This window comes from Thermofilum sp., assembly GCF_038871435.1.
GTDB classification, from domain to species: Archaea; Thermoproteota; Thermoprotei; order Thermofilales; family Thermofilaceae; genus Thermofilum; species Thermofilum adornatum.
The window spans coordinates 1-56475 of sequence record NZ_JAVZIC010000006.1 but is presented as its reverse complement, the minus strand read 5'-3'; the positions used below and the strand labels follow the sequence as shown (position 1 = coordinate 56475).

66 protein-coding genes (1 of these 66 only partly in view) are annotated in these 56475 nt (G+C 44.6%); 36 read left to right on the top strand and 30 right to left on the bottom strand.

Annotation, left to right across the window (positions count from 1 at the left end):
• Nucleotides 1-596 carry the 3' portion of a metal ABC transporter solute-binding protein, Zn/Mn family gene (locus QXT17_RS07775; protein WP_020962000.1) on the top strand. The gene continues 322 nt to the left of window position 1, outside the view, so only the last 596 of its 918 coding nucleotides appear in the window; the start codon falls outside the window, past its left edge; its stop codon occupies nt 594-596.
• Between the two features lie 141 nt (nt 597-737).
• Nucleotides 738-1652 (top strand): polyamine aminopropyltransferase, encoded by a 915-nt coding sequence (gene speE / locus QXT17_RS07770; RefSeq protein WP_020961999.1) that lies wholly within the window; start codon nt 738-740, stop codon nt 1650-1652.
• On the opposite strand, the gene QXT17_RS07765 is transcribed toward speE, so the two are convergent.
• The gene (locus QXT17_RS07765) at nt 1653-3164 is read right to left on the bottom strand and encodes an acetyl/propionyl/methylcrotonyl-CoA carboxylase subunit alpha (protein ID WP_020961998.1); all 1512 of its coding nucleotides are present in this window, start codon (nt 3162-3164) and stop codon (nt 1653-1655) included.
• A 38-nt stretch (nt 3165-3202) separates the two neighbouring features.
• Nucleotides 3203-3997, bottom strand: a complete 795-nt coding sequence (locus QXT17_RS07760) for a TatD family hydrolase (protein ID WP_020961997.1) — start codon at nt 3995-3997, stop codon at nt 3203-3205.
• 61 nt (nt 3998-4058) lie between these two features.
• Between QXT17_RS07760 and QXT17_RS07755 the strand changes: the two genes are divergently transcribed.
• From QXT17_RS07755 to QXT17_RS07740, 4 genes are all read left to right on the top strand, one after another.
• Nucleotides 4059-4937 (top strand): polyprenyl synthetase family protein, encoded by an 879-nt coding sequence (locus tag QXT17_RS07755; protein ID WP_342783028.1) that lies wholly within the window; start codon nt 4059-4061, stop codon nt 4935-4937.
• Nucleotides 4934-5590, top strand: coding sequence for a class I SAM-dependent methyltransferase (locus QXT17_RS07750; RefSeq protein WP_148681956.1), 657 nt, complete (start codon nt 4934-4936; stop codon nt 5588-5590). The genes QXT17_RS07755 and QXT17_RS07750 overlap by 4 nt, the downstream gene beginning before the upstream one ends.
• A gap of 61 nt (nt 5591-5651) precedes the next feature.
• Nucleotides 5652-6017, top strand: coding sequence for a PadR family transcriptional regulator (locus QXT17_RS07745; protein ID WP_020961994.1), 366 nt, complete (start codon nt 5652-5654; stop codon nt 6015-6017).
• 28 nt (nt 6018-6045) lie between these two features.
• On the top strand, nt 6046-7212 hold the full coding sequence (locus tag QXT17_RS07740; RefSeq protein WP_342784001.1) for an NAD(P)/FAD-dependent oxidoreductase: 1167 nt from the start codon (nt 6046-6048) through the stop codon (nt 7210-7212).
• Here the strand turns inward: QXT17_RS07740 and QXT17_RS07735 are convergent.
• Nucleotides 7166-7930: a nucleotidyltransferase family protein gene (locus QXT17_RS07735; protein WP_020961992.1), complete on the bottom strand. Its 765-nt coding sequence runs from the start codon at nt 7928-7930 to the stop codon at nt 7166-7168. The two genes, QXT17_RS07740 and QXT17_RS07735, sit on opposite strands and share 47 nt — an antisense overlap.
• A 141-nt stretch (nt 7931-8071) precedes the next feature.
• Between QXT17_RS07735 and eno the strand changes: the two genes are divergently transcribed.
• The 7 genes from eno (at nt 8072) to xerA (ending at nt 14542) form a co-directional block, all read left to right on the top strand.
• Entirely contained in the window at nt 8072-9364 is a 1293-nt protein-coding gene (eno, locus tag QXT17_RS07730) for a phosphopyruvate hydratase (RefSeq protein WP_342783031.1), read from the top strand.
• Nucleotides 9365-9425: 61 nt separating this feature from the next.
• Entirely contained in the window at nt 9426-10226 is an 801-nt protein-coding gene (locus tag QXT17_RS07725) for an HD domain-containing protein (protein WP_020961990.1), read from the top strand.
• 110 nt (nt 10227-10336) lie between these two features.
• Nucleotides 10337-11557, top strand: coding sequence for a DegT/DnrJ/EryC1/StrS aminotransferase family protein (locus tag QXT17_RS07720; RefSeq protein WP_020961989.1), 1221 nt, complete (start codon nt 10337-10339; stop codon nt 11555-11557).
• A 5-nt stretch (nt 11558-11562) separates the two neighbouring features.
• Nucleotides 11563-12255 (top strand): acetate--CoA ligase family protein, encoded by a 693-nt coding sequence (locus QXT17_RS07715; protein WP_148681955.1) that lies wholly within the window; start codon nt 11563-11565, stop codon nt 12253-12255.
• 271 nt (nt 12256-12526) lie between these two features.
• Nucleotides 12527-13186, top strand: a complete 660-nt coding sequence (locus QXT17_RS07710) for a hypothetical protein (protein WP_020961987.1) — start codon at nt 12527-12529, stop codon at nt 13184-13186.
• A complete protein-coding gene (locus QXT17_RS07705; RefSeq protein WP_020961986.1) occupies nt 13183-13653 on the top strand; it encodes a bifunctional nuclease family protein in 471 nt (156 codons plus the stop codon). Before QXT17_RS07710 ends, QXT17_RS07705 begins: the two co-directional genes overlap by 4 nt.
• Nucleotide 13654: 1 nt before the next feature.
• Nucleotides 13655-14542, top strand: coding sequence for a site-specific tyrosine recombinase/integron integrase (gene xerA, locus QXT17_RS07700; protein WP_020961985.1), 888 nt, complete (start codon nt 13655-13657; stop codon nt 14540-14542).
• Nucleotides 14543-14578: 36 nt separating this feature from the next.
• On the opposite strand, the gene QXT17_RS07695 is transcribed toward xerA, so the two are convergent.
• Complete coding sequence (locus QXT17_RS07695) at nt 14579-15154, bottom strand: cysteine hydrolase family protein (RefSeq protein ID WP_020961984.1); 576 nt, start codon at nt 15152-15154, stop codon at nt 14579-14581.
• Nucleotides 15155-15192: 38 nt separating this feature from the next.
• Nucleotides 15193-15501 (bottom strand): winged helix DNA-binding protein, encoded by a 309-nt coding sequence (locus QXT17_RS07690; protein WP_187147036.1) that lies wholly within the window; start codon nt 15499-15501, stop codon nt 15193-15195.
• Between the two features lie 69 nt (nt 15502-15570).
• Here QXT17_RS07690 and metG point away from each other — a divergent pair, with 69 nt between their 5' ends.
• The gene (metG, locus tag QXT17_RS07685; RefSeq protein ID WP_020961982.1) at nt 15571-15897 is read left to right on the top strand and encodes a methionine--tRNA ligase subunit beta; all 327 of its coding nucleotides are present in this window, start codon (nt 15571-15573) and stop codon (nt 15895-15897) included.
• 33 nt (nt 15898-15930) lie between these two features.
• Here metG and QXT17_RS07680 read toward each other — a convergent pair whose 3' ends face one another.
• The gene (locus QXT17_RS07680; protein ID WP_052887056.1) at nt 15931-16179 is read right to left on the bottom strand and encodes a ribbon-helix-helix domain-containing protein; all 249 of its coding nucleotides are present in this window, start codon (nt 16177-16179) and stop codon (nt 15931-15933) included.
• A gap of 127 nt (nt 16180-16306) precedes the next feature.
• Here QXT17_RS07680 and QXT17_RS07675 point away from each other — a divergent pair, with 127 nt between their 5' ends.
• Entirely contained in the window at nt 16307-17044 is a 738-nt protein-coding gene (locus QXT17_RS07675; protein WP_020961980.1) for a 5-formyltetrahydrofolate cyclo-ligase, read from the top strand.
• An 8-nt stretch (nt 17045-17052) separates the two neighbouring features.
• On the opposite strand, the gene QXT17_RS07670 is transcribed toward QXT17_RS07675, so the two are convergent.
• Nucleotides 17053-17619 (bottom strand): archaemetzincin family Zn-dependent metalloprotease, encoded by a 567-nt coding sequence (locus QXT17_RS07670; RefSeq protein ID WP_052885494.1) that lies wholly within the window; start codon nt 17617-17619, stop codon nt 17053-17055.
• 88 nt (nt 17620-17707) lie between these two features.
• Between QXT17_RS07670 and QXT17_RS07665 the strand changes: the two genes are divergently transcribed.
• Both QXT17_RS07665 and QXT17_RS07660 read left to right on the top strand, forming a co-directional pair.
• Nucleotides 17708-18112 carry a hypothetical protein gene (locus tag QXT17_RS07665; RefSeq protein WP_020961978.1) on the top strand — a complete coding sequence of 135 codons (405 nt, stop codon included), beginning with the start codon at nt 17708-17710 and terminating at the stop codon, nt 18110-18112.
• A 112-nt stretch (nt 18113-18224) separates the two neighbouring features.
• Nucleotides 18225-18848, top strand: coding sequence for a DUF120 domain-containing protein (locus QXT17_RS07660; protein ID WP_342783029.1), 624 nt, complete (start codon nt 18225-18227; stop codon nt 18846-18848).
• Here QXT17_RS07660 and QXT17_RS10070 read toward each other — a convergent pair.
• The 4 genes from QXT17_RS10070 to QXT17_RS07645 are packed head-to-tail and all read right to left on the bottom strand — an operon-like array spanning nt 18835 to nt 21769.
• The gene (locus tag QXT17_RS10070; protein WP_148681954.1) at nt 18835-19245 is read right to left on the bottom strand and encodes a YkgJ family cysteine cluster protein; all 411 of its coding nucleotides are present in this window, start codon (nt 19243-19245) and stop codon (nt 18835-18837) included. The genes QXT17_RS07660 and QXT17_RS10070 overlap by 14 nt on opposite strands.
• The gene (locus QXT17_RS07655) at nt 19235-19645 is read right to left on the bottom strand and encodes a hypothetical protein (protein ID WP_020961975.1); all 411 of its coding nucleotides are present in this window, start codon (nt 19643-19645) and stop codon (nt 19235-19237) included. The genes QXT17_RS10070 and QXT17_RS07655 overlap by 11 nt, the downstream gene beginning before the upstream one ends.
• A 37-nt stretch (nt 19646-19682) precedes the next feature.
• On the bottom strand, nt 19683-19919 hold the full coding sequence (locus tag QXT17_RS07650) for a MoaD/ThiS family protein (RefSeq protein ID WP_020961974.1): 237 nt from the start codon (nt 19917-19919) through the stop codon (nt 19683-19685).
• A 5-nt stretch (nt 19920-19924) separates the two neighbouring features.
• On the bottom strand, nt 19925-21769 hold the full coding sequence (locus QXT17_RS07645; RefSeq protein ID WP_020961973.1) for an aldehyde ferredoxin oxidoreductase family protein: 1845 nt from the start codon (nt 21767-21769) through the stop codon (nt 19925-19927).
• A gap of 103 nt (nt 21770-21872) precedes the next feature.
• Between QXT17_RS07645 and QXT17_RS07640 the strand changes: the two genes are divergently transcribed.
• The 3 genes from QXT17_RS07640 to QXT17_RS07630 are packed head-to-tail and all read left to right on the top strand — an operon-like array spanning nt 21873 to nt 25317.
• Nucleotides 21873-23408 (top strand): AMP phosphorylase, encoded by a 1536-nt coding sequence (locus tag QXT17_RS07640; RefSeq protein ID WP_020961972.1) that lies wholly within the window; start codon nt 21873-21875, stop codon nt 23406-23408.
• A gap of 45 nt (nt 23409-23453) precedes the next feature.
• Nucleotides 23454-23867 (top strand): DUF2153 domain-containing protein, encoded by a 414-nt coding sequence (locus QXT17_RS07635; protein WP_240366744.1) that lies wholly within the window; start codon nt 23454-23456, stop codon nt 23865-23867.
• A gap of 16 nt (nt 23868-23883) precedes the next feature.
• Nucleotides 23884-25317, top strand: coding sequence for a UbiD family decarboxylase (locus QXT17_RS07630; RefSeq protein ID WP_148681953.1), 1434 nt, complete (start codon nt 23884-23886; stop codon nt 25315-25317).
• Here the strand turns inward: QXT17_RS07630 and QXT17_RS07625 are convergent.
• Nucleotides 25301-25612: a transcriptional regulator gene (locus tag QXT17_RS07625; protein WP_020961969.1), complete on the bottom strand. Its 312-nt coding sequence runs from the start codon at nt 25610-25612 to the stop codon at nt 25301-25303. The genes QXT17_RS07630 and QXT17_RS07625 overlap by 17 nt on opposite strands.
• Before the next feature lie 256 nt (nt 25613-25868).
• Between QXT17_RS07625 and QXT17_RS07620 the strand changes: the two genes are divergently transcribed.
• Together QXT17_RS07620 and QXT17_RS07615 are read left to right on the top strand one after the other, a co-directional pair.
• The gene (locus QXT17_RS07620) at nt 25869-26030 is read left to right on the top strand and encodes a DUF5679 domain-containing protein (protein WP_020961967.1); all 162 of its coding nucleotides are present in this window, start codon (nt 25869-25871) and stop codon (nt 26028-26030) included.
• A 122-nt stretch (nt 26031-26152) separates the two neighbouring features.
• Nucleotides 26153-26659 (top strand): hypothetical protein, encoded by a 507-nt coding sequence (locus tag QXT17_RS07615; protein ID WP_020961966.1) that lies wholly within the window; start codon nt 26153-26155, stop codon nt 26657-26659.
• Nucleotides 26660-26730: 71 nt separating this feature from the next.
• Here QXT17_RS07615 and QXT17_RS07610 read toward each other — a convergent pair whose 3' ends face one another.
• The 3 genes from QXT17_RS07610 to glmS are packed head-to-tail and all read right to left on the bottom strand — an operon-like array spanning nt 26731 to nt 30871.
• Nucleotides 26731-27855 (bottom strand): glycosyltransferase family 2 protein, encoded by a 1125-nt coding sequence (locus QXT17_RS07610; RefSeq protein ID WP_148681951.1) that lies wholly within the window; start codon nt 27853-27855, stop codon nt 26731-26733.
• 9 nt (nt 27856-27864) lie between these two features.
• Nucleotides 27865-29052 (bottom strand): NTP transferase domain-containing protein, encoded by a 1188-nt coding sequence (locus QXT17_RS07605; protein ID WP_187147035.1) that lies wholly within the window; start codon nt 29050-29052, stop codon nt 27865-27867.
• 1 nt (nt 29053) lies between these two features.
• Nucleotides 29054-30871 carry a glutamine--fructose-6-phosphate transaminase (isomerizing) gene (gene glmS / locus QXT17_RS07600; RefSeq protein WP_342814491.1) on the bottom strand — a complete coding sequence of 606 codons (1818 nt, stop codon included), beginning with the start codon at nt 30869-30871 and terminating at the stop codon, nt 29054-29056.
• A gap of 163 nt (nt 30872-31034) precedes the next feature.
• Between glmS and QXT17_RS07595 the strand changes: the two genes are divergently transcribed.
• Both QXT17_RS07595 and QXT17_RS07590 read left to right on the top strand, forming a co-directional pair.
• Nucleotides 31035-31169, top strand: coding sequence for a hypothetical protein (locus QXT17_RS07595; protein WP_020961962.1), 135 nt, complete (start codon nt 31035-31037; stop codon nt 31167-31169).
• A gap of 36 nt (nt 31170-31205) precedes the next feature.
• Nucleotides 31206-31565, top strand: coding sequence for a hypothetical protein (locus QXT17_RS07590; protein WP_148681949.1), 360 nt, complete (start codon nt 31206-31208; stop codon nt 31563-31565).
• Here the strand turns inward: QXT17_RS07590 and QXT17_RS07585 are convergent.
• A complete protein-coding gene (locus tag QXT17_RS07585; protein WP_020961960.1) occupies nt 31508-31990 on the bottom strand; it encodes a hypothetical protein in 483 nt (160 codons plus the stop codon). The two genes, QXT17_RS07590 and QXT17_RS07585, sit on opposite strands and share 58 nt — an antisense overlap.
• Before the next feature lie 145 nt (nt 31991-32135).
• Here QXT17_RS07585 and QXT17_RS07580 point away from each other — a divergent pair, with 145 nt between their 5' ends.
• From QXT17_RS07580 to QXT17_RS07560, 5 genes are all read left to right on the top strand, one after another.
• The gene (locus QXT17_RS07580) at nt 32136-33329 is read left to right on the top strand and encodes a pyridoxal phosphate-dependent aminotransferase (protein ID WP_020961959.1); all 1194 of its coding nucleotides are present in this window, start codon (nt 32136-32138) and stop codon (nt 33327-33329) included.
• Between the two features lie 70 nt (nt 33330-33399).
• The gene (locus QXT17_RS07575; RefSeq protein ID WP_020961958.1) at nt 33400-33924 is read left to right on the top strand and encodes a Rab family GTPase; all 525 of its coding nucleotides are present in this window, start codon (nt 33400-33402) and stop codon (nt 33922-33924) included.
• Between the two features lie 62 nt (nt 33925-33986).
• On the top strand, nt 33987-34727 hold the full coding sequence (locus QXT17_RS07570) for a hypothetical protein (protein WP_020961957.1): 741 nt from the start codon (nt 33987-33989) through the stop codon (nt 34725-34727).
• Nucleotides 34727-35560: a hypothetical protein gene (locus tag QXT17_RS07565; protein ID WP_020961956.1), complete on the top strand. Its 834-nt coding sequence runs from the start codon at nt 34727-34729 to the stop codon at nt 35558-35560. Before QXT17_RS07570 ends, QXT17_RS07565 begins: the two co-directional genes overlap by 1 nt.
• A 9-nt stretch (nt 35561-35569) precedes the next feature.
• Complete coding sequence (locus QXT17_RS07560; protein WP_020961955.1) at nt 35570-36637, top strand: hypothetical protein; 1068 nt, start codon at nt 35570-35572, stop codon at nt 36635-36637.
• Between the two features lies 1 nt (nt 36638).
• On the opposite strand, the gene QXT17_RS07555 is transcribed toward QXT17_RS07560, so the two are convergent.
• Nucleotides 36639-37490, bottom strand: a complete 852-nt coding sequence (locus QXT17_RS07555) for an NAD(P)-dependent oxidoreductase (RefSeq protein WP_020961954.1) — start codon at nt 37488-37490, stop codon at nt 36639-36641.
• A 65-nt stretch (nt 37491-37555) separates the two neighbouring features.
• Here QXT17_RS07555 and QXT17_RS07550 point away from each other — a divergent pair, with 65 nt between their 5' ends.
• From QXT17_RS07550 to QXT17_RS07540, 3 genes are all read left to right on the top strand, one after another.
• A complete protein-coding gene (locus tag QXT17_RS07550; RefSeq protein WP_020961953.1) occupies nt 37556-37819 on the top strand; it encodes a hypothetical protein in 264 nt (87 codons plus the stop codon).
• Nucleotides 37820-37931: 112 nt separating this feature from the next.
• Nucleotides 37932-39002 carry a TIGR04084 family radical SAM/SPASM domain-containing protein gene (locus QXT17_RS07545; protein WP_052885493.1) on the top strand — a complete coding sequence of 357 codons (1071 nt, stop codon included), beginning with the start codon at nt 37932-37934 and terminating at the stop codon, nt 39000-39002.
• A gap of 78 nt (nt 39003-39080) precedes the next feature.
• Nucleotides 39081-40736 (top strand): TIGR04190 family B12-binding domain/radical SAM domain protein, encoded by a 1656-nt coding sequence (locus QXT17_RS07540; protein ID WP_020961951.1) that lies wholly within the window; start codon nt 39081-39083, stop codon nt 40734-40736.
• Here the strand turns inward: QXT17_RS07540 and QXT17_RS07535 are convergent.
• Both QXT17_RS07535 and QXT17_RS07530 read right to left on the bottom strand, forming a co-directional pair.
• Nucleotides 40726-41796 carry a TrmB family transcriptional regulator sugar-binding domain-containing protein gene (locus tag QXT17_RS07535; protein WP_020961950.1) on the bottom strand — a complete coding sequence of 357 codons (1071 nt, stop codon included), beginning with the start codon at nt 41794-41796 and terminating at the stop codon, nt 40726-40728. The genes QXT17_RS07540 and QXT17_RS07535 overlap by 11 nt on opposite strands.
• An 82-nt stretch (nt 41797-41878) precedes the next feature.
• Nucleotides 41879-42832 carry a thiamine-phosphate synthase family protein gene (locus QXT17_RS07530; protein ID WP_240366761.1) on the bottom strand — a complete coding sequence of 318 codons (954 nt, stop codon included), beginning with the start codon at nt 42830-42832 and terminating at the stop codon, nt 41879-41881.
• Nucleotides 42833-43022: 190 nt separating this feature from the next.
• Here QXT17_RS07530 and QXT17_RS07525 point away from each other — a divergent pair, with 190 nt between their 5' ends.
• From QXT17_RS07525 to QXT17_RS07515, 3 genes are read left to right on the top strand one after another with little or no spacing between them, the layout of a single operon-like run.
• Nucleotides 43023-43607, top strand: coding sequence for an ECF transporter S component (locus QXT17_RS07525; protein WP_148681948.1), 585 nt, complete (start codon nt 43023-43025; stop codon nt 43605-43607).
• On the top strand, nt 43604-45193 hold the full coding sequence (locus QXT17_RS07520) for an ABC transporter ATP-binding protein (RefSeq protein ID WP_148681947.1): 1590 nt from the start codon (nt 43604-43606) through the stop codon (nt 45191-45193). Before QXT17_RS07525 ends, QXT17_RS07520 begins: the two co-directional genes overlap by 4 nt.
• Nucleotides 45190-45897, top strand: a complete 708-nt coding sequence (locus QXT17_RS07515; RefSeq protein WP_020961946.1) for an energy-coupling factor transporter transmembrane protein EcfT — start codon at nt 45190-45192, stop codon at nt 45895-45897. The genes QXT17_RS07520 and QXT17_RS07515 overlap by 4 nt, the downstream gene beginning before the upstream one ends.
• On the opposite strand, the gene QXT17_RS07510 is transcribed toward QXT17_RS07515, so the two are convergent.
• The 9 genes from QXT17_RS07510 to QXT17_RS07470 all read right to left on the bottom strand — a co-directional run bounded on the left by QXT17_RS07510 (nt 45894) and on the right by QXT17_RS07470 (nt 52706).
• Nucleotides 45894-46658 (bottom strand): PH domain-containing protein, encoded by a 765-nt coding sequence (locus QXT17_RS07510; protein ID WP_342783030.1) that lies wholly within the window; start codon nt 46656-46658, stop codon nt 45894-45896. The genes QXT17_RS07515 and QXT17_RS07510 overlap by 4 nt on opposite strands.
• Before the next feature lie 36 nt (nt 46659-46694).
• Nucleotides 46695-47216, bottom strand: coding sequence for an ECF transporter S component (locus QXT17_RS07505; protein WP_052887037.1), 522 nt, complete (start codon nt 47214-47216; stop codon nt 46695-46697).
• A gap of 26 nt (nt 47217-47242) precedes the next feature.
• Nucleotides 47243-47671: a hypothetical protein gene (locus QXT17_RS07500; RefSeq protein WP_020961943.1), complete on the bottom strand. Its 429-nt coding sequence runs from the start codon at nt 47669-47671 to the stop codon at nt 47243-47245.
• Between the two features lie 10 nt (nt 47672-47681).
• Complete coding sequence (locus QXT17_RS07495) at nt 47682-48389, bottom strand: purine-nucleoside phosphorylase (protein ID WP_020961942.1); 708 nt, start codon at nt 48387-48389, stop codon at nt 47682-47684.
• A gap of 31 nt (nt 48390-48420) precedes the next feature.
• Entirely contained in the window at nt 48421-49203 is a 783-nt protein-coding gene (locus tag QXT17_RS07490; protein ID WP_020961941.1) for an FkbM family methyltransferase, read from the bottom strand.
• Nucleotides 49203-49922 carry a purine-nucleoside phosphorylase gene (locus QXT17_RS07485; RefSeq protein ID WP_020961940.1) on the bottom strand — a complete coding sequence of 240 codons (720 nt, stop codon included), beginning with the start codon at nt 49920-49922 and terminating at the stop codon, nt 49203-49205. Before QXT17_RS07485 ends, QXT17_RS07490 begins: the two co-directional genes overlap by 1 nt.
• A 21-nt stretch (nt 49923-49943) precedes the next feature.
• Entirely contained in the window at nt 49944-51290 is a 1347-nt protein-coding gene (locus QXT17_RS07480; RefSeq protein ID WP_020961939.1) for an amidohydrolase family protein, read from the bottom strand.
• A 101-nt stretch (nt 51291-51391) separates the two neighbouring features.
• A complete protein-coding gene (locus QXT17_RS07475; RefSeq protein ID WP_020961938.1) occupies nt 51392-51922 on the bottom strand; it encodes a hypothetical protein in 531 nt (176 codons plus the stop codon).
• A gap of 352 nt (nt 51923-52274) precedes the next feature.
• On the bottom strand, nt 52275-52706 hold the full coding sequence (locus tag QXT17_RS07470) for a hypothetical protein (protein WP_020961937.1): 432 nt from the start codon (nt 52704-52706) through the stop codon (nt 52275-52277).
• A gap of 832 nt (nt 52707-53538) precedes the next feature.
• Here QXT17_RS07470 and QXT17_RS07465 point away from each other — a divergent pair.
• Nucleotides 53539-54282, top strand: coding sequence for a hypothetical protein (locus QXT17_RS07465; protein ID WP_020961936.1), 744 nt, complete (start codon nt 53539-53541; stop codon nt 54280-54282).
• Here the strand turns inward: QXT17_RS07465 and QXT17_RS07460 are convergent.
• Nucleotides 54279-55187, bottom strand: coding sequence for a type II restriction endonuclease (locus tag QXT17_RS07460; protein ID WP_020961935.1), 909 nt, complete (start codon nt 55185-55187; stop codon nt 54279-54281). The two genes, QXT17_RS07465 and QXT17_RS07460, sit on opposite strands and share 4 nt — an antisense overlap.
• The gene (locus QXT17_RS07455; protein WP_020961934.1) at nt 55184-56176 is read right to left on the bottom strand and encodes a DNA methyltransferase; all 993 of its coding nucleotides are present in this window, start codon (nt 56174-56176) and stop codon (nt 55184-55186) included. Before QXT17_RS07455 ends, QXT17_RS07460 begins: the two co-directional genes overlap by 4 nt.
• Between the last annotated feature and the right edge of the window lie 299 nt (nt 56177-56475).

Sequence of the window (56475 nt, the reverse complement as noted above, 5' to 3'; positions counted from 1 at the left end):
AAATAGCTGAACTTGTAAGGAATGGGGAGATAAAGGCCAAACTAGTGGAGATACCAAGCATAGATGGTATAAAAATTCTCAGGAATCCCGCCACGGGAAACCCAAACTATCATTGGCCAATCTATGACCCCGCAAACTACCTCATCTACATAAAGACTCTAAGCAACGTTTTCGCTAATCTTAGGCCAGAATGTAGGGACACTTACAAAACCAAGGAATCTATCTTGGAAAGCAACATTACGGCAATCATACAGAAGGCTCCTAGACTAAAAGTCAATGCCATCGGCGCGTCGCCAGTTGTCCAATACGCGGTAAACTGGATGGGGATCAACGTATCTTTTCTCCTAATAAAGGAGCATGATCTCCCTGCAACCCCCCAGGACATTGCACAAGCAAAGGACCTATTAGACAAAGGGAAGGCCTCTTTCATCGTGGCCACTGACGATGTCTTAGCTTCCAGCCTAGGTGAGAAGCTCAAGGAGCTTTCGTCTCAAACCAATATACCACTACTACTTGTACCTAGTCCAACAAGTCCTGAAAGTACTCTCCAGAAAATCAAGACGGTAGTCGACAGTATTTCACAGATAAGAGCATAGCCCTGGAAAACTAAATTTATCAGTTGAATGTTTTTATTAGTGGGGATGAAGACCGCTGGAACTGCTTAGCAGGTGCTGAAGGCATTGGGACATCTGACCCGCGAACGCATTGTTTAAAAACTCCACGTAGAATTGTTAGTTGTGGCAGAATCCCAGGGATACAGGGTCTTATGGTACACTGAGTGGCTTAGCTCACAAGAAGCACACATACACGCTATCAAAAGAATAATTTTTGACGGATACACAAAATATCAGCGTGTAACTTTGGCAGAGACAGGCTCCTTTGGTTTGACACTATTCCTAGATGGCTATGCACAGAGCTCAGAGTACGACGAATTTGTCTACCACGAGGCACTCGTACACCCAGCAATGCTTACTCATCCAAAACCCGAAAAAGTCTTGATAATTGGTGGCGGAGAAGGTGCAACACTACGGGAGGTCCTCAAGCACCCCACAGTTAAAAGAGCTGTAATGGTAGACATTGACGGGGAGCTCCTGGAAATAGTTAAAAAGTATATGGTAAAATGGCACCAGAACTGTTTCAATGACCCGAGGGCTGAAGTTGTAGTAGCAGACGGGAAAAAATACCTAGAAGAAACCTCCGAAACTTTCGATGTTATTATTTTAGACTTGACTGACCCCACTAAAGGAACGCCAGGCGTGCAACTATACACTAAGGAGTTCTATGAGGAGATATATGACAAGCTATCCAAGGACGGGGTCATGGTGACTCAGGCTACGTCTACAAGATACAACATAGATGCTTTTTCAGTAATCAATAACACTGTAGCCTCTGTCTTCCCAGTTGAGAGGCCATACAAGGCACACGTAGCAACATTTTACAGTGAGTGGGGGTTCGCCTTGGGTTCAAAATCAAGAGATCCCCTCGGCATACCTAGAAACGAGCTTAGCGAGAGACTCGGTAGGCTCGGGCTCAAATTCCTAGACGAAGAAATATTTTATCACTTGTTCCATTTTCCAAGGTACTTGAAAGAAAAGATGCAACAATACAAGCAGATATCTACTGTTGCTCAGCCATTCCAGATAGAGCTCTGACTAGGATTCATATCTTACTCTCGAGGCTACACGCCATAAATTCACTTTTTCTTTTTCGACCTTCGTTTTTGGCTCTTTCCTTTCTTCAACAGTTTCTGTCCTTGATTTTCCAGGAATCGGAGGTAGTGGATCCTCGTTCTGTAGGTTTTCGTAGAACTTTTGGTCCTCTAGGAGCCTTGTAGTATAAGATGCATCAAGGAATCTCTGGTCTTCTAGAACTCTAAGAACTAGGAACTTGTTATGTTTTATTCCAGAGATTTTAAGCTCGGAGAGCCCCCTTCTTAGTCTAGCTATAGCCTGTCCACGGGTCAGTCCAAACGATACAACCTTCATTAGGAGAGGATCATAGTAGGGTGGCACTTCGTAGCCCTCATAAATGCCATTATCCACGCGGATCCATGGACCGCTGGGCAAAGACAGGTGCTCTATTTTCCCAGGTGAAGGGACAAAGCCTGCAGAGGGGTCTTCTGCATATATACGTGCCTCTATTGCATGTCCCCTAACGACTATTTCCTCCTGCTTCAAGCTTAATGATTCTCCGCTTGCAACCCGTAACTGTAGCTCAACAATATCTAGACCTGTAATTAGCTCTGTCACGGGATGTTCAACCTGGATTCTAGAGTTTACTTCTAACAGGAAAAAGCCTCTGCTCTGAGTATCGAAGAGAAACTCAAAGGTGCCAGCGTTGGTGTATTTAGCTACTTTTGCCGCTTCCAGTGCTGTTTTTAGGATTTTTTCTTTTTCCTGTGGATCAAGCGAGGGCGATGGCGCCTCCTCTATGACTTTCTGGTACCTTCTCTGCACGCTACACTCTCTCTCATGCAAATGAAGAATGTGTCCATTCTTGTCGCCGATGATTTGAACCTCAATATGCTTAGACAAGGGAAAATACTTCTCGATATAGACTTCGTATTTTCCAAAGGAGGACTTTGCAAGCTCTACTGCTCGCTTCAGATACTCGTCTAATTTTTCTGGAGAGGTGGCAACAAACATCCCTATGCCGCCCCCACCCCCAGCTGGCTTGACAATTACCGGGAAGCCTATTTCTTCAGCTATGCTTACAGCGTCTCTATCATTGACGGGCTCAAGGGTTCCTGGAACAACTGGGATCCCCTTTCCTGAAAAGAGCCTCCGTGCGCCAAGCTTGTCGCCGACTAGTCTCATTGTCTCTGGGTCTGGGCCAATCCATACAAATCCTTCCTCGATTATCCTCTCCGCGAAAACAGGGTTTTGAGACAGGAATCCGTATCCTGGATGTATTGCGTCTACCCGCGCCCTCTTAGCGACTGAAATTATTTTCTCGACGTCTAGGTAGCTTTTAAGGGGCTCAGGCGGACCCAAGTAATAGCTTTCATCTGCAAGTTTCACGTGAAGCGCGTCCCTGTCTGCATCGCTGTATAAAGCAACCGTTTTTATACCGAGGTCTCGGCATGTACGGAAAACCCTAACAGCTATCTCTCCTCGGTTAGCTACGAGAACCTTTTTTATTTCTAAGGGCTCACCAAGAGACATAGAATCTTTTCTTATCTTTGGGGATAAAAACCTTAACGCTATAGGGGAAGTTTGTAAAATTTAACAGCGTTCGACGTTGTAATTTCGTCAACTTCGCTGAAACTCAAACCGCGGAGCCTCGATATTTCTTCGACAATCAACTTTATCTGGAGCGGGGTATTTACCTCGTTTGTCTCCGATAAGAAGGGGGAGTCGGTTTCTGTGAGCAAGTATTCGAGTGGAAAGTTTTTCGCTATTTTACGCATATTCTTATTGTTTGTAAGCTTGTAGTTGACACTAAAGAAGAACCCATTGTCAAGGGCCTTTTTTGCGGCCGTCATGTTTCCAGTATATGAATGCATAAGAACGCCACTCTTAAGAGAGTGGCTCAACAATACTTCGACAGCGTCTTCTTCAGCCTTCCTACTATGTATAACAACGGGCTTGCCTATCTCCTCTGCCAACTCCAGCATTCTGTGAAATACCTCAAGTGTTCTCTTGTAGGTATCCTCGTCCTTGATCCAGAACCTGTCAAGACCTATCTCGCCGACTCCGACTATTCTCTCCTTGTTTCTACGAATGAATTCAATATATTCTTCTATTTCCTCCTCTGTCATATCAGGGACTTGTGTAGGATGCAAACCAAGCGTCACAAATATGAAGCCGGGAAACCTCTCAGACAATCTTAGGGCAGCTAACGCCCCCTCGAAAACCTCTTTTCTCTCCCTCTTTTCCCCCTCAAATGGGAAGCCAACAGTTATAATTGCTTTTAACGTTTCTCTGCTTTTTTCAATTACTTCGTCTAACTTCTCGACGAGTCCAGGATAAGTTAAATGACAATGCGAATCAATCACAGACAGTTTGAAAAAAATAAAACTTATAATTTTGTCGAATCCATGTTTCTAGAGACCACGAATGCGGAAAGTTTCACTAACCGACGAGTACTTAGCACTTAGAGAAACCCTTGCAAAATACTCAGCTGAAATGATTAAAAGATATTTCCCAGAAGTATACGAAGAAGCAAGCTACGCCATCCAAGGAGGGAAACTAATTAGAGGAAGCCTCTCCTTACTAATTGCAAGAATATTATCGTCAGACATAGAAAAGGTTCTCCCAATCGCTTTTTCCATCGAGCTAATGCACGCGGCCAGCCTAATACATGACGACATAGCTGATGAGTCTGAGTCGCGGAGAGGCAGACAGAGCTTCTGGAAAAAGTATGGCTTGAAGGACGCTGTAACTTTCCCTCACATTATAATCCCAGTAGCAATAACCCTCGTGGCAGAGGCAGGAGTCGAAGCCGTCATCGAAAGCATGCTTCAATGGAGAAAAGCTGCACTGGGACAGCTCTGGGACACCAGAATACTCGAAGGAAAACAAGTCCAGGTAGCATACGAACAGCTAATCGAGTACAAGACTGCATCTGTCTTTGAAGCTTCATGTAGCCTTCCACTAATAGCACTAGGCAAAAGGGATCTAATTTCGGCAGGGAAAACTTACGGCAAGTCATTGGGGATGCTCTACCAAGTTCTTGATGACTATGCTGACATTGCCAACAATAATGTAGATAGTGGGAGCTCGCGTCTTCTTTTAATGCAGGTAAAAGAAAGAGAAGGAATCAAGAGATATGTCAAAGAACTTGTATCAAAATATTTTACAGAAATCCGTGACGCCTCTATTAAGTTACACCCTTCACTCATGGATTTCGCAGTTATGAGCATGGAAAAATTTGCGTCTGAGGCAGGCGAGAGTGTTCAGCATATCCTGCAAGAAGTAGAGGAAAAGATATTATGACACGTGGACTTAACCCTACTTTTTGGAGCGACGTAGTAACAACTCTTGAGAGATTATTTTCATCGAATGCCTATATACCTGCAAACCACGCCATGAGCTTTGGGCTCGACGAAAAGCTCAGAAACATAATCTATAGAAGTGTTAGCGGCAAGATTGTAGACATTGGGTGTGGAGACGGCACCTACTCTTTTCCATTTCTCACAAGAGCAGAAGAAGTAGTATGTGTGGATCCACTAGCCCACAAGTTTTCCTCGAAAAGTAGCGATCCACGTCTACACAGGATAAGCGGGGTTGCAGAGTATTTGCCCTTAAGAGAAAAATCTGTCGACTATGCCACCGCAATGTTTAGCTTTAGAGACTTTCTTGACAAAGCAAGGGGGCTAAGCGAGATGAAAAGGGTAGCCAGGAGGGGGGTATTACTGCTTGAAATATTTAATCCACCAGCTCTGTTCCGTCCTTTCCTATATGCATATGTTCAAGCCATAGCGCCTCTACTCGGCTACCTAGCTTCACGCGGATCAGGGAGAGGGTGGCGGCTCCTTATGCCAACCATACGGCTCATGCCTAGGCTGTCTTTCTTCCAAAAGTTAGGCGGAAAAACTCTCGCCACTGTAGGACTGGGGTCTCTAGGCGTAGTCTATCTGCCAGCCTAAAAGTACAAAATTAGCAAAAATTTTTATATATAATTTTTAAAAACAAAACCTAGGCTTCATTATGAGTGTAGAGCCTACCCAGGACAAAAAAATGCAAACAACCCGTGAAAAAATAAGGGTAAACACCATTGTAAAGCTGTACACATTGATACTTCTCGCCGAGGGCGACAAACACGGCTACGAGCTTATGCGGAGACTTGAACAAATGATAGGCGTTCCCGTCGGTCCATCACAGATCTATCCGTTCCTTAAAAGCCTTGAGAAAGCAGGCTTCCTAGTCTCAAAAGAAGCAGGATCACGAGACAAAAGAGTATACTCCTTAACCCCGCAGGGGCTAGAATTCCTGAAAGAGGTACTAGAAAACTCGTTAAACGTTATACAGACAGCCATAAAGATAATTGGAAGAGAAAAAGTCTGCCTGCCATAAAGCCTACTCCCCGAAGAGGGCACGGCAAATGTCTCATGAATCTTATAAGGCAGTTGTCATAGGCTTAGGCCCATCCGGAGCTGCCGCCCTTAAAAGGCTCAATGAGCTTGGGATAAGTGCAATCGGCATCGAAAGAAAGAAAACTCCAGAAGAACCAGCAGTATGCGGAGAATTCCTCCCCGAGCCCTCAGAAATAACTTTTATTTCCAAATACCCATCGGTTAAAAAAGCGTTTGAATATATAGGCTACACCGAGAAAACAAACATAATAAAAAGAATATTCCTAGAGTTTGAACGCTACAGAAAATACCACCTCAAAATTGGCGGCTTTACCATTAGCAGGAAAGAAATGGTAAACAAACTCATAGAGAACGCAAACGTTGTAACAGGAGACGACGTCGTAGCAATAAAACAACTTGAAAAAGGCTACCTAGTCAAGACTCGCAAGGGCAGAGAGATCCAGGCAGACTACATAGTTGCCGCTGATGGCTTCCCCTCGCTAACTAGGAGGCTTCTAGGCGACAATACAGCACTCGACCCCATAGACTATGCACTGGGAATAAACCTAAAAATGGAGGTTCCAAATTTTCCCCAAAGTGATATCTACATGTATTCTTCCAAGGATACCCCAGGAGGATATGCATGGATTATTCCAATAGGCAATGGTATGGCAAATGTCGGCATAGGAATAAGGGGCAACTATATAAAAGGAAACATCACTCCCGTGGTTTTCCTTGAGAAGTTTATAAAGGTTTTTAACAGTAGCTACCTCAGAGACGCAAAGCCCCTAGAACCCCCAAGAAGCAGATGGATCCCAGTTACCGGGTTCTATTCAACTCCAGTAATAGGCAGAACACTGTTTGTCGGAGACGCGTTGGGCGCCGTAAACCCCATCAACGGCGGCGGGATTTTCACGGCAATGGCTCTAGGCGTATTGGCAGCTGAAAGCATCTGGCTTGAAAATCTAGACGTTTACCGCGAAAGGGCATGGAATGAGATCGGAAAAATCCTGGCCATTGGGAGAAAATACAGAGCACTGGTAGACTTTCTGTATGATCACTGGGAGGTAGCCCCCGTGGCTACGAGATTTTTCCCTGAGGATTTGTTAACGAAGATAATAAAGGGAGAAGAAACCTTCATGGAAAAAATTATTTTTTTTGGAAAAGGAAGGAAAACCTCCTATCAACCTCGTTAGGGTCAAGTTTCTCGTATGCCTCGGTTGTTCCGAGATCAAACCAGAAGGCGTCCGTTATGTATCCTCCAATGCTCAGGCCCCTATTTAATAGGACTCTTATAAAGTCGCCCATAATGTCGACTTCTTTCTTTGTTTCTATAAGCTCTCTCAGATATTCAAAAGAGTTTCTCCTGAAAACGACAAGTCCAATTGTGACAGGCTTTCCAAGCGGGGGCTTCTCGACTAGATTTACTACTCTTTCTCCCTTGACTTCGGCTACTCCGACAGCAACCCTGTAATTAGTAGACAATGCGAGGGTTGCTGTGAATTGATTTTTTTCGTGGAAAGCCAAGAAATCCGCGATGTTTATGTCTGATAGTATGTCGCCATAATATACGAGTACGTTTTCTGCATTGTTGAAGTGTCCCTGTTCATAAGCATTGTAGAGGGCGCCGCCGTTCCCGCCATATGCGGGGTTGTCCCATACATATGAGATCTCTACGCCATATCTCTCCCCATTGTCAAAATAGTTCACAATTTGTTGACCCTTATAGCCCACAAGCAGGACAAGTTTCTTTAGTCCGTGATATGAAAGCAGTCTCACAATATATTCTAGAAGAGGCTTCTGTTGTGCTCCTACGGGAATCATTGCTTTTTGAAAATAATATGTTAAGGGTCTAAGCCTCTTTCCCTCTCCTCCGCAAAGAACAACTCCAACAGTTTTTTCTTTGGTGCTCATACATATAACATGGTTATTCTTATTTTTATTTTTTGCCCTGTTTTTCAAAATCCGGCTAACATCTAGATTAATAAGAGACAGTAATAGGCTTAATAAATAGACAAGTTAGGCCTTATCTTCTTGATAGCTATGTTGTACGACTTGGAAGACGAATTTTCGATTGCATCTATAAAAGCAAGGTGGGTCCTCGACTCTAGGGGAAACCCAACGGTCGAAACAGAGGTTCTGACAATTGCCCGGGGCTACGGCAAAGCCATAGTCCCCTCTGGAGCGTCGACTGGAACACATGAAGCCCTAGAACTTCGAGACGGAGGTAAAGCCTTCCACGGTAAAGGGGTCCTAAAAGCAGTAGAAAACGTCAACAAGATCATCGCGCCTGAACTGCTAGGCATGGATTCTAGGAGACAAGAAGACATTGACGGGAAAATGTTACAGATGGACGGCACTCCAAACAAGTCTAGGCTAGGAGCAAACGCAATCTTATCCGTGTCGCTGGCAGTGACACATGCAGCGGCAGACACTTATTCGCTTCCACTCTTCCAGTATCTAGGCGGAATGAATGCATATACAATGCCTGTTCCACTAATGAACATTATTAACGGAGGAAAACACGCCGGCAATGAGCTGAAGATACAAGAGTTTCTCATAGCACCAGTCGGCGCAAAAACATTCAGTGAAGCTCTAAGAATAGGAAGCGAAGTCTACCACTCCCTTAAGGCTTACCTAAAAGACAAATATGGTCCACAAGCCATAAACATTGGAGACGAAGGTGGTTTTTCACCCCCGATGAAGAATACACGCGAAGCGCTAGATGCCCTCATAAATGCTATTAGGAATGCAGGATACGAGCCTGGAAAAGACGTAGCGCTTGCAATAGACGCAGCTGCCTCAGAGTTTTACGACGAAAAAAGAAGCCTTTACATAATTGATGGCCAGGAACTATCAAGGGAAAAAATGATTGAACTCTACGAAAAGCTTGTAGAAGAATATCCCATCGTATCCATAGAAGACCCATTACACGAAGAAGACTTTGAAGGCTTCTCCATCATAACAAGAACCCTCAAGACTCAAGTTATAGGAGACGACATCTTCGTAACAAATGTCGAGAGACTACGTAGAGGAATAGAAAACAAATCGGCCAACGCCTTGCTACTAAAGGTAAACCAGATTGGCACATTGACCGAAGCACTTGAAGCTGCTAGGCTTGCAATAAGCAACGGGTACTCTGTCGTCGTTAGCCATAGGAGCGGTGAAACAGAAGACACGACAATTTCCCACATCGCAGTCGCATTGAACACTGGACAGATCAAGACAGGTGCGCCAGCAAGAGGCGAGAGAACAGCCAAATACAATGAACTTCTCAGGATAGAGGAATATCTCGGCACAAGGGCCAAGTATCCTGGTCTAGGAGCCTTTAAACACTATAAACGCTAGACTCTTTTCGTAAACCTAAAACAAAGTTTTTTAGCTAGTACCAAGATGAAGTTGGAACGCTATGTGTAATGTGTCTGTTATTTCGAAGGAATTGATTGAGAAATGGAAACAATATGACCCTTTTGTAGGTGAGCTTGTAAACATAATTGAGAAAGACGAGGAAGTAAAAGCTCTCCTTGAAATGAGTAATATAAATGCCGTCGGTAGACTCGGCTACAATGATCATGGACCCGTCCACGCAAAAATCGTAGCTGGAACCTCACTAGAAATACTAGGCCTCCTCTTGAAGAAAAACGTCGAGCTAACAACCCTAAAGCAGGGAACAGCCAAAAATCTAGACGAAGTAAAATTTATACTCGTAATGGCAAGCTACCTGCACGACATAGGCAACTCGATACACAGGGAGTATCATGAAGCCATAGGTAGCTTGTTAGCAAAAGACATAGTTGACAGGATAATCCAAAGCATGTTTCCAAACATAGGCCCGCGGCGCTACTTCCTAAGGCAAGAAATTCTCTCCGCAATTTTTTCCACCGAAATGGAGACTAAGCCTCTAACCCTTGAGGCTAGCATCGTAAAGCTAGCAGACGGTCTAGACATGTCTGAGGGCAGAGCAAGGCTTCCATACAAAATGGGAAAGGTAGATATGCATTCCTTGTCAGCTCTCAATGTGAAACGTGTCCAGCTAACCTGCGACGAAACAGTACCAATCGTTGTAGAGGTGTTTCTGGGAGACATGGCTGGATTCTTCCAAGTAGAGAGGGTGCTTCTCCCCAAGCTTGAAAGCGGTAAACTGAAAGGAATGGTTAGAATAGATATCTTTGACTCCAAAAATAACAAAGTATTCAGCGTAGCTACGTAGATTTTTTGCAATTTAGGGCCAGACATAGCGCGCGCTTTTCTGTGCTTCGCTTCTAGGAAGAACCATAAAAAGAGTTAATTACGAGTGTCATGTTTTTTAGCGAGGTAAACATGGAGCTTCCAGCAATTGAAGGAGGCAAGCCGGTAAGGCCTTCTTTTAAAGAGTATTTTCCCAAATTAACTGATGAAGAAAAACAGCTAGTTCTTGACGTGCTGGATTCAGGGAGACTTGTATCCTCCATTGGAAAATATGTTAAACTTTTCGAGGAAGAGTTTGCTAGGTACCTAGGCGTAAGACATGCCGTTGCAACGATTAATGGGACTGCTTCGCTACATACTGCAGTGGCAAGCCTTAACATTGGTCCAGGAGACGAAGTTATTACGACCCCCTTCAGCTTCATAGCTACAGCCACATCAATCCTGCACAATAATGCTGTCCCAGTGTTTGCCGACATAGAAAAGGATAGCCTAAATCTAGACCCCGCGACAATAGAAGAGAAGATAACACCGAGGACAAAAGCCATACTCGTAGTCCACTTAGCTGGTTATCCCGCGGAGATGGATGAGATACTGAAGATAGCTCGGGAACACAACCTATATGTCATAGAGGACTGTGCCCAAGCCATTGGAAGCGAATATAGAGGCAGAAAAGTTGGAACCTTTGGAGACATAAACGCATTTAGCTTTTACCAGACAAAGAACATGACTACTGGAGAAGGTGGCATGGTAACTACAGACAAAGAAGAACTATATCGCTACGCCAAGATGTTTGTCGACCAAGGACAAGAATCTAAATACTATCACACTATTCTCGGCTGGAACTACCGCATGACCGAGCTCCAAGCAGCTTTAGGCCTCGGCCAGTTAAGGAGAATAGGCGAGTTGAACGCCGCTAGGGAGAAAATAGCACAAATATACATGGACGAGCTTTCAAGCTTAAACGGTGACCTGTTAAAGCTACCGGTCTTGAAACCCTATGTGAAGCATACATGGCACATTTTCCAAGTTCTATTAAATCTGGACAAGCTACGTGTAAACAGGGACAGAATCATAGAAGCTCTCAAGGCTGAAAATGTCTTGGTGCAGGTCGTATACCCAAGAGTAATCTATGAGAACCCACTTTTCCAAAGGCTAACAGGTTATGGCAAAGGCTGTCCATGGCTGTGTCCCTTCTACGGGAAACAAATCACTTACAAAAAGGGGTCTTCTCCAATAGCCGAACAGGTAGCCCGAAGTGTTATTACATTGCCAACGCTTCCAGGCATGACCGAAGAGGATGCCATTGACACAGCAAATGCTATAAAAAAGGTCTTGACATATTATAAACGGTGACAAAAATGAACCCTGAAGAAATTTTTAAAGCGGCGCTTGCAGAAAACAGAAAACATTTGTCTCTACTCGAAGCCTTCGAAGTCATTGAATCATATGGTCTCCCTTTAGCAAGATATATTTATATCAAAGAAGGAGATGAAATCAAAGACATAAGAGACTTGTCTTTCCCAGTAGTTCTGAAGGCAGACTCGCCCGACATTGTTCATAAGACAGAGCTGGGAGCCGTCAAAGCAAACATAAGAAGCTTGGATGAACTCAAAACTGCAATATCACAAATGAGACAAAAAATACTGGAAAAGAACCCAGCAGTCAAGATCAGGGGATACATAGTACAAGAACAGGTCTCAAACGCGCACGAGGTAATTATCGGAGGATTAAATGATGAGCAATTTGGTCCTGTTGTAGCATTCGGCCTAGGAGGAATATTTGTCGAAATACTAAAAGACGTGGTCTTTGACATTGCCCCCATAACCATAGCGCAAGCCCAAGAACTAATTCTAAAGATAAAGGGATATCAGATACTCGAAGGCTATCGGGGACTCCCAAAGGCTAACATAAAGCTATTGGCAGAAGTCCTAAGCAAAGCCTCCCAAATGTTTGCTGAAAACGCTAAATACATAAAAGAGATGGATCTAAATCCAACCTTTGTATCGTCTGAATGGGTAAAAATTGCAGATGCCAGATTCGCATTAAAATAAGCTACTTCGGATGATTTGTTATAGATTTTTCCTCTTCTTTGAATTGCCAGGAAAAAATTAAAATACGATAATTATGCTTCAAGATCGGTGATGAGACGACGGTCTCTTGAACATATGAAGAGTCTTCTCGCGACTGAAACCCTATCCAAGAACCTGACAACCCCATCCATGATTCTATATATAGGAAATAGGAAAGAGCCAGAAAAGGCAGGGTTAAACTTTAAATCAAGCATGTGACTTAAGTATACAGAGATATTCAAAGTGGGTCTAAATGTACTGGATCCCTGAAAATACAGAAAACGAGATCAAATCGATACTTAAGTCTTCCCTCTACAAGTATTTTACTGATTTGTCTGAACAAGAAGCGGAATACTTATTCAGCATTGCTTACTCCGACTTTATTAATTACGTAGCAGTTACAAGAGACTTTATCTTCGACGAGAACTATGAAGAAGAAACACTCGTAGCGATACAATATATCTATCAAAACCAGCCACTAGTTTTAAACGACATGCTTTCCGAGTGGCTCGAAGTGTGGTCCTTGAAATGGAAACAACGAGTAAAGCTAGCAGTAAAGGAGGACGAAAGCTCTAAGATAAACGAAGAAGTCGAGAAGAAGGTTCAAGGCGTGCTTCCCTCTATACCCGAATTGTATGAATGGTTTAAAAGATATGCCATAGGATCGCTAATCAGGCATGGAGAGGTTTGTTTCACTGGGCTACTCGCAGAAACAGTTGTAAAGGAGATTATCTTCAAAATACTCTCCTCCCAGGATCCGGCAGAAGCAATCCGGTTTTTGAAAGAGAACCCCGCCTTTGTTCTAAATGAGATAACGAAAAAAGTCAAGGAATTAAGTGCTTACAGGGGAAATCTCGTGATTGTTAGACTAAACCCATTGTTTTTTGAAAGCCAGAGGGGGGAGCCATTTTGAGTGAAAAACAAGAAATCAGATATCTCAAGGCTGAAATAGCAGGCATCTACCCCGTGAAGGTCGCAGAGACTGGTGGAGAGCAAACAGTTTTTCTTCTTCTATTGGAAACCCCCAAGTGGAAAGACAAAGCACTACCCATCGTGATAGGTGAGAGTGAGGGTTTTTCTATACAGAGCGCACTGTCAGGTCTCAAGTACGAGAGGCCACTCACACATGACCTAATAGTCTCTATTCTCGATGCACTAGGAGTCGAAGTCGAAAAAGTCTCTATCGACGCTCTCCTAGACAATTCAGTTTATACCGCAACACTTGTCTTGAAAAGAGAGATAAACGGCAAAACAGAAGAAATAAACATTGACACACGACCAAGCGACGGTATTGCAATAGCTGTAAGGACAGGCGCACCCATATTTGTCGCCGAGCATCTTGAGAAGTATGCAAGAAGCATGGAGGAGATAGGAATATAACATGCCAACAGAAAAAACAAATTCTTCTATCCTTGCTCGGGACAACAAGGAGCTAATCGAGCTCTACATTTCCCACCTAATAGCTAGGAATAGATCCGAGAGAACAATTAAAACATTTAAAAGCATCCTACAAGAATTTGTCGAGTTTCTAGGTGACAGGCACGTTAGCCAGGTCACTGTTTACGATATTGACTTTTTCCTGGCAACTCTAAGATCAAAGGGTTGGAAAAAAGACAGCATCTACACCGCGGCAGTTGCTGTAAAGAGGTTCCTAGAGTTTTTAGGCTTGAGTGATAACTTGGCTGGTTTCGAACTTCCTAGGAGGGAAAAAAGGTTGCCAAAATACCTAGAAGTAGAAGAAGTATTTAAGCTAGTCGATGTAGCGGAAAATCCGAGGGACCGATTAATCGTCTTGCTACTCTTCACAACAGGTCTTAGAATTAACGAGCTTGTCTCGCTGAGACTGACGGACATAGACATCGAAAAAAGGTCCATTAGGGTTAGAGGCAAAGGTGCAAAAGAAAGAATAGTCTATTTTCCCGAGTTTGTCCTCCCAATACTAAAGGAACACCTAGAAAGCATTAAAAACAGTGAGTGGCTTTTTCCCTCTGAGGCGTCCGACCATATACACTATACAACTGTGGAAAGAATCCTTAAACGTTTAAAGAAGAAGGCTGGCATAACTAAGCGTGTTACCCCACACGTACTGAGACATACCTTTGCAACTCTAAGCCTGGCCTCAGGTCTAGATATTAGGGAGATACAGGAGCTTCTAGGACATTCAAGTCTGAATACAACACAGATCTATACACACGTGTCAAGAGAGAGACTAAGAAAGGACTACGAAAGCATCTGGGAAAAAATACTCAAAGACACAAATAAGGAGTAAAAACCGAACCCTCTATACATGTACTGGAGGATCTACTCATACAGCTGAAGGCATTTCCTGTAGTTCGCTATTGAGCCTTGAAATCAAATCGCCCAGTTTTACAATCTGTGCACCTGCATAGTTCTTCATGTATTCAAGCCCCACTTTATGCCAATAGCTATCGAACGCGGCGACACATTCCTCTGGAACAATCACCGTGTATCCCCTATAGAAAGCCCCCATCACAGTCTGCAATACACAGACATGAGTATGTATACCTGTAACAATAAGATTTTTGACTCCTAGCTCTCTGAGCAACATGTCCAAGTCTGTAAACATGAAAGCATCATACCGCCTTTTAGCCACAATGTATTCGTTTTCCCGAGGGGCGAGCTCCGAAATAATCTTTGCCTCTGCTGAACCCCTCACGGCATGCGGCCCCCAAAGCCTAAACTCGTAGTCTATCTCGGGATAATGCTGATCAATAGTATAAATGACTGGTATGCCTTTTTCGCGTGCAAATGCAACAAGTTTCCTAATGGGTTCCACAATTTTTTCAGCGTTTTCAGCACGCAACCTGCCCCTAACAAACTCTTCTAACATGTCAACTACAAGAACTGCATATTCCGGCATCAATAGAAATTCTGAACTTTGGCTTATTTATGTCTTTTCTACTCTGGCCTTAACTCAACCTCTTTGGGAGTTAGCTCGTCTTTCAGGATCTTCAGTAGCCTAGCCACCCTATAACCCTTGTCCGTCAGCTTGAGTATTCTGTTTCCTGGACTTCCCTTCCTATCATCCTCTATCAGGCCCAAGTCAAGCAACCTTTTAACGTTGTTATAGATAGACGTCGTCGATAGACCTGTCTGCGGCCGTAAATCAGTTATCTTTTTCTCCCCATCCAGTAGACATAGGAGGATCAAATCGGCCTCTGTAAATATTATTCTCTTGTCCCTGTCAATGCCTTGACTACTACTCAAGACCAACACCTATACATATATACGAAAACCCCAGAAATAAAAATTAACCCCCAGCTCGCTTAAAACAATATGTCACAAATAACAATCAACGACTTTCAAAAACTAGACATCAGGGTTGGAAAAATACTATCCGCTGAACCAATCAAGCGTAGCGACAAGCTTTTACTCCTCAAGGTGGACCTTGGAACAGAGCAACGCCAAATCGTCGCAGGTATTGCACAGTACTATAAGCCAGAAGAACTTGTAGGGAAAGAAGTAGTAGTCCTAGCCAACCTCCAGCCGAGGACAATAATGGGCTTCATCTCGCAGGGAATGTTGCTGGCTGCAGTAGAAGACGACAAGCCAGTGCTACTTGTACCAGACAAGGAAGTAAAAGTAGGCTCAAAAGTATCATGAAAAGATCAAAATAGAAAAAGAAAACTTGTTTTTCTATCGTAGGCCTATCATCAAGCCACTACTAATTTTTTGGCTGTCGAGCTCACGGTAGTTCGTCAAAAGTTTCCTAATGGCTTCTCTTATTGCATCGCTCCTATTCTGGAAGTATCCTCTCTGGATCAACTCGTCCAAAGCGTCTATCAAGCCCACTGGAAGCTTCACGCTTACTATCTTTGTTATTGATGTATAGTCTCCTCTTTCCGTTATATAGAAGCTTTTAGACATTTCTGGTCTTTGCGTCATCAGTATCATTGTAGCTTACTACGTTAATAACCTGTTCAAATGAAGCCAGCATGATGTTTGTAGGACAAATTAAAATAACAAAACAAAAACGTTAATTTCTATCTCCATAAAAACATAGAGGATTAAAATGTCTAGCATGAACAGGGAAGCTTTCGAGAAAAAAGCAGCTCTCAGAAGAATGATATGGAGCAAGATGGAATCTATGGAAGTCGTGACTGCCCCTCGGCCCTGCTACGGCAAAATACCTGGATTCGTAGGTCTCCACAGCGCCACACAGAGAATAATAAAGACGGAGGCGTTTAGGACGGCAACCACGATATATACGACCCCAGACGTCTCAACAAGACTCCTCAGGGAAGAAGCACTCAGGCATGGCAAAAAACTAGTTATCTCTATCCCGGGGCTAAGAGGATATATTCTGCTAGATCCAGCAGTATTTAAGGCATCCGAAATTAGATATGTCTCTTCAATGAAGGGGGCTGTTAGGAGAGGAGAAAAAATACCGTTCCTCGAAAACATAAAGATAGACCTTGTCGTTTTAGGCAGTGTCGCTGTTAATAATGATGGAGCTCGTCTTGGCCGAGGAGACGGTTTGTATGACCTTGAATATGCTATTCTTCGAGAAACATACTCAATAACGGCGGCTACACCTATAGTTACTCTTGTCCACGACACCCAGATAATAAATGAGCCCATACCTATGCTTATTCACGATGTCCCAGTAGATATGATAGCCTCTCCATCAGGACTAATAAGGGTCAGCAGTGGCAAGTATAAGAAACCGCCTGGAATCTTCTGGGAAATGTTACCAATAGATTTTATAAAATCTACGGGTATACTTAGAAAACTTTTTGGAATCTCTTAAAGGAAGAATCAAGATTGAATTGCTCTGATGATCCCAGGATGGGAAAAGTTTAGCTTTGCAAGGCATTTTTTGCAAAAGAAAGTAGGCTTGGCATCTACATCGTAGACCGAATTGCTAAACCTCATTACGCAGTTTTCTCTGCAGTGTTCCAGGCCCAGACTGTGCCCGAATTCATGGAGAACTTCTTTTAAAATCCGCATTCTATACAGCTCCTCCGAGTATGCTTCTCCATAAAATGCAGGATTCAATCGTTCGGTAAAAACAATGCCTCCCCACTCGTTTTTGGCAACCCCGAAAACAAAGTTCAAACCCTCAACGTAGCCATCTGCCGCAATAATTACCAGGACACGCTGGGTTGGAGCAACTCCAATCTTTTCCATTAAGGCCTCTATTAGTAGTTCGGCATCTATCTGGTCCCGCTCCTCGTCTAGAAATTTAAGGACAAAGCCGGGGGTTACGTCTTTTGTATTTATTGTTATTGTGACATTGAGTACTTTCTCGATTCGGCTCTTCAGCCACAGCAATGTTTCTTCTTCAATGTTCACCCCGTATATCCTGACATGATAATCATCCACTCACACCACCGTACTACATCTGTATAAGAGAAGTCATTATCTAAAATTTCTATCCATATAAAAGAAATATGCTTACGTTCTCCTAAAAATGATGTCATTCGAAGGATTCAGCGACATACTTGACACAACAATTATACTAGCAGAGAAAAGCATCAACTTGTTGATAATTTGCTACATTATTTTCTCGCCATTTATTTTTCTGGGAAACACGACTCTAGCAATCCTTCCACCAGTCATAGCCTCCCTATTCTTTGGGGTATCTTCCCTGTATTATGTAGCAGAAATTGTGCTGGACGATTCAAGCAAAACTAATGGAAAAATTGCAGGCTTTATACCTTTATTCGCAAGTGTAAGTTTCCTTCTAAACCTCGTAATGAATTATGCTTGGGTCATAATTACAATTTACACGATTATATGCTTGACAATAATACTATTGCTAAAAACATACTCAGACAAACGAGAATTTCTCGTTCTAATGGCATATCCGAAATAGCGCTCTCTACCTATTGAACTAAAAAATTATTATAGATGGACGTCGAAAGCACCATATGTCTAACGAGTATGAAGTGCTCCCCCTTTTAATCGAGCTCGCAAAGCGGAGTTGTTTGTCAGGCCCAAAAAGGATAAGCAAGGTGGAGATACTTAAGAGTATGGGTACTACCCCTTGGAAACTGCGTAAACTGCTCGACATTGCTGAAGAGGAGGGCTACATTGAGAAAAAATATTTTGGCAGACGAGTATACTTTGCTATAACACAGAGGGGTCGCGACCTCCTCTCGAGAGTCTACGATGACCTGAGAAGAGTCCTTAACTATGCGAACGCAACGGTTCTTAGAGGACAAGTAGTGCCAGGTCTGGGGGAGGGAGCAATCTATATGAGCATACCCATGTATGTTGAAGCATTTAAGGAGATACTAGGATTTGAGCCATATCCAGGCACGCTTAATATTAGGCTTGTTGAGGAAGATATTCCTTTGAGGCAAACTCTTCGTGAAAAGAAAATTGGTTTCAGGATTAATCCATACAAAACAAATAGGGAAGAATATGGAGGAGTGACAGTCTACAAGGCTATAATCATGGGGAACGGAGTATCGATAAGTGGCGGAGCCCTGGATATTGATAAAACAAAGCACGGAGACGAAATACTCGAATTAATTGCCCCTGTACGCCTCCGTGACGAGCTTCACTTGAAAGATGGCGACACAGTTGAGGTTACTATCCTCGGCTGAATAGCTCCCTAAGTATCTCACCTCCTAATAACTTTGCTTTTCTCTTTTCATAACTAGGAATAAGTCTGCTGAGAGGACAGTAATCGTCAACCTCTACATGGCCATCCTCCGATAAGACCAAGGGATAGAGGCTACACCCTATAGGCCGCGCGGCATAAATTCTACATGTTCCATTCTTTTGGTCATAAAAGAAACATCTTCCATCAACATTTTTTAAGACGCGGAACCTGCCTTTCTTCACACTGAATTCTTCGGGATCTAGGCCAGTATATTGGGATATGCGTTTTAAATCACTTTCTAAAAGTATCATCTCTGTAGAATGGCAACATAAGCCACACTTGAAACAGTAAAGCCAAGGCCTGTGAATGATAGGAGTTTTTCTAGAGCTAGTCTCCATATAGTCTCAGCTGGAAAAAGCACTTGCCACTTGAAGTCTCCACTAACTTGTTATTGGAACTTCTAATCGGGTAGCTTTTCCACTCGCTCAAGAGATTTATGGCTTCCGAGTAAAAGAAGGGCAGTGGACATATTTCTTGCAAGGGACAAACGTTTTGTTTTGGGCTTATCGATATTTTAAGCGCGTCGTTTTCCTTCGAGTACTCGGCTGACACACCCAAATAATGGGTAGCTAGCCTTATGGCTTCATCTAGGCTCCTTTTTCCTTCCTTTGCCTTTTCTTCAAAGGCTTCCTGAGCTAAGACTCTACTGGCAATCGCTATTTGGCCAGCTGAGAGAGTTAGTTTCTGATATAGGATGCTGATGATTCTTGCCAAAAAATCCTCGGATACGCATGTCATAACTTTTTTAGCGGAGTAAAAAAGGTAAAGTTTTCGGTTACCCTCCACCAATGTGTGGAAAAACCTTTACAATGTCGCCTGGTCTAGCATAAGAATCCATCGTGGCTGGGTAGTCATTTACGACGACAACTACTTCAAAATTAAAATTTGGAGAAATTTTTCTTAGCAGGTCTCTTATTTTAACGGGCGAATCTACCTCAAAGATATGTTCGCGTCCCTTGAAAAAGTCGATTAAAAAGCCAAAAAATACTATTTTTACTTGCCCAGAGCCCATGTGATTCAGTTCGTTAATTCAATTATTTTTCCAAGGGTGCTCTCTACGTCGCCAAGCCCAAGCCTTCTCAGAGTCGAGGCTCTAGGAATACCTCTATGGTCCCAGCCCAGAAGCTCATAATAGTACCCTAAGAGTTCGTCGTATTTTTGTGGGTCTAGCCTTGCCCCCTTAAGTGGTCCACGCGTGTAAGGCCTTGTGAACCATTTGATTGGGGGATAATCCATTTTCCTATTCCATGTCCTGCCTTCTGCGTGGTATTCTCGTACCCAGTAGCTTCTTATAAGAGTCAGAGTCCTTTCGGCTACTACCATGTGATCGTCAAGCCTCCACCTTAGGCCTGTAGCAAAGTTAAACAGCTTTACATACCAGTCCAGCTCTAGGCCGAGCTCTACCCAGGGCAGTCTGCATGCCACTATGTTCTCGAAAAATCCGCCTCGTATCTTCTGCAACTCAAGAACCTTTTTGGCTTTTTCCGGAGAATAGGCAAACCTTCCATGAGAGACCTCCCACGATATAACCCATGCATCTTTATGATGTGCACCCACGCTACTAACGCCATATGAAAGCGCCATACCAGGAGCGGCGTGGCAGTCGTATGCACTGACGCTTAGACCCTTAACGTGAATAGCGCATTCCTCGCATCCATAAACGCTGGAGGCATGTACCAGTCCTTCTGCCAGGTCGTCACCAAGCTTTGTCCTCCTCAATGCTATGTCCTCAGCTAGTTCCAGAATTTTCGGAAAGTCTCCCCATTCCATCTTTTCATTTATAAATCCCTTCTGAGAAGCCTCGATCGCAAAGCCGATGGCTGAACCCAATCCAATCGTGTCTATACCCCACATATCGGCTAACCTGTTAAGCTGGGCTACCTTTTTCAGATCTCCAAGCCCAATATTGGAGCCAAGCATTGCAACGTTTTCATAGTCAAGCTCGGACTCTTCGCCGCTAGCGTCCAGTACAACGTTTCCACAAATAGAGTTACAGTTGGGGCAACCCCTCTGCGAGACTTTCATCTTTTCCATTGTGAAGCCATCTATACCGCTACTCTCGTCGAAGACTCCCTCACTAAAGTTGTAGGTGGGCAGGACGCTGTTCTCTTGGGACCATTGGATCGTAGCCATCGTTCCCTGTCTTATCCAGAAGGGATATGCCGGCTTGTTTTTGGCCTCAATATAGGCTTTGGCCGCTGTCTCCCTCAATGATTTGAGGTCGTCTACTGGCGGGTCTCTAGTGCCACGTACAACTATCGCCTTCAAGTTTTTGCTACCCATTACGGCTCCAATTCCCGGCCTGCCGCCGCTTCTACCCATCTGAGAGATTATAGTCGCCATCTTTACCTTTCGCTCTCCCGAAGGGCCAATGAGGAGAACGCCGGCATCCTTGCCATGTCTCTCCAGGAGCCTTTTCTCAGCAGTAAATGTATCTAGACCCCATAAGTCATCTGCATTGTTTATTTCTACTTTCTCGTTCTCGATATAGACATAGGAAGGCTTCTCGGATTTGCCAGAGAAAACTACTGCATCAAACCCAGCCTTCTTGAGCATTACAGCCGTCCTTGAGCCTAGATTACCATCGCCATAGCCATGTGTCAACGGGCTTTTCGCTGCAACGACAACTTTTCCAGTGCTGGGTCCAGGCAAGCCAGTAATGGGTCCTATAGCTACAATAAGGAGGTTCTCGGGTGAAAGTGGGTCGATCCCGGGGCGCGTATAGTCCCATAGGAGCCTGACAGCCAGCCCCCTCCCGCCAACGTAGCTTGATAGAAGGTTTTTGTCGATTTCTACCTGTTTCGCCTCTCTGCGGGAAAGGTCAATCCATAAAAGCTTCCCCCACCAACCTTTTGTTGTCATACATTACTAATTTGCAACTCTTGTATTTAAATTATTTTTAGAGGGAAAAGTTAATATATTACCTTGTGGATAATAAAATTCCCTTTCCTTGCGGTGGCTACCCATGAAGCTGAAAACTCGCTTGCTTCCATTTGAATCGGCGAATTTTACTGTTATACTTGACCATAATGTAGCAAAGAAGCTTGACGTCAAGCTAGGGGATCGCGTAATTGTCAGGTTTAACGGGCGTTCATTAACAGCGATCGTCAATACGGCAAAGGATTTCCCAATCGACTCCATAGGAATTTATACAAACCTGGCGAGGGTCTTAGGCATATCCGAAGGAGACGAAGTCGAGGTAGAGGCAACAAGCCCACCACTTTCCCTCCAGATAATAAGGAAAAAACTCCAAGGCCTAAAACTTGAGTCTGACGAAATCTATCTCCTGGTTAAAGATATTGTCGAGGGAAAACTAAGCGAGCTAGAACTAGCGGCATTCGTTACAGCAGTTCACTTCCAGGGAATGGTTCCCTCCGAGATCTATGACTTCACAATCTCCATGGTAAATACGGGGCAAACACTAAACCTTAAAAAGAAGCCAATACTTGACAAGCATAGTTTGGGAGGAGTGCCAGGAGACAAGACCAGTCTTTTAGTTGTTCCAATAATTGCCTCTCTAGGATACACCATACCAAAAACTTCCTCAAGGGCAATAACCTCGGCAGCTGGAACAGCAGACAGGATGGAGGTTTTAGCACCAGTGACCTTCTCGATAGAGGAAATCGAGGAAATAATACACAAAACTAACGGGTGCATCGTGTGGGGTGGTTCTCTGAATCTGGCGCCAGCAGACGACATCATAATAAGGGTTGAATACCCTTTGGGAATAGACCCCTTCTTTATACCATCCATCCTTGCAAAAAAGCTAGCCGTCGGGTCTACACACATTGTTTTAGACATCCCTACTGGGAGAGGAACAAAGGTAAAGACACTCGAGGAGGCACGAAGAATCTCACAAAGCTTCCACGAGATAGCGAAAATGCTAAACATGAATCTCCAGACAGTGGCCACATATGCAGAGGAACCCATTGGGCATGCGATAGGACCAGCCTTGGAGGCAAGAGAAGCACTTCAAGCATTAAAAACTCTTAACCCTCCAGATCTTGTAGACAAAGCTGCAAGCCTTGCAGGCACACTCTTGGAAATGGTTGGCGAAAAAGACGGCTACGAGATGGCGATAGAGGCTTTGAAGAGTGGAAAAGCTGAAAAGAAGCTTCGCGAAATCATCGAGGCACAAGGAGGGGATCCAAACATACAGCCAGAAGACATAACTCTCGGCGACAAGACATATACCTTGCATGCAAACGACTCGGGCTTCGTCTACTATATTGACAACTCTTTCCTTGCAACCCTTGGCAAAACAGCTGGAGCGCCGATAGACAAAGGGGCAGGAGTATATATTCACGTAAAACTCGGAGAGAAGGTCAAGAAAGGACAACCACTTATAACTATCTATTCATCGAGCAGTGCAAAGCTACAACTCGTCGAGAAGCTCATAGAAGAAAACACACCCATCCTCGTGGGTAGAACAGCTGGAAGAAGAATGCTATTAGAGAAAATACAATACCAGCCAACCAGACTAGTGCCCCTCGAAAGATAAACAAGCTTTTAAGACAGAAAATCTACAAAGAGCATGGTGAATTATTTGAGCGAATTCGTAAAACTCTTTGCAAACAACTTGACAAACTGGATAGAAGCGCAGAAAACGTTCCTCGACACTGTAACAAGCATGGAAAAAGACCTTGAAACTTCAGATAGACTGGAACTAATACTTGCCACGAGGACGGCCTTTAACCACATGATAAAGACAATCGAAGCTTTCGACAAATGGCTCCAGGACCCATTCATCGTGGGACATATGCCCCGAGAAATGTTGCTAGAAGTCCAAAAGAACGTCTGGGAAATCCTCAAGAAACTACTAGAGCTAGACATCAAACACACTGCTGCCTTCAGAGACATGTTGCTAAACCTCTCCGAGACGGGTAAAATAAACCCACTATTCTTTGTCCCAAGAGAGCAACAACAGAGAGTTGAAGAAAGATTCCGCGTAAGCTACTAATCTGCCGGTGAAACATTTGACTATAAGCGATTTATTGATGGCCTTCTTCCAGAGAGGAAAACTCCTCGAAATAAATAATGAAGTTTCGCCAGACTTCGAGATACCATGGCTATCCATTGAGCTTGCGAAGCATTTTGACCATGCTCTACTATACAGCAAAGTCTCAGGAAAAACACCCAGAGTTCTGACGAACGTATTTTACAAGAAAATCCATTTAGCTCTCAACGCCGGGTCCGAGGAACAAATAATAAATCGGGCATCGAGAGTGGTAAGCCTAATTGAACCTCTCTCCCCTATTCAGAAAGACAAACTTCATCTACTTGCATCCCTAGCGTGGATAGCAGACTACTATCCAGATGTAAAAGAGTTCCAAAGCTCCACGATTAGGGTTCTCCAAGGCTACGACCTAGACCTCACATTAATTCCGGCATTAAAGCACAGTTCTCAAGAGGAGTATCCTGTAATGACCAATCCACTTATAATCGCCACTTTGGATAGCATAGACGAGACGGAAATTACAGTTCAAAGGGTTCAAGTAGTAGACGAAAAAACAATGTTGCTACACGTACCCAGGAATTCCAGAATACAACACTTAATAGAGGAAGCATCAAGGCGAGGAAAACCCTTAAAGATTGCTGTTGTTCTTGGAGCACCAGCAAGTATATATCCTCCAGCATTTCTCTCCTGGCTGTCCTTTACAGAAAAACTACTGCTCGCTGGCGTGATTTCTGAAACCAAACTAGCAACGACCAAGCTAGAAGACAACATATACGTCCCCTTTTCGTTCCAAACAACTGTTATAGGCGAGATTGTCCCAGGAGACGAGCGCCCAGAAGGAAAAATGCTCTACGAAAATGGAGACATACTAGGTGGGACACCAATGCCAGTCATTCATGCTAAAAAGATCCTGATGGAAAGCAATCCAATAATATACTACTCAACAATTCATCCGACACAAAGCGACATAGCAGAGCTGTTTAGGCTCGTTGAGAAAATATTCCTACTTAACTACAAAAACCTGCTTCCAAATGTAATAGACCTAACATTTCTCGGCAACGACGCGTTTAGAACCGTGGTGGCAAAAGTTAACACATTCAAAAGGGAAAAACTAATTAATACAGGTATAAATCTTCTCTCTCTTTCAAAAACCCTAAACCCATATACAGACACGATTATTCTTGTTGGACCAAACACAAACATACACAATCACCTCCAGCTCCTCAAGACAATCATTGAAAACGTTGACCCAGACAAAGACGTCATAAAAATACCTCAGCAAGACTATGAAACCTTCCCGAGAAGAAGTGGAAGAGGAAGTCTAATAATCTTTGCGACAAGCCAAAAAGAAGGTGAAAAACCCGAAAGCGTAGACTCGTACCTTGAACCAACGTCCAGAAGCCTTAAAATCTTCGGCGAGATTCTTGACAAGCTTGCTAAACAGTCGACCTGACATAGCGACATATAAGGCAGAGAGCCTCCCCGCCCCTCAACTTTCCAGCCTCAACCTCTTTGATGATTTCTTTTATTTTCTCCGAGAAGCCAGGTATATTCTCAAATTTCCCCCTATACACTCCTCTTTGCTCGTTCAGATATCTACTTACACTTGACTGACTGATTCCAAGCAACTTTGCTATCTGAGCCTGCGACTTTTTTTCCTCACGATAAAGGTACTCGACCAGGAGACCTCTAACAGCTGGCAACCATTCTTTGCTAATTTCCTCGCATGGAGCCTTAAACCTAGACACCTTGCATCTAGGAATTACCTATGACACTGTCAAATAAAAACATTTCCATAGGTTGGTCTCTTCCGATTGAAGTTACCTATGGGAAAACTAAGAAAATTAAAAAAATCTCTTTTTGAAAAATGGTCTCTTTTATTAATTGGAATAAAAAATCTCTTTTTAGAAACTACGGCAAAAAAGATTATCTTTTCACAAAAAGAGAAAAATTGAAGCGTAAGGAATATATACCTCTCATGTGAAAAAGTTATTGGCGACAAATATGCCAGAAAAAATAACAGCATACTGTGTTAAATGCCGCAAAACCGTTGAGATGAAGAACCCACAGCAAGTAACTCTCAAGAACGGAAGGCTCGCCTACAAGGGCACCTGCCCCAACTGTGGCACAACAGTCTACAGGTTCGTAGGCCGCGTAAAACAGTAAACAACTAGCACTAGGAGCACTAGAGCGAACCAAAACAAAATATTTTTTTCTTTTATTTCTTCTTTGAAGACAAAAATATATTTCCTATTATCACCAACTTAACCAAGCCTCAGGGTGTCAGAATGAGTAATGTTTCGGAGCTGGTTGAAAAGATTTCAGGTGCAGTTCCAGGTTTTACGGGCTATAAAGCCAACACGTTTTTCCAAGATGATAAGCTGGTACGTAAAAGATTGCTATCTTTGGTTGATGAAGCCCGTATAAGGGTGGAGAGAATATCGGCATTTGTCAAACAGAAAAACGTCTCTGTTGGACTGAGGCTTGATGATCTCCGTATCGAGCTCCTGAAGGTTGCCCAGCTATTGAAGAGGTACTCCTATACCTCGGACACAAATAAATTGCCAAGCGTAAACGAGGAACTGGTCCCAAAAATCCTCGAAGAAGATGCTCAGCTATTAACCTATACCTCTAGAATGTTCGAAAAAGTGATAATTCTAAGCCCTACACTGGAACCCAAAGAGCTTTTAGAAAAAGTCAACGAGGCAATAACTCTAGTCAATGATATTGAGTCTCTTCTACGCGAAAGGGAAAACTTGATTCTCAAGGCCCTAACAGCCACGCAAAAACAGTGATAAAGCTCAGCCTCTAGTGTATTCATCAACTATTTCAGGCGTCTCTTCCCTCATCACATCCAAAAAGTGAATTATATTTTCCACCCTGATATATCTTTCTTCTGGAAAATAAACACCCTTATGAAGGCCGCTATAAGCACTGAAAACCAAAGTGGAGAATAAACAAACAGATACAACAAAAAATTTACTAAGTGCACCTGGAAGCCCAGTTTTACTGAAATCGGCAACACTAATAACGAGTATAACACTAGGAGAACAAGAAATACGAAAATGAATGGTGGAAGGAGCGAAGTAAACATTTCGAAGATCGTCATTATTGGTATCACCGGGGCGATCAGACCTCCAAACAGGGAGAGAACAAAAGGGAGAGTTTTAACAAGTGGGGTATCGCTCGCAAAAAACATTGAAGCAAAAAAGATGCTTCCCGGAAACATAGCGAAAAGAGCGGCCAGGCTTTCTTCTACATTGTGCCTGTTTCCTGCATAGGCAAAATGAAACAAGTGCTCTCTGATCCACAGCCACGCCCCCACAGACCATCGCATCCGCTGATTTAGCCATTCCCTTATGCTGTGAGGAGAATAAACAATAACTTCGGTGTCAAATATGTATTTGAAAGGATAGCCTGTAAAGTAGCTTCTAAATCCTATGTCCATGTCTTCCAGTATACAGTTCTTGAATCCTCCAAGATCCTTGATGGCTTTCCTGGTGAGAGCCATTGCTGCACCGTTTAGGCCGGCGCATCTTTTTACATGCTTCTCGAAAATATAGCTGGCAACGCCGAAAGAGACGTAGTCGTAATATACTAGACGGCTAAGAAAACTGTCTATGTGTATCTTTTTCTTTATTTCTGCGATATCAAATTTTTCCATCCAGCGGTTTATCTTTTCAAGGAAAAACTCGTCTCTAATTTCCACGTCATTGTCTAAAAATACTAATACATCGCCCCTGGCCAATCCTATGGCTGTATTCAGGGCGCTAACTTTTCCCCTACGCACATGTGAAACGTCAAACCTAACGTTTCTACCCCTATATTCTTCAATTAGAGTGCTAATGATTTTGTCTGCAGGCTCATCTATCATTACAATTATTTCATAAGGGAAACTCGTCTTCTGACGGGAAAGCTGGCTTAGTAGGCTTGGCAACATTTTTGCCTCTCGATACACCGTTATTATTACACTGAGTTTCGGGTGTGACACAGCCAGCTCCTATATGTGCTCGATACCGCCATCTCTAAATATTTTTACACCTGGGCCAACAATGCTTCCAGCCTTTATCCTGCCTCTGGGAGCGAGGAACACGCCCAACTTCTGCTTTTCATAAAGAATACCCTGCAAAGGCAAAGGCCGTAAAACTCTTCTATCACTAGGAAGGTCACTGATAACAGTTGTTCTCGGCTCTGCTACACTCTGTGGCCCCAGAACACTGTCCGTGATTAACGAAAAACTTCCAGCAGTGGCCTTTTCCTGTAAAATGCTTCTCTTAACTTCTGTATGTGCTCCGACAACACTGCCCTCCTCTAAAGATGTGAATTCCCTGACAAATGCGCCCTTGCCTACGAGGGCCCCTCTTCCTATATAGGCTGGTCCCCTGATCACGGCATAATGATCTATAAAAGCATAATCTTCAACTTTTACGCACCCCTCAAGAACGGCGAGAGGCGAAACCTTTGCACGGGGACTAATAACAGTCTTACAGTCAGTTCCAAGGACTTCGTACAATGCACTTATTAGATCCCAAGGATAATCAACGGAGACCCACGAGCCGCTCCATAGGGCAATCTCTATCCCCATTCTCTCGATAAGGTAATTCATTGCCTCGTAGAAATTGTTTCCGTCATTTAATAGGTCAATGGTTTGTCTCGGCAAAATAAATACTCCGCCAAGAACAAAACTCGTGTCAATTGCTTCTCCATGTGCTTTCTCAGGAGAAATAACTTTCTTTAAGGATTTACCGGACACATATGCTACACCGTAGCTAGTTATTTCGGGTCTAGGGATAACGAGGGCTACAGGTCTCTGTGTCTCTTCATGTGTTTTTATCATGAGCTTGAATGCGTCAGCTGGAGCAATTACGTCTCCATAAGCTACGAGAAACCACTCTTCACTCGCCTCATCTATAACCTGTCTCAGAGCCTCTTCGAGACTACTCCCTTTCTGGATTACTAGGTCTACTTTATCCTGGAGTTTTCTAGCAGTGAGAGATTTCTGAACCTCTTCTTGTGGCATATCCCTATCTATGACAAGCAAGGATCTTCCACCAGAAACGTCTAGAAGACTCTTGAGGGAATAAAGGAATATAGGATTTCCCGCAACCTTTAAAAGGAACTTATGGTGTCCCTCGTTTAAAGGAAGCATCCGTCTCGGATTACCTGCTGCCAGAACAACGGGCAACATTTTATTCCACCGTAACTGTTTTTGCAAGATTTCTAGGCTTGTCCGGGTCATAACCTTTTTCCACGGCGGTGTAGTATGCAAGTAGCTGTAAAGGAACAACGCCTAAAATAGGAGTTAAAAACTCGTTGCTGGAGGGCAGGATCGCTGTCCTGTCAAAGAGCTCCCGTAGCCCCGAGTCCTTTGGAATTATTCCTATTGTATGTGCACCTCTAGCTTTCATCTCTTCAACGTTTCCATGAAGACGCTTTTCGAGCGATTTCTCAATTGAGACAAAAACTACTGGGAAATTCTTCTCGACAAGTGCTATAGGGCCGTGTTTGCTTTCCCCAGCTGGATACCCCTCGGCATGTATATAAGCTATTTCCTTCAGTTTCAAGGCCCCCTCAAGTGCTATAGGTACACCAAGTCCCCTGCTCAAGTAATAAGCACTGGCCTTCTTTGCCATGAAATTGGACAGCTCCTTGCTCCATCCACTATACAAATTAATTGTCTTTTCAACGAGTGAGGGCAACTCTTTAAGTGATGAATTGATTTCTTTTAATTCATTTTCACCTATTTTTCCTGTATGGTGCGAAATAAGAATGGAAAGCCAAGTCAAAGCAGTTAGCTGGACGGTAAATGTTTTTGTTGCTGCTACGCCTATTTCGGGTCCAGCCTTCATGTATATCTGACGGTCACTTTCCCTGGCAATCACACTGCCAATAACATTTGTTAGGGACACGACTTTTGCACCCTTCTGTTTGAAGGCCCTAAGAGCAGCCAGTGTATCAATAGTCTCACCACTCTGCGACACAGCTAGGAGAACATCATCTTCGCTAGCTACATGAGCGTAGACTTCGTATTCAGAAGAGATAAAAGGTATAACTTTCTGGGAGGAGAGCTTCATCGTGAGGAGCGCGAAGTAGAGTGATGCATGAAAACTTGTCCCAGCCGCTGTAACAAAAATGTTTTTTCCATTGACCAGCATCTCCGCGCCTTTTTCATAGTCTATGCCAAAGCCACGAATAGTCTCACCTATTACGAGTGGTTGTTCATGGATTTCTTTTAGCATAAAGTGAGGGAACCCCTCTTTCCTTGCCTGTTCAGCTGTCCATGGGACGACTAATATCCTGCTGGAAACATCTATCGGTTTGCCCTCTATTGTTTCCATGTAAACACTTCCACTATCAATGTAGCCAAGCTCGCCGTCATTAAGCACGATAACCTTGTTTGTAAAATCGAGAAAGGCCGGTATATCGGAAGCAACAAACATGACATCTTTGCCAAGACCTATAACGAGGGGCGAATGCTTTCTGGCAAAAAAGATCTTTCCAGGAGCCATGACCGAAACCACAGCTAAAGCATAGCTACCAGAAAGAGAACGAACTGTTCTTCGAAACACGTCGAAAAAGTCAGAATTATTTCTTGCATTTTCCTCAAGCAAGTGAGCTATAACTTCTGTATCAGTGGAACTCCTGAAAACATGACCTTTAGCGATGAGCATCTTTTTGAGCTCCATATAGTTTTCAATAATACCATTATGGACAACGGCAATTCTACCTTCACAATCCGTGTGGGGATGAGCGTTCTCATCAGTTGGAGGACCATGAGTAGCCCAACGTGTATGACCTATTCCTACATTTCCCTCCAGGCACCTTAAACACTTTGCCTCATCTACTGAGTCTATTTTGCCTGCGCCTTTACGAATAAGAATGCCATGCTTTCCAACAATAGCTACACCCACGCTGTCGTAGCCTCTATATTCCAATTTTTTTAGACAGTCGACTATCAGTGGTCCAACATTTCTATTTGAAGATGCTATCCCAACTATCCCGCACATGCAGGCAACAATAGTTTTCCCACATTAATTAAGATAATCTTCCAACTTTGTACATGCATATGGCACTCTAGTCGTAAAACAGTTGTATTCAGGACTTAGGACGCTATGAAAAGCATTGTAAGAACTATACATTGTCCAAGGCAAAACTAAGACAGGTGGAAAAGTGGAAGAACTAACCATGGAAGAATTTTTGAGGAAAATTGCTGGCAAAAAGATTAAAGTGCGAGAAGTAAAAGCGGCACCACCAGCAATAGTCATCGAGTCTCATGGAAGCCTCTACAAAGTAAAAGTAAAATAGGATCGAATTATTATACCTTAGAAGCCAATGGACGACGTGGGTCGTGACGTAGAGAACCTCATGAAAAAGCTCCTAAAACAAAACTCAAACTATTTTTCTAATGGTTCACTTAACAGTGAAGGTCGTAAAATCTTTGAAGAGATGGCCCGAATGCTTGTCTACGAGAAGCCTTATCTCAAAAAAAGAATCCGAGAAATAAGGAAAAAAGGAACATTCGAAGACGTACTGAAACTGGCAGAAGACATTCTCCCACAGGAGGAACTCATAAAAATAGCAAAGGGATGGTACACTGGACCCTATACAGAGTCCCCAGATATAGATGACTCCCTTCTCAACTCTTATCTTTTCTCTCCGGTTGACAGGTCTACTGGTAGAATGCCTTCGAGTTCAAAGTAGAATATTTTTGCATTCTTGAATGAGATGTATTTGACTCCTCCTTCTTCTTTAATCTCGTAGCTCAAAACTATCTTTGAAGGTGTCTCTGTCAACCCACTTTTCTCATATGTCTCAATTATTTTCGAAGCAGCTCTCCTCCACTCCTCCAAGCTCTTATCCTTATTTACTCCGCTTTGCTTGATCTCTTTAGTTAGTATAGCATAGAAGGCTTTCCGCAAGTTAAATACAGCGCTTCTTGAGCTCGGGCTTATAGGGGTCTGTATTGTATTTAGCTGTGTAGCGATCTCGATTGTTTCTAGGAATTGCCTTAAATTTCTCCCCAACTGCTCGATATATATTCTTATTTGCTCTGGAAACTTTTTCTCTTTGATGCCCGACTCAATAGATGCTAAAATTTCTTGTACGTTTTTGACAAGGGTCTCCATAATTTTCACCTATAAAATTTAATGCAAAAATATTTATAAAGTTTTATTTGATATACAACTAGTTAAAAAATCTTTAATTTTACCTTTGCGTTGATGCATACCCGCGAGGGAAAACAATTAATATACATTATCAAAGATATATCTCGTGACTCCACAGGCATTTCGGGTTAGTAGGGCTTCTTCTCAGTTTGGAGCAGAAGAAGCCTTTGTTTACCTTGCAAAAAGCCTCGAGTTAAAGAAGAAAGGCGTAGACGTAATTTCCTTCGGGATAGGACAGCCGGACTTTCAGCCCCCTCCCCACGTGTTGGCAGAAGCCAAGAAAGCGATGGATGAGGGATTCAACGGTTATGGACCAAGCCTTGGAATGCCAGAGCTAAGAGAAAAGATTGCCGACTTCGTCTCGCAGGAATATGGAACCGACGTAAAGCCTGAAGAAGTGGCAGTAACTGTTGGAGCTAAGTCTGCAATCTTTATAGGGATGATAACACTTCTAGAGCCCGGAGACGAGGTCATAATACCCGACCCCTCATATCCACTCTATGAGTCTGTCGCCAGATATATAGGGGCCAAACCTGTTTTTCTAAGGCTCCACAGAGACAATAATTACAAGATAACCTTCCCGGAAATAGAGAAGCTGGTTACAGACAAGACTAAAATGATTGTCCTAAACTACCCCGAGAACCCCGTAGGCACAACTATAGATAGAAGAGACATAGAGGAAATAGTAGACTTCGCTTCAAAGAAAGGAATAGTTATTCTCTCAGACGAGATATATGATCACTTTGTATATGAAAAGAAACACTTCTCGACTCTCCAAACAGCTAACTGGAGAGAAACAGTTTATTATGTAAACGGCTTCTCCAAGACCTTTGCAATGACAGGCTGGCGGCTAGGCTACGTAATCACCAACAAAGACCTAGTCTCAAAACTTTCCGTCGTCGCAAATAACATTTACTCGTGCCCAGTAACCTTTGAGCAAATTGCCGCGGCACGCGCCCTAGACTATGGGCTGGACTGGTTCAAAGAGATCCTAGAGGGCTACAAGAGAAGGAGAGACTTAATATACCAGGAACTATTATCGATTAAGGGTGTCAGGACAGTAAAGCCAGAGGGCGCATTCTATATTTTCCCAGACTTCACCCAAGTCATAAAAGAGAAGGGGCTGAAAAACGAAAGAGAACTGGTCGACAGGCTTCTATACGAGAAGGGGGTGGTAACTTTACCCGGCACAGCCTTCCCCAAAGATGGAGGCATAAATCATCTTAGATTCTCTTTCGCCGTGCCCGAAAACGCGATAAGAGAAGGCATAAAGAGAATAAAGGAATGGGTGGAGAGCTAGAATAAATACCATATTCCAAGGAATAAATTTTTATTCAAAAACTAACATTATTCCAAAGGATATCTAGAGAGTGATTACATTGACAATTCCAATTAAGATCTCCCTATGCGGTCCCGGAGGCGTGGGAAAAACAAGCCTTGCAAGATACTTTACTGGACAACAATTTAACCCACAAGAAAAATTAACAGTAGGGATACAGCATTTCTTCAAGAAGCTTGTTCTAGATGGTAAAGAAATCTCGGTAGCTATATGGGATCTAGGCGGAGAGCACAGGTTCCGTTTCTTGGCCCCCATGTTTCTGAAGGGAGCAAAAGGCATTATCTATGTGTTTGATCTTACACGCGAAGAAACTTTTCTTGAGATTGAAGAGTGGAGAAAAATAAGTGAAGGAGTTGTCGGAAACGTTCCAAGCATACTCGTTGGAAACAAGGCGGATTTAGAGGAGCTTAAGATCGTGCCGTATTCCTTGGCTAGAGAATATGCCCGCTCAAAAGGCATGCTAGAATATTTTGAGGTTTCAGTAGCGAAAGGAATAAATGTTAATGAGGCATTTATTTTTTTGTTAAAAAACATTATTGAAAGAGGGAGTTTATGAGCAAACAGGGGATGGTTCGGGTATTTAAAATAAGATGTCCTACTTGTAATACCGTCGAAACCGTGGAAGTAAATGATAAGATTTTGATTGATGCGCAGAGCAATCCTTTAGGGCTAGCCGGGGTAGCCTTTCCACATGATAATCATGTGCTGATTGTGTATGTCGACAGAAATGGAGAGGAAAGAGGAACAAGGGTGTTCTCCCTTTTACAGCCAGTTGCAAAGGGTTTTTACCAAGTTAAAGTCCCCGACGAGTGGCTAAGAGGCCTTAGAAACATTGCCGGTTTTACAGTTGAAAGCAAAAGAATAAATTACCGCATAAGTGGATACCTGAGACAACCATCAAGTAGCATCAAGGTTTACAAAGGAGAAACTACTCTCGAAGTCGACTTTGCAAGAGACATTAGCTACCAGCAAGCAAGATCATGGCTAGAGCTTTTAGCCGAGGCGCTCGATACATCCTTCTCATTCAACCAGGCAGACTACGTAAACGCGATAAGGCTCCTAGACGTACTCATAGAAGAGAAACCCTTCGAGTACATTAAGCAGGTCTTCTGGCTCATTACTAACGCTTCAAACATAACGGTAAAAGTACACGAAAGAGAAGCCATGCTGGCACGTAAATACAGGCCTATGATCCTCTTCGATAAACACAATGGAGGATTTATCAACAGGGTCATGGAAGTATCAAACACAAAAGTTTCTCAACTTCTCGGTCTGGAAAACCCCCAGATTATTTATTCATATATTGAAGCCCTTCTCTCACTTCAAAGAAGGAAAATAATAGACTTGGTGGTAGAGTAATGTCATATCCAGAGGTTTTCCACGACATCGCTGTAACACTGCTTCCTGAGGCTTTGGCAAACTTCAGAAAAACATCTGCACCCCAGTTGCTAGACCTAGCTAGCATCGAAAAGCTACTTCCATCTCTTGTAACATCGGCAACTACACGTCTAAACAATGCACAGCTAGGAATAGAGCATAAAGAGTTCCAAGAAATCTTCCAATATGGAATAACGGCCTATTCAGAAGTTTACCTTGAAGGAGACTGGAGACCATACCTCCTTTTTGCCGAACTTTTCAATAGAATGGCTATTGTGGAAAATCTCCAAGAATGGGCTCTAAACATCCTCTCCGTCCCGCAAAGCGCCGTCGCAGTCGAGGTTAACCCAGTTGCTCCAATAATGCTTGCAAAAATGAATTCACGTTTCAATACAAATAACCATGTATTAGCTGAAAGATGGATACTCCAAAACACAATATTCAAAGAAGCCATAGAAGAATACAACCGGAAATACAATTTAAATCTTAAAGCCTTTACCTTGGAAACATCTGAGCAATTTTCATCATTGGCAACAAATGTAGATATATTTGTTTCATCATCCCTGGAAGCCATGAGCCTCGGTTGGAGAACTGTCCTGGATTTAGCCGTAAAGCTGCTCAAAAGACGTGGAACCCTTATAGCGATGTTCCCAGACAACGCCAGAGAAGGCCTGAGAACCCTTCTAAAGATATGGAAGATACCAGAGTATCCACCCCTAGAAAAAATACTCAGAGACCTGCAAGACGCACGTTTCACACAAATACGATACCATGCCCAGGGACCCTTTACACTTATATATGCACAGAAAAGGTAAAAAGACTTAATGCTCGTAATATACATACCTGACCCAAAGAGGGCATCACCTGCCCCTATAGCAATAAGCGACGAGTCTGTATTCCACAAGATACTTCTAGACGAAAACCTCACACCAGTGAAATGCTACGACAAGAACGGTTTAAACAAACAGTGCCCCGAGAAACTCCTAGAGGCGAAAAAACAAGACGTATTTATAGTTGGGGGCATTGTGGCCGAAGACTATTCAGCTAGGCTAGAACTTCCCTACATAGATGAAAGAATAATAAGGCTACATCCCAACTTTATACCAGGAAACCTAGACTCCTTACTCGAAGCGGTAATGAACTCAACAAAGCCAGAGCTAGCTAAGCCATATGCCCAGGACACTTTTCTAGCAGTTATACCGGGACAACATGTATCAAAAAAAGCATTTGCTATTGCCTACGCTGGGACACTAACACAAACAGAACTGGATGTAAAAATGGAAGCTGTCCTCGATCCACAACTCAACAGTCGCGTAAAACTATTGAAAAAGTGGAACCTGATAGATCGGTATGAAGACTGGCTAGACATACCATGGCAATATGTCATTGCTCCTGGGAAAAACATGAGAAGATTACTCGAAATAATGATTGAGAGACCCGTGGCAAGAATGCCCAAAGAAATCCTCGCAAATAAATACAGGTCCCCCCATGATTTTCTAGACGATCTGGAAAGCTGGGTAGCTAAGGCTAGGCTTCCCTTTGAGAAAAAAAGAGAAGTCCGCAGGCTAGTCGTCTTCATAGACGAGAACCTCTTCAAGGTAAACGGCGGCTATCGAGCCGTAGTAGTAGCCAAGAATACCACTAGGAGGATAATTGCACGGTGGTACTTCAACCAGAAACTCGAACTACAGGGCTTTGACGGCTTTCCGCCGGAAGCTGTACGCGACACTGACCTCGAAGTCTCCGTAGGAAATGTCCCCAGAGAGGTTCAAGCGAGGATTCCAGCGCAGCTTGCTTCCTTTATTATAAGACAAGCTGTTCTCTCCCCAATAAAGATTGAGGACTACATTGGGCTTAAAATACACAGGTGGGTCGAAATTGCAGAAATCTAGCCTACTTGGAGCCTAAGAACTTGTAGATTCTCGTATAGTCCTTGTCGCCTAGCCTCCCCAATTTGGAGGCCTCCAAGAATATCTCTGCAAGCCTCGTTGTTACTGGCAGTGGTTGGCCCCTGTGATACCCCGATAGGACAGCATAAAAAAGATCCTTCGTAGCGAGCTTCATTTGAAAGCTAGTGGGGGTCGATTCGTCTAATAGCCTGTGTGCATATCTATCCACGATTACTTTAAGCCATAGTTTACTCGCAATTTCCAGAAACTCGTTCTCGCCGACGTCCCAGGATTTTACCAAGAGCAAAGCCTCGGCGAGAGACTCTAGAGCCATAAAATACATACTGTTTAGCGCCAGCTTTATTGCCGAGGCCTTTTCAGGACTGCCTACATATACATGTTCCTTGCAATACCTTCCAGTCAAGCCGCTGACCTGCTGAAACGCTTTTTCGCTTCCACCCACAATACAGAGGCAGTCTCCCTTTTCAACATTTGTGGGATTACCCATTACGGGTACGGCTAGGTACTCGGTTCCGACTGCAATAGCATTTTCGTAGGCTTCCCGTGTATGTATAGGCGAAACTGTGCTGTGGTTCACAATGATTTGGGGCTTCCCATGGCTGAAAACCTCTTTAAGGACGCTTCTAGAAGCCTCGTCGTCGGCAACCATGATAAAAATCACGTCCGAGTTTTCTGCAAGCTCCTTTATGCTTCCCGCGATCCTAGCTCCATAGTTGGCTAGTGGTTTAGCTTTCTCAATAGTCCTGTTCCAAACAGTTATTTCGTTGCCTGTTCCGGCGAGGTGGCGGGCCATTGGGAAACCCATTTGACCTGTGCCAATAAACCCGATCCTCATGTTGTCTCATAGTTATGGATGCTAAAATATAAATTAATCCATTTGTTTAACGATTGGAGAGAACCATGAGAGTAGAAGAGGCAGTTGACCTAGTAATGAAGACGCTACAATTCAGGGGATACGATGTAACAAAAACAGAGGAAGAAGGAGAAAAAACGCTGATAATCAAGCTGGGAACAAAGACGGCAAAGGTAAGGTTCCACGAGGAAAAAGGAGAAGTGATCGAGCTCCACCTTAGATACGAAAACGTGCCCGGCGTAACAATCCTCAAGTGCGAAAGACATGATGCCTACATGAGATGCATAGAGGATCTTTTAAGCCGCTTCTAGGAGAGAAAACACTGCAGCGAATTTTTCTAGAATAAAATTATTTGCTGAATGGTTATATCCTCTTACTGCTACGGGTCTAGGAACATAGAACATCAATGGTGAACCCCTAAATATGCTCTACATAGTGCACACGACTGGTCAATGCAACCTGAAATGCGCTTATTGTGGGGGAAGCTTCGACCCCAGAAAAGTGCCTTGGAAAATACAATACAACCCTGAGTATCTTAAAAGGTTTATTGAGAAAGACCCCGAGGCGGTCATTGCATTTTATGGTGGCGAGCCGCTTCTAAACCCTGAATTTATAATGTGGGCGATTGACAATGTCAAAGTGAAACATTTTGTCATTCAGACAAACGGGACGATTCCCAGGAGTCTTCCAAAAGATTACTGGCTCAAGTTCGATGCAATACTCTTGTCTATAGACGGCAGGCCAGAAGTTACAGACAAGTATCGCGGAAAAGGGGTCTACGAAAAAGTAATATCTACCGCAGAGTGGCTAAGGACAATAGGTTTCACAGGTGATTTAATAGCAAGGATGACTGTGACAGAGGATACAGATATTTATCTAGACGTCATGCATCTTTTATCATTGAAACTATTCACCCATGTACACTGGCAGCTAGACGTTGTATGGAGCGACAGATGGAAAAACTTCCAGCAATGGAGGGATGCGTCGTACCTTCCCGGGGTAAGGAAGCTGGTTGATGTTTGGGTTGAAGAGATGTCGAGGGGAACAGTACTTGGAATTGCCCCATTTAAGGCTATCATAACAAAAACATTCATTGATAATTATGCCGCTCCGCCCTGTGGGGCTGGAGTGAATTCTTTCTCGATTTTAACTGATGGGAGGATTCTTGCCTGCCCCATAGCTGTAGAGGAGAAATGGGCAGAGCTGGGAAATATTTCTCAAGGCAAACTTAGCCCCGAGTCTGCTCCAAAAATAGGTGAACCCTGTATCTCCTGTAGCTACTACAGGTATTGTGGTGGAAGGTGCTTGTACGCATACATGGAGAGGCTTTGGGGCGAAAACGGCTTCAAAGAAGTGTGCAAAGCAACTATAGGCCTCATAGATTCCCTTCTAGAGGCACTTCCAACCATAAAAAACTACTTAAAAGAGGGGAGAATTACTCTAAAAGACATTCTTTACCCTCCTTACAATAATACGGTCGAAGTCATTCCCTAAAGCCTGAACGAAATCTAGTTTTCTATTAAGGAAAAATTTTACAAAAAACTAATATTAACCTAAGGGCTCCATTTTTCTGTGAAGCACTTAGACTTGGCTCTCATACATGCACCAAGCGTATACGACTTCAGGAAACATACCTACGTAAATTATGGTCCCATAAGCGACGTTATACCATCTAAACCTATCTTCGACATGTATCCTGCGGGTTTCTTCTCGCTGGCTTCATACCTAGAAGAGAGAGGAATAAAGACCGGCATATACAACATCGCCGCTAAAATGGTGAACGATCCCAATGTAGATGTAGCAAGGCTGATCCGTCAAATAGACGCCAAAGTATACGGTATAGATCTCCACTGGCTGGTTCATTCCCACGGTGCCCTTGAAGTTGCAAAGCTAGTTAAAGAAATCACGGGGAATCCAGTTGTTCTTGGCGGCCTCTCATCCACCTACTATTGGCGCGAGATACTAGAAAACTATCCCTTTGTAGACGCCATTGTCCTTGGCGACACAACCGAGCCCATATTCTACCAGCTTCTTCAAAAGCTCGAGAAAGGTCTCCTAGAGGAATTGAAGGAGATACCTAATATAGCCTACAGGACAAAAGACGGGAAAATAAAATTCACAGGCTTAAAATACGTCCCAGCAGAACTCGACGAGCTTCGCCCCAAGTACGATATAGTCGTAAAAGTTATGGTCAGAAGCGGGGTTACCCTCTCGCTTCCATGGAGCACATTTCTAAAGCACCCCGTCACGGCTGTAATAACCTATAAGGGGTGTACCTACAACTGTCTAGCATGCGGGGGAAGCCACTTTACCTATAGCGTAATCTTTCAAAGGAAAAATCTAGGAATAAAGAAGCCTGAAACCCTTTTTGAGGAATACAAGGAAATAACCGAGAGGTTAAAGGCGCCAATATTTTTTGTCAACGACCTCCAGGTTCTAGGAAAAACCTACATAGAAAAGCTAACGAAGCTCCTAAGTAGCGAAAAACAAGACCTGGAAGTATTCTTCGAATTTTTCGTACCCCCACCGAGAGAGGTCTTGGAACTTATGAGGAAAGCCAGCGAAAGAGTTTACCTTCAGATCTCGCCTGAATCTCAGGACGAAGAAATAAGAAGACACTACGGTAGACCCTACACAAACCAAACACTCAAAACCTTCCTAAGAAACGCCAAGCAACTAGGCTTCGAAAGAATAGACCTTTACTTTATGATAGGCCTACCCGGCCAGACAGTTGAAAACGTAAGACCAATTGGAAGCTTTTTCGAGGAGCTCTGGCAAGAAGCCCCAAACACCGTTGATGCCTTCGTCGCCCCACTTGCACCCTTCGTTGATCCTGGAAGCATAGCTTTCCACAAATCGGCAAAATATGGATACAAGCTATACGCCTATACCCTGACAGACCACCGGAAACTGCTTCTTGCTAAAAACTGGCACGAAATGTTAAACTATGAAACCCAGTGGTTGACAAGACGAGAAATAGCAGAAGCAACATACAACGCTGTTGAAAGCCTAGCCAAGAGCAAGCACAAGGTTGGACTCATCGACGACGAATACTATGCCGCAGTTATTCAGAGCATAAGTCTGGCGCGACAAATGAAAAAAGCGGGGGTCTTTGACTCCAAGGAAACCCTAAAAGAAGAGGAGCTCTACCCAATGAAGAAAATTGTACTCTCCTACTTGACTCCGCGGCTAGCTTGGGAAATAATAAAGTACAAATTTACTGCTTAGATCCCTCATATATTTCGAAAAATTCTCCGGCAACCTCCTCTACAATAGCGTCCAGTCCACCAACTCTAACTATTCCAGAATCAGTCTCAACCTTGAAATGGGCAAATCCTGCCGGAACGTCAAGCACCGCATCTATTATGTTTCCATCTATTTCGACTCTTGCGCCAGTATCTATCTCGTAGCCCTTAACCTTCAGCCTCAATTTCCTGTTCTCGAGGAGAAGCTTCTTTGTCTCATAGAGGGCCATCCTGTGAAAAGTAAACCTCCAAGGCAACTCGTAGTCCTCATCAACTATCACCTTAGCGTTTACCCATCTATTCATAAAGTCATGCGAAAGGTAGTCTGTAAGCGTTCTTTCCTCGATAAGGTACCCATGCCTAGTTGGAAGAGTCGGGCGAGCCTTAAGAACGCCTCCCCGTTCAGAGTCGACAACAATTACCAGGTCTCCGGAAACAGCAACTCTGAGCTTCTTTAGAAACGGCATGTCTTCCAAGATAAACTTGGCTCCCCTCTCGCCAAGAGAATATGAAAGAACATACACGCGGACCCCACGGTTTATAGCATTCTCGATCTTCTCGCTGAGGAGATGTATGAACTTTATATCGCCCATTATCAAGGCATCCGTAGTAGCAGTGTCTAAAAGTTCTGCCATCCTGTTCTTAGCTACCTCCGGCTCCCGTATAATCCACACGCCGTACTTTTCCTCGGGGGATGGTCTCGAAATTGACTGCATATAGGCTAGAGCCTTCTTCGCCAAGACATCAAAATCTTTCAGAAAAATATTCAGCAACAATTGTGGATCAACAGCCCTATACTTCTTAGGCCTGCCGCCCAGCTCTTCGATATACCCCTTAGAAGACAGCCTAGTCAAGGCAACGTGAATCTGGGGCCTATGCTTAACCAAGTGGTCAGATATTTCAGGAGCACTCATTGGACCCTTCTCAAGCAACAAGAGGTATAATTCAGCCTCAAGACCAGTTAGACCCAGGAACTTCAAAAGTTGAACAGCCACATCCCTAGGGGAACCCGCATCCAACGTTCCAGGACCCCTTTCACCCATACTTCTTCATTCCTATATTCTGTTAAACAAGTATTAATATTTAATTGTCATAATTCTAAGAATAAAAGTAAATATAGATTAATCATAGATTCCCTAGACTTTTCCCATATTTAACTGAAACCGCATAGTAAAGGTCACCAAGAGACACAGCCAAATTCGCTACCTCTATCGCCCGGTTACCAAAAAGATAGACAACACTTTCAATATTCGTCCCACCAACATCGACCAGTGCCCGGCAGTCAGGACACTTCTCGAGCAAGTCGGCAGCCGCAGAGGCAGCTGGATTTGCTGAAGGATAATCCTCACTACTAAACTCCTTGAATGAAATACCCATACTTATGAGTGACTCGCGGATGACCTCATCATATCTGATATTCATTACAGCTCTAAATTTCCCGTTGATAGACAATAGGATTCCGCCCAGATGCCTGCTAGCGCCAAACTCTGGCCTCCTATACAAAACTTCATTCGTCTTTGAACGTGAAATCCTTCCCGGAACTGCGGCCACGTCATATATGCTCTTGGCGCCAGGAATAGCAACAGCAATATTGCTCATAACCTCCGGTATCAAGAAACCAAAATACTCGGACGAAGACAAAACTAATAGGGCTCTCTCTAGGTCGGCCATCACCAGACCACGGCTGACATCGAGTTCTGGGTAAACAACCTTGGTACAAATAAAGCACTCGCTCTTACGCCACCCATACCTTTCATGGGCCTTACACGCGTCTCCACTCGCAGCCACAAGCCACCAATACCTATTGGCCAGATATCCAGCCTCATTCAAGTTGCCATTATACAGCAGTTTCGCTATCCTCTTCGAGACAGCCTTCAGCTCCTGCTCAGCCAAATCCAGACCAGAAACCTTCTCACTGTGAAAATACTCCTTATTAAGAACCTTGCTGACAGCCGCCTGAGTAACACCAGTGAGACGAGCAATATCTGTCTGAGACATGCCAAGCCTTCGAAGCTCGAGAATCAGTAGTTTCCTGAGATAAGGAATAAACACATTAGATGCAACTGTCTCAGGAAACATCAAAATCCTTAATAAGAATTGCATTTAACTCAGTTATAAATCTTACGACGAGAAACTTTTAAAGGTAATCTATAACTCTGTTATGTTCTCATTTACCTCAAAACTCGGTTATAAAGAAATGAAATAACTTCTTCTTAAATGGTGGAAAGTGCAAACGTTAAGCATATAAATCAGTTTTAGAAAATAAAAAATGATGAACGAAAAACTAAGAATTGAAGAGCTGGTACTAACAGCGGCAACATCAGCAGTCATAGGAGCAATCTTTCTCGTCTGGTCCAACATCGTCTGGGACGCCACAAAGCTACTTCTAGGCTTATCACTCACGCCTATAATCTATGGCGTATGGTTCATCGGAGCAACAATCCCAGCATATATCATCCGCAAGCCCTACGTAGCAGTTCTAGGCGAGCTTCTCGCAGCTATACTTGAACTCTTTTACGGGTCACAATTTGCGTCCACAGTCCTCCTGTATGGCTTCATGCAGGGCCTAATGAGTGAAGCAGTCTTCTTCCTTACAAGATATAAGAAGTGGGACTGGCTTACAATGGCACTTGCAGGAGCAGCCCCAGCCCTCTGGGCTGCTCCTGCCGACACAATTCTCTACGGGATAACTAACCCCCTGACGCCCGAACAGAGAATCGTCTTTTGGTCCCTGTATTTTGTAAGCGGCGCGATATTCGCAGGGATACTTGTAAAGGCGATACTAGACTACGTGGCTAAAAAATCCTCGCTACTCGACGCCTTTGCGGTAGGCAAGTCGGTGAAAAAATATTGAGCCTAGTTGAAGCCCAAAATATAACTATTTTTTACCCCAATAACGAGAAACCCGTCGTAAAGAATATTTCTTTTAGCATCGACGGGGGAGAATGTCTTCTACTGATGGGTCCAACTGGAAGCGGGAAATCTACCTTGCTCTTAACTATAGCGGGCGCTATACCACATCATATACCTGGAAGGGTCGAAGGAATTCTAACTGTTGCTGGAAAAAATGCCCTAGAGGTCGGGATGCTCGGGCTTGTTGGAGACATTGGTCTCCTGTTCCAGGACCCAGAAATACAGATAGTAATGCCGATAGTATTCGATGAGGTGGCCTTTCCACTCGAAAACCTGAAGACCCCTAGAGAGAAAATAATCAAAAGAGCCCAGGAAGCACTAGACAAAACCTCACTTGGCAGTTTCAAGGATTACCCAACAGATATACTTTCAACGGGACAAAAACAGAAACTAGCCCTGGCAAGCATAATGGCAATGGATCCAAAAATCTACCTCCTCGACGAGCCGACAGCACACATAGACCCCAAAACGGCAAGGGAAATATACAGCGAGCTCTCACAGCTAAAAAGGAACGGCGCGGCTATAATACTAGTAGAACACAGGATAGAATATGTCCTCGATCTCGTTGACAAGATACTATACATAGACAATGGCCAAGGAATCATGGCACAAAACATGGAGGAACTCATAGAGAAAGTAGGCCTAGAAAAGCTCCTAGATTCGGGAGTCTGGATACCTGCAAGCTACCTCCCCAGCTTAAACACAGAACCCCAAAGCATCAACCCTACAGTAGAAGATGCAGACCCAACAGTCCAAGCAAAGTCCCTACAGGTACAATTAGGCGGAAAAATTATCCTGCACGACATAGACTTCACAGCAAAAAGAGGGGAAACAACTGTCATAATAGGTCCCAACGGAAGCGGTAAAACTACCCTCCTCAAAACAATAGCAGGCCTCATAAAGCCAAAAAATGGCCAGATAACAGTGCAAGGAAAAAAGCCCTCACCCACCAGTGTAGCCTACGTTACACAGATACCAGACCACCAGTTCACAGAGAGAACAGTCGAAGAAGAAATCAGAAGCGTTGTGTCAAATGGATCCAGGAGGACCAGTCTCGACCCCGAACAGGCACTGAAAAGATTTGGTCTAGAAAAGCTCAGAGACAAGGTTGTCTACGAGCTAAGCCAAGGAGAGAAAAGGCTCGTATCCTTACTAGAAATGATCCTCTTGGACAGGCCAGTATACCTCCTAGACGAGCCAACCTTTGGCCTAGACCTAAAATACAGCCTCCTCGTGTTAAAGAACATAGAACACCTGGCAAACTCTGGGAAAACAGTAATCCTAGTAACACACGACTCATGGCTAGTAACACTCCTACAGTCAAAAATTTATGGGCTGTCCCAGGGCAGAATAGTCTTCGCAGGAAGCCTAGAAGACCTACTCTTAAACAGGGACATATGGCAACGCATAAACTTTGACCCGCCAAGCTTCTTGAAGGAAGCCGAGGATCCAGCTCAGCTAAAAGAGACCCTGCAAGACTACCGTGAAACATTAAAGCAATTGGCGAGGGGTGACCGGCAGAAATGAAAAGCCTTCTCCAACAACTTAACCCGCTCGTCAAGCTCTCCCTATTCCTCATAGGAATCTTTCAAGTAGCCCTAACGGGCAACCCAACTATCGCGTTTTTCCACATAACAATGGCATGCATTTTTCTCGCATATGAGAAGCCAAGAATAACAAAGCCAATATTCCTAGGCATAATTTCTACACTCATAGGTTATACATGGGTAAACTTTGCCCTATACATCTACAACTATTCCCTCACGATTACCAAGGCCCTATCAATGTCCCTAGCCCTAACAGCCAGAATACTAGTCATAATCGAATACTCAATACTCTTCGTATCATCCACAACGCCAAAGTCGCTCGCCACCTCCCTAGCACTACAGCTCAAAGTACCATACATATACGCTTACATGTCCTTCATAACCCTACGCCTTGCACCACTGATACAGAGAGACCTGGAAAACATGATATCCTTCAGAAAAATCAAGGGATACTTCTCATGGAGAAAACCACACCGATACATAATATCCTACGTGTTCCCGCTCCTATTCCTAACAGTCAAAAGATCACTAGCGATTGCAATCTCGATGCAGGCAAGAGGCTTCGGTAAATACCCTGACAGAACATACCTGGAAGAAACCAAAATTTCGAGAAAAGACCTATACTTCTCTATCTTTTACATCATTTTCCTAGTATCTACCCATTACCTCTCGACATTATTCTAGCATCCATTAAGTATATAATCCCTCACCCTGTCAGGATTCTTTACGCCAAATATACAGTTCCAGGGCTTAGCTAACACCTCCCTAACAGCCCTCCCACCCCCAACTATAGTTCCTAGCCCCTTCCTAGAAGTTGCCCCACCGCCCAAACTATAGGTCTCGCCGAGGCCCAGCTGGCTAGGCGTAACAACGACCACGTGGCCAAAGCCAAAGAGCCTGCCAAGCAACGGCTTCACAACAATAACGTCGCTAATCGCGTCACCACTAACATACCTCTCGACCCTCCTCAAAAGACCCCCAGACATAGCAACACCCCTATGAGACACAGAGTATCTGTATGTCTTACGCTGGGCATCTACTAGGAGCATCCATGCAAAAGAAAAAAGAGCCAAAAACAAGACCCTCCCAGCAAGCCCCAGGCCAATACCTAAATTAACCCGGACAGCCTCCACAGCCAGATACGCGAATACCTCGAAAACAAGAACCCAAATATCCAAGGCAACAACCCAAACCAGCAATCCCAAGAGTAATGACAAGAAAACCCCTCCAGCATATATAAGGGCATCGAGAGTCGGCATGTCCGGCCAAATCTCACGTAAAACAAAAGAAGCCACTCCTGACACATCCCTAAGAAAGTCGCCCGCGAACCAGCGGAAAACGGCTACCAAGCCAAGCGAAGCAAGGGGAACCAGTGCCCTGGCATATTGTCCAAGATAAGAGATTCTAGTGGGACTCCCCTCCCAGCAAAAAGCCTCTCTACTCACATCAATATAGAGGAAAAAGAAAAATAATAAGTCTTGTTATCCCAGGATGACTTCCTGAACTCTCTTGATCACAGCTATTTTCTCAAGAGGCTTTAGCAACAGCGAGGCAAGAATTATTGATACAAGGGTCTGTCCAAACACGTCCCTGATAAGCGAGGCAACAGCAGGGGCAAGCCCTTTAACATACACATTTACAACGAAATACGTAAAACTCATCACTAGGCCTCCAATCACCATCATCATCAGTTGCACCTTGAAGCTTTTCCTAGCACCCATCCCCACGATAAACCCCTCCAGGCCGTGGGCGACAAGTGTCACATACCACCTAGGATAACCCACCAAAAAGTCGGCAATCACTGGACCCACTAGGCCAACTATAAGGCCAACTTTGGAGCCGAAAAGCAGGCCTGCAATAAAGATAATGGTGTCACCTACATTGGTGTATCCTCCCGTTGGCGAGGGCAAGGCGAGTCCAGGCAAATATGTCAGGACTGTTGTTAAAGCCGCGAAGACCGCGGAAACAGCTATAACTAAACTGCTCTTGCTCTCCTTACTCACGTTATCATAATTTTGAGGGGAAATTATTAAGTCTTATTCAGTAGTCTTTGAATCTTTGACAAGTACCTAGCTACTTTCACGGCTTCGGGGCTGACCTCTAGAGCTTCTCCCCCCTCGATCACGAAATGCCTGACGTTGATCTGTCTCCCGGTAACCTTCCTAGCCTCCTCGACAGCATGGTGAAGCTGGATACAGTGCGGAGAACCGTCAACAGTCAAAACAACTACCTCCTCCAGGTCGACCCTCGCAAAAATAGATGCAAGCTTCAAAGCCACAACATTGAGATGCTCCGCCTCGAGACACACGCCCAGAGCCACACGTCCCTCACTAAACCTTGACAATATGTCCGGGTACTCGTGGAATATACAGCTACCATAAACCAGTAGCCTCCGCTTCTCGCGGAGCTCTCTCCCAGCAACATTAAACTCAGTAAGGCGTCTATAAGTTAGAGACATCTCTATGACCTCATTTCAGCTCGGCAAGCACGTCCAAAATGATCCTAGCCCCGGCTAGAAGCCTATCCTCTAGTTCCCCCTCAGAGATCATCCTCTTTCCTGGGTACAATATGTTCCCGTTAACCAAGAGAACCGATGAGCTCCTAACACCCCTCAGGCGCGAAACAGCGAAAAGAGAAGCGCACTCCATCTCCACGCTCACAGCCCCAAACTCGCTCCACCTTTTTACAACCTCGGGAGTCTCGGCATAGAAAGCATCACTACTCACAACGGGCGCCGCCCACACACGGAGACCCCTACCCCTAAGAGACTCGCTCAGCCTCCACGTCAACTCGAGGTCAGGCGCAGGCGAGACACAGAGATCCCCAAAATACTGCTTGAATAGCCCCCCGGGATGATAAAAAGCGGAAACCGGCACTACGAAGTCTCCCGGCTCGACGTTTTCCCTTATGCCGCCAGTCGTCCCATAGCGAACCAGGAAACGGCCGCCCAGCTGGATAAGCTCCTCAAAGACAATTGTTGCCCCGGCACCGCCCATACCATGGGTAGCCACAGTAACCTCTCTTCCCCTCCAGAAACCGTTGTATGTGAGTAACCCACGGTTCTCGTTTACGAGCCTAGCGTCCTCTAGAATGCTGGAAATAAGCCTTGCCCTCCCCGGGTCCCCGACAACGATCACCCTATCGGAAACCCTTTCTGCACGTATATGGAAAGGCATACCCTATAACCCCACAACACACATATAGGTTTTACCTCCGCGTCCACCCATACACAAACACTTGGCCCGGAGCATCATAGTCATAAAACGTGGCGACACGGTACCCTTTCTCTAGCAATCCCACGATCCTGCTAGGAGAAGAGTAGGGAGGATGAACCTCTATAATCCACCTCTCCACCCTGTCTGGGGAAACAAGCTCCCTAGAAGAATAAAGAACACCCTCCTCTGCCCCCTCTATGTCCATCTTCACAAGTGCCACCCTATCAAGCTGAAACTTCTCAAAAACCTCCCGCAAAGAATAGACCCTAACCCCTACCTCGCCAATCTTCACAGAATAATCATCCACGTATCCAGGCACAAGCGAAGAATTCACACCATTATCAGCCACGAACAGCCTCGCGACGCCACTCCTGACACCAACCGCCCCACAGAGAACCCCACCCCCTCTCACCCCGTTAAGCCTATAGTTAGCCTCTAGATACCGGCAGGCAAAAGGATTAGCCTCCACACCATACACCCTAACATCCCTGTTTTCACAAGCCACCCTCACACTGAATAAGCCCACAAACGCCCCCAAATCAAGCACAGCCCCGCCTGGCTCCACACACGTCATGCAGGGAACCCGCTCATAGTCCCCCAGCAAATAGATGTGCTCGATATTAAGCAGGCTGGCCTCCAGCCACCTCCTAGGAACAATAAACCTGTACCTTCCAAAGGGAATCACGACGCTTTCTAGAGGTAGCTTTCCCCCAAGCTGGGAGAAAAACCGGGCCAGAAAAAAGGATATTTTATTGGTAGGCGAGACATTTGACATTAAACCTTCACGCTTACAACGGCATCAAGCACTGCCCGTGAAGCCTTGTCTACAGCCTCCCTGAGCTCCTCGGCGGTCGCCATCTTCTCGTATGCGTGGCCAATAACATCGCTCACCACGAAGCTTGCACCAGTCTTTATCCGCCTGTGCCTCCCCACGAGGAACAACGTTGCGGCCTCCATGTCTACAGCAATCATGCCCCTCGCAATCCACCTATTCAAGTACTCGAGCCCAGAATAGAAATTATCACTGCTGATCACGGGGCCCAAGTGGAACGTCAAGCCCAGCCTGCTCGCACTGTCGACCAGCGCCTTTAGAACCTCGTAGTCCGGGACAGCCGCCATGCACTCACCTGGGCTATAAGTGTTCATCGTGCCGCCCCCGCTATAGGAAGCCCCAGTAGCAATGACAAAGTCACCAACCCTCATCTCTGGCAGGAAACCCCCACAGGTCCCAAACCTCACAATGAGCTTGGCGCCGAGCATTATGAGCTCCTCGAATACAATCGCTGCAGAAGGCGCACCAATCATATGCGTAGCCACAGTGACGTCTACACCCTTATACTTCCCAGTGTATACGAGGAACCCCCTGTTCTCGTTTACGAGCCTGGCACCCTCGAGATACCCAGCAAGCTGTTTAACCCTAGCAGGGTCACCAGAAGCTATGACCCTCGGAGCAATGTCCTCCGGCTTTGCTAAAATATGTAGAGGCTTCGGCATCAAGAAAATCTCGGCAACCCCCTATATTACTTTATCCACGCCAATTATCCTCTCCAGCTCCGGGTCCTCGTCGAGGGCCCTACGCAAGAGAATCCTAGAAGCCGCCTCCGCCTGGTTAACAACTCGCTCCTCGTCCAGGAAGAGGTGCCTCTTCCCCCTCACCACAACCCTACCATTAACAATTACCGTATCAACGTCTCCACTACTAGCCGCATACACCAGGTTCGCATACGGGTTCAGGAAAGGTCTAAGCCTCACACTCGACAAGTCGACAAGCACCAGGTCGGCCAGCGCCCCCCTCCCAATGTAGCCCCCATCCAGCCCAACAAACCTCGCACTCTGCCTAGTAACCATCTCGAGCAAGTCGTAGGCCCTCCACACACTGCTCCTCTCAAACTTCACCCGCTGGCCATAAACGAGTAGCCTCATCTCCTCGAAAAAGTCCGAGTTATCGTTGTAGCACGGTGCATCCGTCCCAACAGCAACGTTACCCCCAAGCTGCCAATAGTCATAAGCATGGAAAGGCGTCCCAGACAACATGTACGTCGAAGGGCACTGGACAACCAGGCTACCACTATGAGCCAGCAAAGCCTTCTCGTTCTCGTCAACATAGTTGGCATGCGCAACAATAGTCCTCCTGCCGAGAAGCCCAAGCCTCTCAACATACCTCACAGGCGTATACCCGGTCTCCTCCCTCACAACCCTAAACTCCCTAAGAGTCTGCGCCAGGTGCATGTGCAGGAAAAGATTCCTCTCACGGGCCAGCTCGCCCAGATACCTCAAATTCTCCCGCGTAACAGTGTCGGGCGCATGTGGAGCCAAAACTGGAACAACAAGCTCGTGCCCAGACCACCTATCAACAAACTCCAATCCAGCCCTAAGCTCCCTCTCCCCAGTAAACGGGCCGTCACGATCCATATACGTGTGCCCAAGCAGCCCCCTAACCCCAACCTCGCTCAGGGCCCTGGCAACATGGTCCATAAAGAAATAGTGGTCAGCAACAAGCACAACACCACTCTTAACTGCCTCGAGGCCACCCAAAAGAGCAAACCTGTAAACCGTGTCCCCGTCCAGGCTACGCTCAAGAGGCCAAAAAACACGATAAATCACGTCCCCCACATCGCTAGCAAGCCCCCTAAACCCAGCCATCGCAACATGCGTATGCATATCATAGAAACCAGGCAAAACCAGCTTACCACGACCATCAACAACCTCGTCCGGGCTACCAAACCCGGACACAAGAGACCCATAATCACCCACAGCCACAATCCTATTATCCTGTATCAGTATCGACTGCCTCCTCAAAACAGTCCCAGCACTATCCATCGTCAAAACAGCCTCAGCATCACGGACAACAAGCAGGCCCATACACATCCACACACAAAACAAAACTTTAAAACTAACGCGCCACAAACAAGCCCACAAAACCCAAAAAACAAAGCCCAAAAACCATCAAACAGCCAAAAACCTCACCAAATATACATAAACCAAGTCTTCGCATGAGGACGAGCCAAAGCCATCAAAACCACATAGCCATCACCGCGAAACTCCACAGAAGTATAATTCCTGCCGTCAATGCTCACATCCTCGCCCTTCTCAAGATCCTCTTTGAAGAGCTTCTCAAGAAGCCCCTTCAACCGCTCAACCAGCTCCTCCCTAGAAGCAACAAAAAAGCTCTCGTACGGGTCCCAAGGCATACCGTACCGGTAAACAACATAGTACCCAATATCACGGTTGCTCCTCACAACCTCCTCCCCGCTAGTCCGCCTAGCCTCGACAACCCAAAGCCTAACAACGATAACCTCCCGGGGAAAACCACTAATCGAAACAGCAGTATACTTGTCAAGCAGAGAAACAGCAAAATCAAGCGCCTCCCCTAGGTTCCTTGTAATCTTGAAACGCTCAGACATTGTCTTTAAAGCCTCATCGCCCTCGATCATCTCGCTAATAAACTTATCAAGCCACTCCTCCGGAATAGTCTCCTTTTCCTCACCGCTCACAACTACAGCATAACAAAAACAACTATAAATTTTTTGCTTTCCCCAACAAGATAATCAAAAAACATAAACAAAACAAGAAAATGTTTTTAATTTATCCAAGCCCTAAAGCCCAAAAAGAAAAATACTTTAAGACTTAACCTTCCACTTCTTCCCTACATCTACCACTGTCGAGTTCCCAGAGTATACAACAATCTAGTCCGGCTCACCAGGCCCGTAGCTAAGTCTCACCCTTTCTCCCATAAATTCAACAACAAATAATGACCCCGAAATATTCAAAGCAAAACACGCCAACCCAGGCATGTCGAGCAGAATTAGCGCGCGCTATACCGGAAACACCTGGTATGAAGAAAAACTATTTTTCCCAAACCAAACGACTCAACATAACCGCTTTTTCGCGGTCATAAAAATGTACAAAGTTCAAGGAACGAACAAGAAAGTACAAAATGGCGACAACATATCTCCGCACTTCGTCCAGACTTCCAGAAATCTCAATAATAGTCCTTTCACCTTCATCCTTGTAATGATAAACAACTTGTCCCTCTTTACGAAAAAGATCCCAATCTAACTCTGCTACCCTGCCTATGTACTTAAAACGGACAATAAAATCATTCTCACCATACTCCTCACCCTCTATCCAGATCTTAAACAACCTTTCCGTATATTCATTCATTTCAACTAAGTTGACAATGAGTTGTCTAGGCTCCGTCGCTCTAGAAATCTCCCTAAGAATGGACATCATATTGACTATCTCAAAGGGGATCTGAGTCTCATCTACCTTCTCCACTTATTCCCTCAAAGCATTCATTAATGCCTCAGGATTCATCACAAAAATTATTACATAATTAGCTACATAAATGTTTAACTAATCCAAGACACATAGGCATTAAAATCAAAAAAAGGCTCAAAGATTATTATAACACTCTTCTTTTTAAAAATAACGTTTCCAAAAAACCTTACATGTTTAAATAAACGTATTGTTTAAAATAACGAAGCCTCCTTTTATCTTAAATGTTAGCCTTTTAAATAACAAAAGTAATTTTACAAATGGAGCGAACAAAACATAACCCTCAATGAATATCAAAACAAGGTGAGAAAGTCAGTAACGGAGAACCCGTAACACAAAACTCATACGACAGATATCATAAATCGTATACTGTAATCCGTAATACGAATTACAGAAGAATTATAACATAACACATAATTTAAAATAGCTAAATAAAGGAAGAAAATTTACCAACACATTGGAAAAGCTCCTGGACAAGGATAATTTTGCTCCAGTTCGTTGAGTTCTCCAACAAAGACCAAAAGTCGAAGCAAATTTCTAAACCATTCTCTTGGGTACCTTCTCAATTGCGAGATAAGTTATCTACACCATATTTATTATCTATGCTCCCGCTAGCGCTCCATTTCCCATACCCACACTCCGGTTCATCTATTCGCAGGGGCGGTTGCATGGTTTAACCCATCTATATTGGTTCCTTGTGTCTTTAAGTGGTGCTTCTAGACCTAGCCGTGTTGTGCATCAAACTATGTGACCTTCCTAATTGCTCCTTTGTTCAATGCACATTTTCCCCGCACGCGAAACAGATTTATTCCTCAACTTATCTGCCTTATGTATGCTTGAAGTATATGTTCACCCAAGGTGCTCTGAGTCATACCACGTGTACACAATCTTAAAGGCGGAGGGACTGCTGGGCCGGATAAATTTTCTAAATGTCGAGAAGGCCCCCTTCCATGCCCTAGAGAAGGGCGTATTCGGTGTGCCAGCTTTCTCCATAGACGGCAGGGTCGTGTTGCAGGGGTACTTTGAGGACGACGAGGTCAAGTCTCTCGTTGCAGAGGGCAGGATCTATGTTGAAAGCCTGGAGGAGGCCTACGCCCGGCTACTCAAGAGCATTTACCACTCTTTCACTGTGGCGTCTGCCGTGTACCTGGCTGGGGATCCGTCCATAATTTTGGGGTCTGAGGCTTACCTTATGTCTGCCAGTGGCGCGTATTTTGTTCCGGAAGGCGGAAGCTTCCCGAAATACGTTGCTGAGAGGCTTGGGCCAAGCGTCTTCCCGGAGCTGGAGAGGGACCTGCTGAGGAACATTGCGGGCAACTTTGCCCGGGACCTATACTGGCTGTTTGGAGAGGCTCCCTCGAGGACAATGGTCGAGGGGCTTGGCGAGGGATTCTTTTCTGCGTGGCTTTTTTCGCGGGCGAGCATTGGGAGGGTGTTTGTGCCGCAGTCCTTGGCGGGGCAGGGCGTGAGGGAGAGGGTGTCTAGGGCTTGGAGCTATGTCCTTGGCGTAGTGGACAAGGCTGGCCAGCGCGTGGTGGACGAGCAGCGGGGGATTCCGGCCGGTTGGCTTGGCTAGGGCTGTCGAGAATTGTTCTTGTCAGATAAAATGTGCTCGATTAGCTTGTCTATTTTTTCGCTGGCAATGTTGTAGTTCAATAGGAAGTCGATTTCCTTGGCGACTTGGTTGATTGTGTTTTCCATTGATTTCCATGCCCTGCCGTCGGTTATCCAGATGAAGTATATGTTCTTTTGTTGGATTTTCTTTTGTAGGTCTATGTATGAGTTTGCCGTTTCGATGGGTTTGCTTCCTGTTTCGCTGTAAAAACTGCATTCGATGATTACTTTGGGTTCTCCCTTATAGTATATGACAAAGTCAGCGTTCTTGCTCCTAGAAATTTTAACGCTCTTGTCGTTCTTTTTAATCCTAAGGTCTTTGATTCCTGCTAGTTTCCTATTTAGTAGCAACTCGACCAAGTTCTCGAATATCTTCCCGCTACGGTTTTTTCGCGCATTTGTGTCTAGTCCGACTTCTACTCCTAGTAGGTAGGCGTATAGGTCACTTATTTCCGCGAAAAGGTCTAAGATGCCTATGTTCCTGCAGAAGTGGACGAGCTCCTCGGCTTCTTTGGGGCTTAGCTTGCGTTCTTTAAAGTCAAATACTTTGTAGATGGCTTTTTCGCTTATCTCTAGGATGGGTATGCTGTTTTCTCGGACAGCGATAAGTAGGGGTATGACCTTGATTGTTTCGGGGTATCTTAGGAATATATCTTTGAGCTCGCTTTCTCTTTTCTCTTTTTCTATCTTTGTCAAGGCGTTTAGGAGGCAGATTTCCTTGACATAGCTCTTTACGTTGCTTCTGACCTTGTCCCAGTCCACGAAGTATTCGTATGTCCAGTTTGTCTCGAGGAGTGTGTCTAGGAAATGCTTTAGATACTCTTCCTCTGTATTGAAGCCTAGGAGCTGGTATCTTACCAGTTTCACCACCACTTCATGCTGTCTCTGTACTTTTCTATGTCCTCGCCTTCGGCTGGCTTTCTAAAAACGAATAAGTGCTCATGTGCTATTAGGTAGAAGTCTGTCCAGTGTTTTTTGTTTTCTGGCTTGTCTATCCAGTTTTCTTCGCTTGTCTTCGCTAGCCGGGCCCACTTCTTTTCGGTTGTCTTTGTGTTCCACTGTATCTTGATGATGTCTTCCCTCAGTATGAATCCAACCTCGAGAAACTGTTGCATGACTCTGAATGCTATGGGTACGTAGTGCCTGTGCCTCCTGGTGTCGCCTATGAGTATCGCGCAGTACCTGCCGGGCTTCAGGACTCTGAAGCTCTCCTTGGCTACTTCCCTTATTCCCTGCAGGTACTCCTCCAGGCTGTAGACTTGTGATAGGTCTCCCTCAATTCTCTTGGCTTTAGAGTACGAGATTATGTTTGCGTAGGGAGGATGAGTCGCTATAAGGTCTATGGATTCATCTTCGATGAGGTTCAGGTTCCGGGCGTCGCCATGATAGACCCTTATCTCTGGCTCCCTGTAGTCTGGGTCGAGGGGCCTATAGCTGAAGTTGAGACGGTCCATGGTGAGCATGACTGCCTCGTAGTTTATGTCTACGCCTATGGCGTTTCTCCCAAGGAGCTTGCTTTCGACTAGTGTTGTCCCGCTTCCACACATCTGGTCGAGGACTGTCTCCCCGGGCCTGCTGTATCTAAGTATGAGGTTTCTCGGTATCTGTGGGGCCCAGTTCCCCCTATAGTCGCCCCTGTGCGTTGCCCAGTCGCCCCTGTCCGGGAAGGACCACACGGTCGTGGTCTCGAGGGCGGAGTCGTCTGGCGCGTACTTCTCGATCCTGTGGGGTTTCCCAATGGGGATCTCCTCGTCCTCTATGCGTACGGTTCTATGTGTCTTGATGTATTCTAGGTACTCTTCCCTCGTTACCAGCCTCATCGGTATATATTTTTCCTGCCTGGCTCTAGCCTCCATGCCGATCCACTTTCTCCCAATATATTGTAACGTGGCTAAATAAATATGCTCACGTATTTTTGTCCATGGTTCCGCATGGAGGGCTGTGTGGCTATCCCCTGTGGTTGTAGAGACATTGGGCTGATCCATGTTTCGCTAGGCTTTTTGAAATGTTGTGTTGAAGATTTGCTTGTTAAATGGTTTTTGCGGCCGGGGTTTTGGCCGGGGGGATTGTTGTTTTTGCCGGGTGTTTTTTGCCGGGATTTTTCCCTGGGTTTTTGGCGCGACGCTTGGGACTGTTTTGTAGATGCAAAACTGCA

Coding starts and splice junctions, on each gene's coding strand:
- QXT17_RS07455 (WP_020961934.1), bottom strand. CDS start 56,176: ATGGAGGCTAGAGCCAGGCAGGAAAAATATATACCGATGAGGCTGGTA.
- QXT17_RS07480 (WP_020961939.1), bottom strand. CDS start 51,290: ATGGGCCTGCTTGTTGTCCGTGATGCTGAGGCTGTTTTGACGATGGAT.
- QXT17_RS07645 (WP_020961973.1), bottom strand. CDS start 21,769: ATGACAACAAAAGGTTGGTGGGGGAAGCTTTTATGGATTGACCTTTCC.
- QXT17_RS07535 (WP_020961950.1), bottom strand. CDS start 41,796: ATGGGTGAAAGGGGTCCTGGAACGTTGGATGCGGGTTCCCCTAGGGAT.
- xerA (WP_020961985.1), top strand. CDS start 13,655: ATGCCAACAGAAAAAACAAATTCTTCTATCCTTGCTCGGGACAACAAG.
- metG (WP_020961982.1), top strand. CDS start 15,571: ATGTCACAAATAACAATCAACGACTTTCAAAAACTAGACATCAGGGTT.
- QXT17_RS07515 (WP_020961946.1), top strand. CDS start 45,190: ATGAAAAGCCTTCTCCAACAACTTAACCCGCTCGTCAAGCTCTCCCTA.
- QXT17_RS07715 (WP_148681955.1), top strand. CDS start 11,563: ATGAACCCTGAAGAAATTTTTAAAGCGGCGCTTGCAGAAAACAGAAAA.
- QXT17_RS07750 (WP_148681956.1), top strand. CDS start 4,934: ATGACACGTGGACTTAACCCTACTTTTTGGAGCGACGTAGTAACAACT.
- QXT17_RS07695 (WP_020961984.1), bottom strand. CDS start 15,154: ATGCCGGAATATGCAGTTCTTGTAGTTGACATGTTAGAAGAGTTTGTT.
- QXT17_RS07545 (WP_052885493.1), top strand. CDS start 37,932: ATGCTCTACATAGTGCACACGACTGGTCAATGCAACCTGAAATGCGCT.
- QXT17_RS07555 (WP_020961954.1), bottom strand. CDS start 37,490: ATGAGGATCGGGTTTATTGGCACAGGTCAAATGGGTTTCCCAATGGCC.
- QXT17_RS07585 (WP_020961960.1), bottom strand. CDS start 31,990: ATGGAGACCCTTGTCAAAAACGTACAAGAAATTTTAGCATCTATTGAG.
- QXT17_RS07655 (WP_020961975.1), bottom strand. CDS start 19,645: ATGACATGCGTATCCGAGGATTTTTTGGCAAGAATCATCAGCATCCTA.
- QXT17_RS07550 (WP_020961953.1), top strand. CDS start 37,556: ATGAGAGTAGAAGAGGCAGTTGACCTAGTAATGAAGACGCTACAATTC.
- QXT17_RS07485 (WP_020961940.1), bottom strand. CDS start 49,922: ATGCCGAAGCCTCTACATATTTTAGCAAAGCCGGAGGACATTGCTCCG.
- QXT17_RS07525 (WP_148681948.1), top strand. CDS start 43,023: ATGATGAACGAAAAACTAAGAATTGAAGAGCTGGTACTAACAGCGGCA.
- QXT17_RS07745 (WP_020961994.1), top strand. CDS start 5,652: ATGAGTGTAGAGCCTACCCAGGACAAAAAAATGCAAACAACCCGTGAA.
- QXT17_RS07615 (WP_020961966.1), top strand. CDS start 26,153: ATGAGTAATGTTTCGGAGCTGGTTGAAAAGATTTCAGGTGCAGTTCCA.
- QXT17_RS07565 (WP_020961956.1), top strand. CDS start 34,727: ATGTCATATCCAGAGGTTTTCCACGACATCGCTGTAACACTGCTTCCT.
- QXT17_RS07650 (WP_020961974.1), bottom strand. CDS start 19,919: ATGGGCTCTGGGCAAGTAAAAATAGTATTTTTTGGCTTTTTAATCGAC.
- glmS (WP_342814491.1), bottom strand. CDS start 30,871: ATGTGCGGGATAGTTGGGATAGCATCTTCAAATAGAAATGTTGGACCA.
- QXT17_RS07765 (WP_020961998.1), bottom strand. CDS start 3,164: ATGTCTCTTGGTGAGCCCTTAGAAATAAAAAAGGTTCTCGTAGCTAAC.
- QXT17_RS07495 (WP_020961942.1), bottom strand. CDS start 48,389: ATGCCTTTCCATATACGTGCAGAAAGGGTTTCCGATAGGGTGATCGTT.
- QXT17_RS07735 (WP_020961992.1), bottom strand. CDS start 7,930: ATGAGCACCAAAGAAAAAACTGTTGGAGTTGTTCTTTGCGGAGGAGAG.
- QXT17_RS07490 (WP_020961941.1), bottom strand. CDS start 49,203: ATGTCAAATGTCTCGCCTACCAATAAAATATCCTTTTTTCTGGCCCGG.
- QXT17_RS07710 (WP_020961987.1), top strand. CDS start 12,527: ATGTACTGGATCCCTGAAAATACAGAAAACGAGATCAAATCGATACTT.
- QXT17_RS07665 (WP_020961978.1), top strand. CDS start 17,708: ATGATGTCATTCGAAGGATTCAGCGACATACTTGACACAACAATTATA.
- QXT17_RS07465 (WP_020961936.1), top strand. CDS start 53,539: ATGCTTGAAGTATATGTTCACCCAAGGTGCTCTGAGTCATACCACGTG.
- QXT17_RS07500 (WP_020961943.1), bottom strand. CDS start 47,671: ATGTCTCTAACTTATAGACGCCTTACTGAGTTTAATGTTGCTGGGAGA.
- QXT17_RS07680 (WP_052887056.1), bottom strand. CDS start 16,179: ATGACGCAAAGACCAGAAATGTCTAAAAGCTTCTATATAACGGAAAGA.
- QXT17_RS07620 (WP_020961967.1), top strand. CDS start 25,869: ATGCCAGAAAAAATAACAGCATACTGTGTTAAATGCCGCAAAACCGTT.
- QXT17_RS07675 (WP_020961980.1), top strand. CDS start 16,307: ATGTCTAGCATGAACAGGGAAGCTTTCGAGAAAAAAGCAGCTCTCAGA.
- QXT17_RS10070 (WP_148681954.1), bottom strand. CDS start 19,245: ATGGAGACTAGCTCTAGAAAAACTCCTATCATTCACAGGCCTTGGCTT.
- QXT17_RS07725 (WP_020961990.1), top strand. CDS start 9,426: ATGTGTAATGTGTCTGTTATTTCGAAGGAATTGATTGAGAAATGGAAA.
- QXT17_RS07740 (WP_342784001.1), top strand. CDS start 6,046: ATGTCTCATGAATCTTATAAGGCAGTTGTCATAGGCTTAGGCCCATCC.
- QXT17_RS07755 (WP_342783028.1), top strand. CDS start 4,059: ATGCGGAAAGTTTCACTAACCGACGAGTACTTAGCACTTAGAGAAACC.
- QXT17_RS07530 (WP_240366761.1), bottom strand. CDS start 42,832: ATGTTTCCTGAGACAGTTGCATCTAATGTGTTTATTCCTTATCTCAGG.
- QXT17_RS07640 (WP_020961972.1), top strand. CDS start 21,873: ATGAAGCTGAAAACTCGCTTGCTTCCATTTGAATCGGCGAATTTTACT.
- QXT17_RS07605 (WP_187147035.1), bottom strand. CDS start 29,052: ATGTTGCCCGTTGTTCTGGCAGCAGGTAATCCGAGACGGATGCTTCCT.
- QXT17_RS07560 (WP_020961955.1), top strand. CDS start 35,570: ATGCTCGTAATATACATACCTGACCCAAAGAGGGCATCACCTGCCCCT.
- QXT17_RS07720 (WP_020961989.1), top strand. CDS start 10,337: ATGGAGCTTCCAGCAATTGAAGGAGGCAAGCCGGTAAGGCCTTCTTTT.